Annotated in this window: 55 protein-coding genes and 1 tRNA gene (1 of these 56 running past the window's edge); 33 read left to right on the top strand and 23 right to left on the bottom strand. The window is 58.1% G+C overall.

The genetic code is table 11. From position 1 onward, the window contains the following. The 6 genes from guaA to KF767_16100 form a co-directional block, all read left to right on the top strand. Nucleotides 1-125, top strand: partial view of a glutamine-hydrolyzing GMP synthase gene (guaA, locus tag KF767_16125; protein MBX3019414.1) — the 3' end only. The gene continues 1417 nt to the left of window position 1, outside the view; the window shows 125 of its 1542 coding nt (coding positions 1418-1542); its start codon lies beyond the left edge, outside the window; the stop codon is at nt 123-125. Between the two features lie 153 nt (nt 126-278). Beyond that, on the top strand, nt 279-3815 hold the full coding sequence (dnaE, locus tag KF767_16120; protein MBX3019413.1) for a DNA polymerase III subunit alpha: 3537 nt from the start codon (nt 279-281) through the stop codon (nt 3813-3815). A gap of 54 nt (nt 3816-3869) precedes the next feature. Continuing rightward, entirely contained in the window at nt 3870-5021 is a 1152-nt protein-coding gene (locus KF767_16115) for a hypothetical protein (GenBank protein ID MBX3019412.1), read from the top strand. 9 nt (nt 5022-5030) lie between these two features. Next, entirely contained in the window at nt 5031-5972 is a 942-nt protein-coding gene (locus tag KF767_16110; GenBank protein ID MBX3019411.1) for a hypothetical protein, read from the top strand. After that, nucleotides 5956-6666 (top strand): lipoyl(octanoyl) transferase LipB, encoded by a 711-nt coding sequence (gene lipB / locus KF767_16105; protein MBX3019410.1) that lies wholly within the window; start codon nt 5956-5958, stop codon nt 6664-6666. Before KF767_16110 ends, lipB begins: the two co-directional genes overlap by 17 nt. Before the next feature lie 17 nt (nt 6667-6683). Beyond that, a tRNA-Val gene (locus KF767_16100) sits at nt 6684-6759 on the top strand. 83 nt (nt 6760-6842) lie between these two features. On the opposite strand, the gene KF767_16095 is transcribed toward KF767_16100, so the two are convergent. The 3 genes from KF767_16095 to KF767_16085 all read right to left on the bottom strand — a co-directional run bounded on the left by KF767_16095 (nt 6843) and on the right by KF767_16085 (nt 9164). After that, the gene (locus KF767_16095) at nt 6843-7505 is read right to left on the bottom strand and encodes a transglycosylase SLT domain-containing protein (protein MBX3019409.1); all 663 of its coding nucleotides are present in this window, start codon (nt 7503-7505) and stop codon (nt 6843-6845) included. A gap of 124 nt (nt 7506-7629) precedes the next feature. Continuing rightward, complete coding sequence (locus tag KF767_16090) at nt 7630-8700, bottom strand: mechanosensitive ion channel family protein (protein ID MBX3019408.1); 1071 nt, start codon at nt 8698-8700, stop codon at nt 7630-7632. Then, nucleotides 8700-9164: a hypothetical protein gene (locus tag KF767_16085; protein MBX3019407.1), complete on the bottom strand. Its 465-nt coding sequence runs from the start codon at nt 9162-9164 to the stop codon at nt 8700-8702. The genes KF767_16090 and KF767_16085 overlap by 1 nt, the downstream gene beginning before the upstream one ends. A 128-nt stretch (nt 9165-9292) precedes the next feature. Here KF767_16085 and KF767_16080 point away from each other — a divergent pair, with 128 nt between their 5' ends. Continuing rightward, nucleotides 9293-11173, top strand: coding sequence for a hypothetical protein (locus tag KF767_16080; GenBank protein ID MBX3019406.1), 1881 nt, complete (start codon nt 9293-9295; stop codon nt 11171-11173). A 13-nt stretch (nt 11174-11186) separates the two neighbouring features. Next, the gene (locus KF767_16075; GenBank protein MBX3019405.1) at nt 11187-11789 is read left to right on the top strand and encodes an RDD family protein; all 603 of its coding nucleotides are present in this window, start codon (nt 11187-11189) and stop codon (nt 11787-11789) included. A gap of 4 nt (nt 11790-11793) precedes the next feature. On the opposite strand, the gene KF767_16070 is transcribed toward KF767_16075, so the two are convergent. The 10 genes from KF767_16070 to KF767_16025 form a co-directional block, all read right to left on the bottom strand. Beyond that, nucleotides 11794-12933: a hypothetical protein gene (locus KF767_16070; protein MBX3019404.1), complete on the bottom strand. Its 1140-nt coding sequence runs from the start codon at nt 12931-12933 to the stop codon at nt 11794-11796. Nucleotides 12934-13041: 108 nt separating this feature from the next. Beyond that, nucleotides 13042-13992 carry a hypothetical protein gene (locus KF767_16065; GenBank protein MBX3019403.1) on the bottom strand — a complete coding sequence of 317 codons (951 nt, stop codon included), beginning with the start codon at nt 13990-13992 and terminating at the stop codon, nt 13042-13044. A 15-nt stretch (nt 13993-14007) separates the two neighbouring features. Next, nucleotides 14008-15039 (bottom strand): hypothetical protein, encoded by a 1032-nt coding sequence (locus KF767_16060; protein MBX3019402.1) that lies wholly within the window; start codon nt 15037-15039, stop codon nt 14008-14010. Between the two features lie 232 nt (nt 15040-15271). Then, nucleotides 15272-17167: a hypothetical protein gene (locus KF767_16055; GenBank protein ID MBX3019401.1), complete on the bottom strand. Its 1896-nt coding sequence runs from the start codon at nt 17165-17167 to the stop codon at nt 15272-15274. Nucleotides 17168-17264: 97 nt separating this feature from the next. After that, the gene (locus KF767_16050) at nt 17265-18659 is read right to left on the bottom strand and encodes a hypothetical protein (GenBank protein MBX3019400.1); all 1395 of its coding nucleotides are present in this window, start codon (nt 18657-18659) and stop codon (nt 17265-17267) included. A gap of 80 nt (nt 18660-18739) precedes the next feature. Next, on the bottom strand, nt 18740-19144 hold the full coding sequence (locus tag KF767_16045; GenBank protein MBX3019399.1) for a hypothetical protein: 405 nt from the start codon (nt 19142-19144) through the stop codon (nt 18740-18742). A 30-nt stretch (nt 19145-19174) separates the two neighbouring features. Continuing rightward, nucleotides 19175-20320 (bottom strand): PQQ-binding-like beta-propeller repeat protein, encoded by a 1146-nt coding sequence (locus tag KF767_16040; GenBank protein MBX3019398.1) that lies wholly within the window; start codon nt 20318-20320, stop codon nt 19175-19177. 40 nt (nt 20321-20360) lie between these two features. Beyond that, nucleotides 20361-21146, bottom strand: coding sequence for a tetratricopeptide repeat protein (locus KF767_16035; GenBank protein MBX3019397.1), 786 nt, complete (start codon nt 21144-21146; stop codon nt 20361-20363). Between the two features lie 60 nt (nt 21147-21206). Next, nucleotides 21207-22322 (bottom strand): Glu/Leu/Phe/Val dehydrogenase, encoded by a 1116-nt coding sequence (locus tag KF767_16030; protein ID MBX3019396.1) that lies wholly within the window; start codon nt 22320-22322, stop codon nt 21207-21209. A 147-nt stretch (nt 22323-22469) separates the two neighbouring features. Further along, a complete protein-coding gene (locus KF767_16025; protein MBX3019395.1) occupies nt 22470-23843 on the bottom strand; it encodes a hypothetical protein in 1374 nt (457 codons plus the stop codon). A 145-nt stretch (nt 23844-23988) separates the two neighbouring features. On the opposite strand from KF767_16025, the gene KF767_16020 reads away from it, so the two are divergent. Together KF767_16020 and KF767_16015 are read left to right on the top strand one after the other, a co-directional pair. After that, complete coding sequence (locus KF767_16020; protein ID MBX3019394.1) at nt 23989-25467, top strand: hypothetical protein; 1479 nt, start codon at nt 23989-23991, stop codon at nt 25465-25467. Between the two features lie 78 nt (nt 25468-25545). Beyond that, nucleotides 25546-25809: a zf-TFIIB domain-containing protein gene (locus KF767_16015; protein MBX3019393.1), complete on the top strand. Its 264-nt coding sequence runs from the start codon at nt 25546-25548 to the stop codon at nt 25807-25809. On the opposite strand, the gene KF767_16010 is transcribed toward KF767_16015, so the two are convergent. Beyond that, the gene (locus tag KF767_16010; protein ID MBX3019392.1) at nt 25810-26523 is read right to left on the bottom strand and encodes a hypothetical protein; all 714 of its coding nucleotides are present in this window, start codon (nt 26521-26523) and stop codon (nt 25810-25812) included. Continuing rightward, nucleotides 26523-27086 carry a hypothetical protein gene (locus tag KF767_16005; protein MBX3019391.1) on the bottom strand — a complete coding sequence of 188 codons (564 nt, stop codon included), beginning with the start codon at nt 27084-27086 and terminating at the stop codon, nt 26523-26525. The genes KF767_16010 and KF767_16005 overlap by 1 nt, the downstream gene beginning before the upstream one ends. A 578-nt stretch (nt 27087-27664) precedes the next feature. Here KF767_16005 and KF767_16000 point away from each other — a divergent pair. Next, complete coding sequence (locus tag KF767_16000) at nt 27665-28204, top strand: tyrosine-type recombinase/integrase (GenBank protein ID MBX3019390.1); 540 nt, start codon at nt 27665-27667, stop codon at nt 28202-28204. Between the two features lie 98 nt (nt 28205-28302). On the opposite strand, the gene KF767_15995 is transcribed toward KF767_16000, so the two are convergent. Continuing rightward, nucleotides 28303-28659, bottom strand: a complete 357-nt coding sequence (locus tag KF767_15995) for a hypothetical protein (GenBank protein MBX3019389.1) — start codon at nt 28657-28659, stop codon at nt 28303-28305. A 151-nt stretch (nt 28660-28810) separates the two neighbouring features. Next, on the bottom strand, nt 28811-29626 hold the full coding sequence (locus tag KF767_15990; protein MBX3019388.1) for a hypothetical protein: 816 nt from the start codon (nt 29624-29626) through the stop codon (nt 28811-28813). Nucleotides 29627-29773: 147 nt separating this feature from the next. Between KF767_15990 and KF767_15985 the strand changes: the two genes are divergently transcribed. From KF767_15985 to KF767_15960, 6 genes are all read left to right on the top strand, one after another. Then, nucleotides 29774-30394 (top strand): hypothetical protein, encoded by a 621-nt coding sequence (locus KF767_15985; protein MBX3019387.1) that lies wholly within the window; start codon nt 29774-29776, stop codon nt 30392-30394. After that, complete coding sequence (locus KF767_15980; protein ID MBX3019386.1) at nt 30391-31122, top strand: ABC transporter ATP-binding protein; 732 nt, start codon at nt 30391-30393, stop codon at nt 31120-31122. Before KF767_15985 ends, KF767_15980 begins: the two co-directional genes overlap by 4 nt. Then, entirely contained in the window at nt 31119-31889 is a 771-nt protein-coding gene (locus tag KF767_15975; GenBank protein ID MBX3019385.1) for an ABC transporter permease, read from the top strand. Before KF767_15980 ends, KF767_15975 begins: the two co-directional genes overlap by 4 nt. Nucleotides 31890-31899: 10 nt before the next feature. Further along, nucleotides 31900-32847: an ABC transporter substrate-binding protein gene (locus KF767_15970; GenBank protein MBX3019384.1), complete on the top strand. Its 948-nt coding sequence runs from the start codon at nt 31900-31902 to the stop codon at nt 32845-32847. A gap of 99 nt (nt 32848-32946) precedes the next feature. Further along, nucleotides 32947-33819: a hypothetical protein gene (locus tag KF767_15965; GenBank protein ID MBX3019383.1), complete on the top strand. Its 873-nt coding sequence runs from the start codon at nt 32947-32949 to the stop codon at nt 33817-33819. A 73-nt stretch (nt 33820-33892) separates the two neighbouring features. Continuing rightward, entirely contained in the window at nt 33893-34867 is a 975-nt protein-coding gene (locus tag KF767_15960) for a hypothetical protein (protein ID MBX3019382.1), read from the top strand. An 89-nt stretch (nt 34868-34956) separates the two neighbouring features. On the opposite strand, the gene KF767_15955 is transcribed toward KF767_15960, so the two are convergent. Then, complete coding sequence (locus KF767_15955; protein MBX3019381.1) at nt 34957-35247, bottom strand: hypothetical protein; 291 nt, start codon at nt 35245-35247, stop codon at nt 34957-34959. A 74-nt stretch (nt 35248-35321) separates the two neighbouring features. On the opposite strand from KF767_15955, the gene KF767_15950 reads away from it, so the two are divergent. From KF767_15950 to KF767_15895, 12 genes are all read left to right on the top strand, one after another. Continuing rightward, nucleotides 35322-35870 carry a DUF177 domain-containing protein gene (locus KF767_15950; GenBank protein MBX3019380.1) on the top strand — a complete coding sequence of 183 codons (549 nt, stop codon included), beginning with the start codon at nt 35322-35324 and terminating at the stop codon, nt 35868-35870. 60 nt (nt 35871-35930) lie between these two features. Continuing rightward, complete coding sequence (rpmF, locus tag KF767_15945; protein MBX3019379.1) at nt 35931-36119, top strand: 50S ribosomal protein L32; 189 nt, start codon at nt 35931-35933, stop codon at nt 36117-36119. Nucleotides 36120-36196: 77 nt separating this feature from the next. Then, nucleotides 36197-37192 carry a ketoacyl-ACP synthase III gene (locus tag KF767_15940; protein MBX3019378.1) on the top strand — a complete coding sequence of 332 codons (996 nt, stop codon included), beginning with the start codon at nt 36197-36199 and terminating at the stop codon, nt 37190-37192. Nucleotides 37193-37243: 51 nt separating this feature from the next. Continuing rightward, nucleotides 37244-38221 carry an ACP S-malonyltransferase gene (gene fabD, locus KF767_15935; GenBank protein ID MBX3019377.1) on the top strand — a complete coding sequence of 326 codons (978 nt, stop codon included), beginning with the start codon at nt 37244-37246 and terminating at the stop codon, nt 38219-38221. Nucleotides 38222-38281: 60 nt separating this feature from the next. After that, nucleotides 38282-39046, top strand: a complete 765-nt coding sequence (gene fabG, locus KF767_15930; protein MBX3019376.1) for a 3-oxoacyl-[acyl-carrier-protein] reductase — start codon at nt 38282-38284, stop codon at nt 39044-39046. 60 nt (nt 39047-39106) lie between these two features. After that, entirely contained in the window at nt 39107-39373 is a 267-nt protein-coding gene (locus KF767_15925) for an acyl carrier protein (protein MBX3019375.1), read from the top strand. A 175-nt stretch (nt 39374-39548) separates the two neighbouring features. After that, the gene (fabF, locus tag KF767_15920) at nt 39549-40814 is read left to right on the top strand and encodes a beta-ketoacyl-ACP synthase II (GenBank protein ID MBX3019374.1); all 1266 of its coding nucleotides are present in this window, start codon (nt 39549-39551) and stop codon (nt 40812-40814) included. Continuing rightward, nucleotides 40811-41317: an RpiB/LacA/LacB family sugar-phosphate isomerase gene (locus KF767_15915; GenBank protein MBX3019373.1), complete on the top strand. Its 507-nt coding sequence runs from the start codon at nt 40811-40813 to the stop codon at nt 41315-41317. Before fabF ends, KF767_15915 begins: the two co-directional genes overlap by 4 nt. Nucleotides 41318-41442: 125 nt before the next feature. Next, entirely contained in the window at nt 41443-42633 is a 1191-nt protein-coding gene (locus KF767_15910; protein ID MBX3019372.1) for a hypothetical protein, read from the top strand. A 68-nt stretch (nt 42634-42701) separates the two neighbouring features. After that, on the top strand, nt 42702-43964 hold the full coding sequence (locus KF767_15905) for a serine hydroxymethyltransferase (protein MBX3019371.1): 1263 nt from the start codon (nt 42702-42704) through the stop codon (nt 43962-43964). Between the two features lie 167 nt (nt 43965-44131). After that, nucleotides 44132-44869 carry a M23 family metallopeptidase gene (locus KF767_15900; protein MBX3019370.1) on the top strand — a complete coding sequence of 246 codons (738 nt, stop codon included), beginning with the start codon at nt 44132-44134 and terminating at the stop codon, nt 44867-44869. 629 nt (nt 44870-45498) lie between these two features. Beyond that, nucleotides 45499-46314, top strand: coding sequence for a hypothetical protein (locus KF767_15895; GenBank protein MBX3019369.1), 816 nt, complete (start codon nt 45499-45501; stop codon nt 46312-46314). Nucleotides 46315-46396: 82 nt separating this feature from the next. On the opposite strand, the gene KF767_15890 is transcribed toward KF767_15895, so the two are convergent. The 3 genes from KF767_15890 to KF767_15880 form a co-directional block, all read right to left on the bottom strand. Then, complete coding sequence (locus KF767_15890; GenBank protein MBX3019368.1) at nt 46397-47452, bottom strand: hypothetical protein; 1056 nt, start codon at nt 47450-47452, stop codon at nt 46397-46399. 113 nt (nt 47453-47565) lie between these two features. Continuing rightward, entirely contained in the window at nt 47566-48156 is a 591-nt protein-coding gene (locus KF767_15885; GenBank protein MBX3019367.1) for a hypothetical protein, read from the bottom strand. Further along, nucleotides 48153-48836, bottom strand: a complete 684-nt coding sequence (locus tag KF767_15880; GenBank protein ID MBX3019366.1) for a DedA family protein — start codon at nt 48834-48836, stop codon at nt 48153-48155. Before KF767_15880 ends, KF767_15885 begins: the two co-directional genes overlap by 4 nt. A 207-nt stretch (nt 48837-49043) precedes the next feature. On the opposite strand from KF767_15880, the gene lon reads away from it, so the two are divergent. From lon to KF767_15865, 3 genes are all read left to right on the top strand, one after another. Continuing rightward, nucleotides 49044-51566, top strand: coding sequence for an endopeptidase La (lon, locus tag KF767_15875; GenBank protein ID MBX3019365.1), 2523 nt, complete (start codon nt 49044-49046; stop codon nt 51564-51566). Nucleotides 51567-51734: 168 nt separating this feature from the next. Further along, nucleotides 51735-52409, top strand: coding sequence for a YceI family protein (locus tag KF767_15870; GenBank protein MBX3019364.1), 675 nt, complete (start codon nt 51735-51737; stop codon nt 52407-52409). Nucleotides 52410-52548: 139 nt separating this feature from the next. Beyond that, nucleotides 52549-53673, top strand: coding sequence for a patatin-like phospholipase family protein (locus tag KF767_15865; protein MBX3019363.1), 1125 nt, complete (start codon nt 52549-52551; stop codon nt 53671-53673). A 15-nt stretch (nt 53674-53688) separates the two neighbouring features. Here KF767_15865 and KF767_15860 read toward each other — a convergent pair whose 3' ends face one another. After that, nucleotides 53689-55572, bottom strand: coding sequence for a potassium transporter Kup (locus KF767_15860; GenBank protein ID MBX3019362.1), 1884 nt, complete (start codon nt 55570-55572; stop codon nt 53689-53691). Between the two features lie 196 nt (nt 55573-55768). On the opposite strand from KF767_15860, the gene KF767_15855 reads away from it, so the two are divergent. Beyond that, nucleotides 55769-57313: a hypothetical protein gene (locus KF767_15855; protein ID MBX3019361.1), complete on the top strand. Its 1545-nt coding sequence runs from the start codon at nt 55769-55771 to the stop codon at nt 57311-57313. Here the strand turns inward: KF767_15855 and KF767_15850 are convergent. Continuing rightward, nucleotides 57310-57671, bottom strand: a 362-nt coding sequence (locus KF767_15850; GenBank protein MBX3019360.1) for an aminotransferase class V-fold PLP-dependent enzyme, incomplete at its 5' end; no start/stop codon positions are given. The genes KF767_15855 and KF767_15850 overlap by 4 nt on opposite strands.

Below are 57671 nucleotides of genomic sequence, written 5' to 3'. Positions count from 1 at the left end.
GGTATCCGTTTGAATTCGAGTTCTTACGGGAAGTTTCGAACGAAATTACGAATCGGGTTCGCGGGGTGAACCGGGTAGTCTATGATGTCACCAGCAAACCCCCCGGCACCATCGAGTGGGAGTAAAAAACTGATAAGCGCCCAAGGGACGGCGTTGGTCGTCGTCGACGTACCCACAGGGTACGCCTTCCTCCTCCCGCCTTGCCCTTGGACCCTTCTCAGTTTTTTCTGAGGATGGGGATTATTTAAAACAGAGAGAAACGAGAAAAGGGGATCTCGGTGTCATTTGCGCATTTGCATGTTCATTCGGAATACTCGCTGCTGGAGGCCTCCGCGCGGGTGAAAGCGATCGCGAAGAAGGCGGCCGAGTACGGTATGCCCGCGTGCGCGCTGACCGATAACGGCAACATGTACGGCGCGATCGAGTTCTACTTCGCGTGCAAAGACAAGAACGTAAAGCCGATCCTGGGACTCGATGCCTATCTTGCGCCGAACAACAATCGCCACCAACGGGGCGGCGACCGCAACGAAATCCGTCGCGATCCCACGCGGCTGGTGCTGCTGGCGAAAAATCACAACGGCTACCGCAATCTGTGCCGGATCTCGACGTTGGGGTTCACGGAAGGTTTCTACTACAAGCCCCGCATCGACGACGAGCTGCTCACGAAATACGGCGAGGATCTGATCATCCTCTCGGGTGGCTCCAAGGGCGATATCGTGCAGACCTTCCGCGATTTCGGTCCGGATAAAGCACGCGAACGCGTCGACTTCTACCAGAAGACCTTCGGCGAAAATTTTTATCTTGAGCTGAACCGCACGGGGCTTCCGGACTGGAAGAAGACCGAGGACTTCCTGCGCGAGATCGCGAACGATCGCGGGATCCCGCTCGTCGCCGCGAACGACGTCCACTACCTGAATCAAGACGATCAGATGTCTCAGGAAGTCCTGCTCTGTATCGGGAACAACCAATCGCTGCAGGACGAGTCGCGCGTGCGTTTGGGGTCGGAGCAGTTTTATCTCAAAAAGCCCGAACAGATGCGCGAACTCTTCAAGGACATTCCCGAGGCGTGCGACAATACGCTGAAGATCGCGGAACTCGTCGACATCAAGTTCAAACTCAAAGACGACAAAGGTAAACCGATCTACCACTTGCCGAGCTTCCCGACGGAAGACGGCCTCACCATCGCGCAGACCATCGAGAAGCAAAGCTTCGAAGGTCTGGAGCTGCGGATTCAGGAGATGGTCGAGCGCGGGGAAAGTTTCTCGGATGAGGACCGCGAAGCCTACGTTTCGCGACTGAAGTACGAGCTGGGCGTCATCGACCGCATGGGCTTCAACGGTTACTTCATGATCGTCTCGGACTTCATCAAGTGGGCGAAGGGGCACGACATTCCGGTCGGTCCCGGTCGGGGCTCGGGGGCGGGTTCACTCGTCGCCTTCGTGCTGTCGATCACGGATCTGAACCCCATGCCTTACAAACTTCTGTTCGAGCGGTTCTTGAACCCCGAGCGGATCTCCATGCCCGACTTCGATATCGATTTCTGCCAGGATCGTCGCGGGGAAGTGATCGATTATGTCACGCAGAAGTACGGTGCACCTTCGGTCTCGCAGATCATCACCTACGGAAAACTGCAGACGCGCGCGGCGATCCGCGACGTTGCCCGCGTTCTGGGGATGAGCTTCGCGGATTCCGATCAGGTCTCCAAACTCGTTCCCGATAAGCTCAATATCACCATCGAAGAAGCGCTCCAGATGGAGCCGCGCCTGAACGAGATGATGGATCTGAATCCGCAGGTCGCGACGCTGATCGACCTCGCCCGCCGGGTCGAAGGGATGGTTCGTCACGCGGGAATCCACGCCGCCGGCGTCGTCATCGCCGACGGCGAGCTCGTCAGTCATGCGCCGCTCAGTCGCGGGGCGAACGGCGAAAGCGTGCTTCAGTACGACATGAAGCACTCCGAGAAGATCGGACTGATCAAGTTCGACTTCTTGGGACTGAAGACCCTCACGCACATCCACCGTGCGCTGAAGCTCATCAAAGACAATAAAGGTAAAGAGATCGCGACCCAGGATATTTCGCTGAACGATCCCGGGATTTACGAGCTCATGGCGAAAGGCGATACCGCGGGGATCTTCCAGTTCGAAGGTGAGGGCATCACCGATGCCATCCGCAAGATCAAACCGACGAACTTCTTCGACATCACCGCGATCAACGCCCTTTACCGTCCGGGCCCGATGGCGATGATTCCCGAGTACGCGAAACGGAAAAACGGCGAATCGCCGGTGGAATACCTGTTCGACGAGCTGAAGGACTCTTTGGAAGAGACCTACGGAATTATCGTCTACCAAGAGCAGGTCATGGGGATCGCTTCGCGGATCGCGGGCTACTCGCTCGGTGAAGCGGATATGCTCCGTCGCGCGATGGGGAAAAAGATCAAAGAAGAGATGGATCAGCACCGCGTGCGCTTCTTGAAAGGCGCGACGGAAAAAGGCTTCGATCCGAAGAAATCCGACGAGCTCTTCGACCTCATGTACAAGTTCGCGGATTACGGTTTCAACAAATCGCACGCGGCCGCTTACTGCGTCGTCGCCGCCCAGACCGCGTACTTGAAACACTACTATCCGGCAGAGTTCTACGCGGCCCTGCTGTCCACGGAGATGGGCGACACCGAAAAGGTCGTCAAGTACGTGAAGGATGCGCAGAAGCACGGGCTGGAAGTCCGCCCCCCGCACGTGAATCATTCGGATCTGCTTTTCGCCGTCCGCGGCGAGGATATCTATTTCGGTCTGGGGGCGATCAAAGGCCTCGGCGAAAGCGCGATCCAAGGAGTCGTCGAGGCTCGCCAGAAGTTGCCGGGACAGAAGTTCGAATCGCTGGAGCAGTTTTTCGAGTCCGTCGACAGCAAAAAAATGAACAAGAAGTCGGTCGAGTGCCTGATCAAGTCCGGCGCACTGGATGACTTCGGCGCCCACCGTGCGCAGCTTTTGGCGGGTTATCAGAAGTTCTTGGACCGCGCCGAGGGATCGCGCCGGGACCGCGAAATCGGTCAGGTTTCGCTTTTCGATCTGTCCGAGGAAGAGAGCGGCAAGGTCGAACTCGAGGACGTGAAGTTGTGGTCGCGGACCGCCTCTTTGACCTACGAAAAAGAAGTTTTGGGTTTTTATCTGAGCGATCACCCGTTGAAGGGTTTCGAAAAGTTATCACGCCTGTGGACGACCGGAACCGTCGCCGAACTCCCGGAGATCTTCGCCGAGCATGAGCGCGCGGTGATCAAGGACAATCCGCCGAAGTACGATCATCGCAATCGGGATGCGGGAAAAAAACGCGTCGTGGTCGCCGGACTGATTTCCGAGATGCGGGAACTCATCACGAAAAAGGGAACGCGGATGGCGTTCGCGAAACTTGAAGATCTGACCGGGGCGGCCGAGCTGGTCATCTTTCCGGATTTTTTCGCCAAGAATGAGCAGATCCTAAAAGAAGATAAGCCGGTTTTGGTGGGCGGTTTCTTGGAGGTTGAAAACAACCAGGCCAAGATCATCGCCGATTCGGTCTTGAAACTCGAAGACTCCATGAAACGCGTGCGGCGATTGGTCTTCGATATGGGCCAGGTGCCCGAGGACGCGTATCCGGCGCTCGCGGGGATTTTGAACGAGAATACCGGAGAGACTCCCGTCGAATTCCGCATTCATTTGGCCGAGATGGGGCGTACGGTGAAACTGGAATCGGAAAGCCATCGCGGGGTCATCGTGTCACCGCAGCTCTTCGAACAGATCCACACTTCGATCGGTCGCACGGACTTTATCGATTTGAATTAGTATGAGCGAGCGGTAACATAAGCCTTGCGAAGGGCTTTGGCGTTTGGAGGAGCTTTGACTTCACATCTCGGACGGATCTTGGGTGCGCTACTGGTTTTCGGTTCACTGTATGCGGGTGGCGCGACCATCGAACGTAGCGTGGACGTCACCACGAAAGAGAAAAACCCCGCGACCGCGCGGCGGGTTCTGTTGGATCAGGCACAAACGCAGGCGATCGAAGATCTCGTGCGGGAAACCCTGGGGCCCGAGCGTTTTCAAAAAAATCGCGCGGCGATCCAAAGCAAGGTCCTGCGCCTGTCTTCGCGTTTGATTCCATTCTCGAAAGCCGGAAATCTTGAAACCACCGCCGACGGTCACAAAATGTCGGTGCAGGTGCGGATCAACGTCGACGACCTCGACCAGCTGCTGATCAATCAGGGCCTGTATTTCGAATCCGACGTTCCGCCGGTGATTTTGCCGCTCGTGGCGTGGATCGATAAAACCGATTCCGAGCAGTTCGCGTGGTGGACGACAAATCCGAACCAGGGCCTGGCAAACTGGAGCGCGGAGTTCGAACAAGTGTCGCGCCGGGAGTTTTTGAAAGAGGGGTTCTTCATCCTCGCGCCCCAGCAGTTCCGTTTCCAAGAGGCCTATACGGAGGGCGGATTTAAGCTCGGGGTTTCGGATATCCAAAAGCTGAGCGCCCAACGCCAAAGCCAAGTTGTCATTCTGGGCGAGGTGCAAATCATCGCCGGCGGAGCGACGGGACGCGAATTGGAATTGAAGCTGCATACGCTGCACGTTCCGCGCAACCGTGTGCTCGGCCAAGTCGGACGCCGAGTCCCACTCGAGAAAAACGCCAAAGTCGGGATCGTCTCCAATCGCCTGCGCGACGTCTTTGAGACGGTCGCGAAAGATCTTGCGAACCAGACGATCGAGGCGTGGCAGCGGGGCGCGATTCAGTCGAATAACTACAGGATTACGGTGGCGGGATCTCTCAGCCCGGCGCAGATTGAAGCCTTCCGGGATGGCTTTCGGACGAAGGTCCGTGAGGTCAAGACGTTGCGTGAGCGATTGATCAATTCGACCTCAACCACCTTCGAAATGGATTCACCCGTCGCTCCGAAAGATCTGGCCCAAAGGGTGTCGGAGATCCCCGTCGGCAGTGGTAAGATGGTGCTGAAAGACGTGTTGGCGGACGAACTTCGCTATCAATTCGCGCAGTAGGGGTGACTTTTGAAACATAACGGCTGGTCCTCTTTGATTCTCGTGAGCTGCGCCGTCTTACTTCTGAGTGGCTGTGCCACTCGTGAACCCGTAACGCTTCAGAAGCGGGTCAGTGAACAAGACATGATGTCGACCAAAGCGAACGGTTCACCGCGCAAGCGGCTGATGATCCTGCCGTTCTTGGACGACAAAGGGCTGCGGTCGCAAGAGTTCAACGATCGCGCGCGCACGGAGTTCATCCGTGAGCTGAACCGCACGGGCGATTTGATCGTGGTCGACACCAAAGATTTGAAGTCCGAGTGGACCTCGAAACTTGCGGGCGGCGAATACAATCTGACCGAGATCGCCAAGTCCGCACAGTCGCTGGGCGCAAATGCCGTCTTGGAAGGGAAGCTCATGTCGCTGAAGGTGCAGCGCCAAGCCGATCCCGTCGGCGTTTTCCGTCAATTGAAGACGAAATTTGAAGCCGTGGTCCGGGTGCGGGTGTCCGCGGCCCGCACGGGCAAAGAGCTCTTCAACACCGTGAAAACGGTGACGCTCGAAGAGGCGAACTACCGCGTGGCCGAAAAGGTCGAATCCGACCGTTTCTTCGCGAACAATCCCGAGCTCGTCGAAAAACTCGTGACCGAAGCCTTCCTGGATTTCACGCCGCAGATCAACGGCGCGCTCGATAAAATGAGCTGGGAAGGGCGCATCGCGCTCGTGAACGGGGATCGCATTTTCCTGAATGTGGGGCAGATTTCGGGCCTGCAGATCGGCGATCTTTTGAAAGTTTCGGAAGACGGCGATGAGATTTACGATCCCCAAAGCGGAAATTTCATTGGAAAAGTTGCCGGGCGCATGAAGGGGACTCTTGAAGTCGTCAGTTACTTCGGCCAGGATGGCGCGATTGCGGTCGTCCACTCGGGCGCGGGGTTTCGTGAAAACGACAAGGTTGAACTTTACTACTGATTGGCGCGGTCTCACCGACTATCCCGCCGCGCTTGAAATTCAGCGTGCGAGTTGGGAGCGTCGCCGCGCGGGCTCCCCCTGGCGGATTGAAATTCCCTCGGACGATCTTCTGCTCGGTTTCGAACATCCCTCCGTCATCACCCTCGGCAGTCGTGGCTCCCTCGTGGCGGATATTTCGCCGGAGGCCGCGGGGTCTGACATCCCCGTCATCCCCACGGACCGGGGCGGGCAGGCGACGCTTCATTCTCCGGGACAACTGGTGATTTATCCGATCTTCGATCTGCGCGCGCGCGGACTCGGCGTCCGCGAATTCGTTGAGGCCATACAGGAGGCGACCCGCCTTCTGCTTTTGGACTACGGCGTGACAAGCCGTCCGGCGGAGGGCGCGGGGCTCGTCACGGAACGCGGTAAAATCGCCTTTATCGGCCTGAGGATTGAGCGCGGGATCACCCGCCATGGGGTGAGCCTCAACGTCACGAACGACCTCTCGCTCTTCTCCACGATTCGCAGCTGCGGGGTGCGGGGAGCCGCCCTGGATCGGCTCTCCGATTACGGGGCCGAGTTGCCCTCCCTCCAGCTTCTTTTTGAGGCTTGGTCGGGCCACTTTGCCCACATTTTAGCCAATAATTTAGCGGATCACTCCCTCGCGGAAATGCCTCACAAACCCCTTGAGGTCCCCGAGACCTCTTGCTAAGTTGGCCCCTCTCGATTCGTCTCTTGGCGCAGTTGGTAGCGCGTCTCCTTGACATGGAGAAGGTCACTGGTTCGAGTCCAGTAGAGACGACCATCTTCCTAGATGGTCTGATGAAGCAGAGACGACCATCTTCCTAGATGGTCCGACGAACAACGACGGCCCTTCATTTTTGATATTTACCGGTAGTTCTCGCAGAAACTTTTCGTCGCGCTTTGAATGTTCGCGAGGAAGTCCTTGTGCCCCGGACGTAAAACCGCCCAGTAGCGTGCGCCGCCTTGATAGTTGTCTCCGACCTTGTCGCTCAGAACCCCGTCACGGCTGACGTAGCGAACCAACAGCTTCACGCCGCAGCTCAAGTTGCGAAACGGGTTGTGCAGTTGATTCACGTGCACGATCCCGCATTGTTTTTCGACGCTCCCGATGCTCATTTGCAGAAGACCGCGGCTGACCACTTGACGCCCGTATTGATCTTTAAAATTCTCGGTATGTTCCGTTTCCGGTTTAAAACCCGATTCGTAGCGGGTCATTGCGCTCACGAGTTGCACCCAAAAATTCAGGCGGTCCTTGCGAGCCATGGTCGTGTACTCGGGACAGAAATCCTTAAGGTCACGGGGGGTGAGGTCCGCCGGCGAGGGCAGGGTCTGACGAAGCTCGTTGTAGGTATGGAGCGTCCACTGCCGGGCCTCGGGTCCGCGCTTTTCCCAAGCCGCCGGCTTGACGTCGGGATTTTCGGCGTAGTGGATCGGCATTTCGCCTTTCGGTGCGGGCAGACAACCCGTCACGATCGCCGCGCTGGCAAGGACGATCGTTTGAATGAAAGTGCGAGCAAATGGGCTCACGCCGGGCCTCCAACGGTCCCGAAAACTCCAAGTTTCGTGCCGCGGGAGAACGCCTCGGAAGGCGAGCTGGGAGAGGACTCCGTGAAGGATTTTCCGGAGTGTTCGGACAATCGACGGCGGCGGGTTACACCTTGCCGTCGAAACCCATGACTTTCAGGGTGTTGCGGCCGGATTCGAAACCGGCTTTTTCCAGCGCGCGCCAGCCCGCCAGAACCACGCGGTCCCCGAGGACGAACTGCAGGCCGTAGTTGTCGATGTAGTACACGAGCTTGAAGCTCAGGAAGGATTCGTTCGTCTCGGTGACCAGGCAGAGCGGCTCGGGGTACTTGCGCACTTCGGGAATGGCCTCCAGGCTTTGCACGAGCGCTTTCTTCGCGCGGTCCGAGTCGACTCCGTAAGGAAGGCGGAACATCTGGCTGCGGATAAAGGGCATGTCTCCGGCCTGGAAATTCGCGATCTGCGCCCCCGCCATGGTCCGATTGGGAAGCACGATCACTTCCTCGGTGAAACCGATGAGCGTCGTCGAGCGCCAGCTGATCTCTTTCACTTGGCCGACCGTCTTACCGGACGAGTGGTAGACCTCGAGCCAATCGCCGATTTCGAAATTGTGATCGACCTGCAGGGCGATGCCCGCGAACAAATTGCCAAGCGTATCCTGCAGCGCCAGACCCAAAATGATCGAAAACGCGGCCGAGGTCGCGAGCAGCGGCGCCAGCTGTAAATTGAAAACCTGGGAGGCGCCCCAGAGCGTCAGGACGATCGACAACACGAGCGTCACGATGTTCACGATCAACAGCGGGACTCCCGCGCGCATCGAGCCCAAGAAAAGGTACTGCAGGATGATCATGCGGCTGGCTTTGATGAAAACCAGGCCGCCCCAGAAAAACGTCATGATCGCGACGTAGGGCACGAGCTTTTGAATCTGCATTCCCAAAAACCAATTCGAGTGCAGAAGTATGTACAACGAGAAGAGAAGCCCCAACGTGAGGTAGTGCTTCAAAAGATTCGCGAATTGCCCGCGCAAACTTTGGTGCCGTTCTTCCGAAAGGCCGCGCAAAAATCCTTTGTAGAAGCCCCAGGCCAAAAACACGAGGGCCGAGAGCAGAAAGAAGGGCTCGAATCCCAGCAGCAATTCCAGGCTTTGCGTTTGGATCCAGGCGGTGGGTGTCGGAGAAGGGACGGGGACGGGATCCATCAGATGACCTCGGAAAGAATGACCGCCAAGCGGTAGAGCGAAACGTTGATGTCTTCTTGGTTGATTTCTTTTTCTTCTTGGCTGCGCCAACTATGGAACGCTTTGCTTTCGCGCCAGTTGAGCGAGAACACCACATTTCCCCGCGGCGGGGTCCCGTGGGGCGTCACGAAGGGCAGGAACTTGCCTTCGACATACGAAACGCCGATCGAAGAGCTTTGCAAGGTCATGACACCTTCGGAAATATCTTTGGCGGTCATCTCGATCGCGCGAATTTTTTGCGCGCGCAGATCTTGAAGAGAATTGCGATAGTTGGTGTCTTGAAAAATTCCGAGCAGCTCTTCACCGCGGCGATTCAGGTCCGCATTGATTCTCCCGGGCTCGGATTTCATGACCTGGGCCAGCTGGACCAGGCTCTCAAAAAAATCCTTCGCGCCACCCGCGGCGGATGAAGAGTTCGATGTCATGTCCCATTCTCGCAAAACGAGGCGTCACGCGTACAGTCAACCGCGATGGAACCGGACCAAGGATGGGGACTAGATGCGCCTTCAATCCTCGTCTCAAGAGGACGCGATGACTGTCCGATAACGGAACTATGAAGAAGTTTTTTCGGCGTTGTTTGCTCAACATCTTGGCGGTGACTTTCACCTGGGTTCAGGTCGCTTCGGCCTATCCTCAAGACGACGTTCCCGCTCTGAAAAACTTCCTGCAACGTTCGGGATGGTCGAAAGGCGACGTGAAGTTGCGCGACATCTACGAGATGACCAAGTCCGAGCTGCCGCTCGCGTTTCGCTTCGAAATCGAGCGGATGCTCGAGCAAAATCCGAACTTGAAACTGCCGAAACTCGAAGTGCGTATGATCAAGAACGGCCGTTTTGAAGACGTGCAGCTGATCGCGCAAAAGGGACGACAGAGCGCCACCGCGACATTGAGTTTCCGTGGTGACCAGGTCGCGAGCCTGACCTACCCCTCGGGTGGCAAAGACATCCATAAGAAATTCGCGATGGCGGACATTTACAGTCCCGTACGTATGGTGGCCGAGGCCTATGGTCCAGGCGTCGGCGTCGCCGACCGGATTCAGTTCACGCGTTTTCTTTACAGCAATGAACTGGCGCTGCTGCGTCCCCAAGACCGCTTGAACTATTCGGAGCAAGTCCGTGAGGCTTTGCGTCTGGCCGAGCGCGCGCAGAACGGGATGAACGGTCGCAAGTCTCCCGCGAAGAAATCGAAAGCGCCCTCGAAAACATCGATGTTGTGGACAAGCGCGGTGAGTGAAGCCCACGCTTCGAATCAACCCACCGGCTCTTGCCTTTCTTTGGGTTGGATCGGCGCTTACGAAAACGGAGTTTGCGTCCCCCCGGCCGCGGCCAAAGACGCGGTCAAATGTCCCGGCACTTACGTTTGCGCCAAGGATCTGTACGGGGCGAATGCCGAATGCGGAATCCATAAATTCGAACCCGGCCAGCTCAACAGCACCGCGGAAAGCTGCAACATGCGTAACCAGAAGAACGTCTATGACTTCTTCCTGGGAATTAAGTCGAAAGACGATTTCGACAAAAGAATGCAGGAGTTGTCGCTGAAAATTAATGAGATCCGTCTGCTTTGCAAGGAACCCAAAAACGAGCAGATCAACGAGTGCCAAGAACTCGAAAAACGGATGAAAGTCCTGATGGAGACCAACTGCGAAACGCTCGCCAAGATGCGCGACACCTACACGGATTTGACCTGTACGGCCAGCGCACCCGCGATCGCACGCAACGATCAAACTCCCGGCACGACGACCAACGGCAGCCTCGGTAAGGCGACGCCGGCCGCGGATACTCCGGTGGAGTTGCCCGTGCCCGATAAGTCCCTCGACGATGGCGGCGGCCGCGACGGAGGCGATCAGTACCACGACGGCAACACGACCGTCGTTTATAAAGACTCGGCTCCCGCACCCGCACCGGCCTCGGACGTGAAAAGTGGCGTTCAGTGCGAAGGTTTGCCGCTGCGTGAAGCGGCGCTGGATTGCGCCGGCGGATCGGTCGCTTCGATCACCTGTAACTCGCAAGGTGAAGTGCGGACGCACTACTACTGCGTTTGCGGCGGTGGTTTACGTTCGAAGTATTCAAGCTCGGCGAAACCGATCGGTTGCGAAGCCGATCGCCCCGCCGACACCGGAAGTCTGGTCGACAAATACAAAAGCCGCGATCGCGAACGTCGTGAGCGGACACGCCGCGAGCGCCCGCAGAAATCCTGGTGGGAACAAAACGGCGGTATGCAAGGCATGCTGGGCGGTCTGATGACCGTCGGCGTGGGTTTCCTGGCCTACTATGCGCAACAACAGCAAATGAAACAGCAGTGGTCGGCTTACTATCAAATGTACCAACCGCAACAGCTGCGAATTGCGCCCCCGCCGACCGGCCCCGTGATCTTGCCCGGAACGACGACGACCATTCCCGGGACGACGATCCCGGTGATGCCTGGGACACGCTAAGGAAGGCTCTCGTATGGATATGGAAATCGAAATCAACCGCCCCGAGAGTCATCCAGTGAAGGACCCCGTGCCGACGGGACCCCGTCGTCCGCGTTTGCGCTTAGATGAGGTCGTTCCCCATCGCAACTGGAACTTCGTACAGGATTCGCCGCCCGTCGCGTTTCACCGCGGTTCGAGCTCGCGCGGCCCGCGTTGGATTTTGCTGGCGTGGTCGGCTTTCGCGGCCGTCGTGGATCTTTTGATCTGCTTTTCGCTGACGTGCTTTTTCGCTTATCTTTTCGTCTTCGTTTCGGGGGTTTCGTTTAGCGCCGTCTCCCGTTTCATTCAGCACCAATTCCTTTGGGGCTTCGCGGGATGCGTCCTGCTGGTCTTCACTTGTTATCTGCTGACGTTTCGCGTGTTCGCGGGATGCACGATCGGGGAGTGGGCCTGCGGTATTCGTTTAGGTGAGGCCCGCCAGCGCATCGCGAACGACTACTCTTTGCGCGTGATTCAAAGATTCTTTCTGGTCACGGTCACGGGCATCGTCACTTTGCCCATCCTGTCGCTGATCGTCGGCGAAGACATGGCCGGCCGCCTTTCGGGTTTGCCACTCGTGCAACAGCACTTCAGATAACCGTCTATCGTGTCCACTTCGAGACCCACTCACCGTGGTGGGTCTGCGGGAATTGATCGACCAACGCAAGCGATTCGCAGCGAAAGCCTTGGCGCGTGAGTTCGAAGCTGTCCTGCAGAAAGCTCTGCTGAAAACAGGACACCGAAACGATCTTGGTCACCGCGTCGGGTACTTCAAAGAAAAGCGCCCCCGCCCCCGAGCGCGGAGGATCGACGATCCAGGTCTGGCTTTCCTGTTCGAAGCGTTGGCTCGCTTTACGCGTGAGTTCTTCGAAGACCCCCACCTTATGAAAGTCCATCCGTTCGATACGCAGTTGCGTAAGCCCTGCGGCCTCTTGGGTGCGGCGCAATCCCATGAGTGCGAATTCGTCGTGATCGAGCGCCCAGACCTCGCGCGCGTGGGGGAGGGCGGGCAGGCTCAGATTCCCCGAGCCGGCGCCCCAATCCAAAACCACATTTTCGTTCGCGAAGTGCCGGGCCACGGCGCCGACGAGCATTTGGTTGATGGCATCCCCGGCTTGCGAGAAGTCCGCGATCCGGGACCAGAGTTGCAAGGGGCGTCCGTCGGACCACGTCCGCGTCCAGGTTTCGAAATGTGGATCCTTCGCCAGGCGTAAACGTCCATCCGTTTCGTCGACGTAAAGATGTTTGCGGCGTTGCCCGATTTCGACGACCGCCATCTCGAGAAGTTGGCGCAGAAGGACGCCGTCCTCGATCAGCTCTTTGACGTCCTCGTTCGGAAGGTCCAGCCAAACGCCGCGACGTCCTTCGGGCGAGACCCGCAAACGAATCGTGGCCTTTTTGAACGCGAACTCCCGCGCGCGAAAATCCGTGAGCCAGGAGGCCAGACGGGGCGACAACTGCAGGCAACTCTCGAGATCGACGACCTCATCCCGATTGCGATCAAAAAGCCCGAAGCGCCCGTCCTGCCAGCGAAAGTCCAAACGGTCGCGCAGGCCCCGGTCCGCAAGGCTGAACACTTCGATTTCGGGGCAGAGTCCAAGACCGATCGAGTCCCATTCTTGACGGAGGCCATCGGTTTTGTGGTTGATCTGCGCGCTGAGCGGAATGCCCCAGTACGAACACCCCGAACAACGAGACTGGTAATCGCAAATGGAGGTCGGGGAGGGGGAATCGGCGTGCATGGAGGACGGAATTTGCCGTTCTTGCGGGCACCCGTCAATACACCCTGAAATAAAAAAGGGCGGGGATTTGAACCCCCGCCCCGGCGCTTGAATCAGCTCGAACTGGTTTTAGTTCAAAGAGACTTCTTGTCCCTGGAACAGAACCTTCCGACTGTTACAATTGTATTGAATTTCGTACTTCTGGCCCGCACCGTCGATCCACCACATCGTGCCCGTCTTGTAATACGTGCAGTTCGAGGGTGCGCCGTAAGCGTACTCCAGGCCATTGGATCCGATTTCCCACGCGACGTTGTAGTTTTCCTCGTCCTCGTGGCTGAAATTGCCTTCCAGCGCGATGAAACCCGAGAAGGCGACTTTGCCCGAGACCCATTTGTTGTTCGCATCGTCCGGGGTCCACACGGTCTGGTAATTCGATCGCCACTTTCCTTCGAAAGGGAAACCTTTTACTTCGCCCGCGAAGCCCGCCGAAAATTCTGATTTGAAAACATACGAGTTACCGACCACACGCGAGTCGTAGAAGCCCTGGTGCGAGTAGGTATTCGTATAGGGGAATGTCGGATTCTCGTACTTGCCCTTGTAATCGATCTCGTAGCGATAGCCGCCTTCCATATAGCGTTTATCTTTGTCGTTGAGATCGATGATGGTGAACTTTCCTTGCGCCGAATACACGTAGCCACCCTGGACGGTGATATCCGTGCAGTCGTACTCACGCGTGAACTCCAAGGGGATGCCGTCGCCGTCATCGTCCTTGGGATTCGCCGGAGATTTCGAAGCGCAATCCTTGAAAGGATCCTCCTCTTCCGCGGCCACCGATTGGAAGCTGGTTCCTTGCATGCCGAGTTGAGTGAGGTTGGGAGCACTATCCGGTTTCATTTCAAGGTTGATCCCTTGATTGCCGGCCAAGAAAATCGCCGCGGCGGCACCCGCCGAAGCGGCCTTCATGGATCCCCCCGCGCCCGACAGGGAGTCATCCCCACCGCAGCTCGAAAGGCTCAAGGCGCCCGCGCCCACGAGCACGAGGCTCGTGGAGAGAGTCAGAAATTGGCGAGAGATCTTCATGATCTTCCCCTTTCCTTAGAACGTGTAGGTGAGGGCCGCTTGCGACAGGACCTGGTTCCCGTTGATGTTTCCGTTCGCCGCCGCCATGACCGAACCGTCGATCACGAATTCTTGGTACTTGATGCCAACGCCCGCCGCAACGCGAGTCGCGTTCGCCAGGGTGTCGGTATCCGCGGTCGCTGCCGAGATTTGATCTTTCGCGTTCGAGATGAACAAGGGTTGCGACACCGACACGCGAGTCACGAGCCAGCTCGAAGTCTGGTGTTCCAGACCCAAGAACAGGGGCAGGCGCAGGATCGAGCGATTCGCCGAAGCGATTTTACCGCTAACGATGTCCAGACCCGCTCCGTAATAGATGTCCGCGCGATCGGTTTTCAGCGAACGATTCGCCGCCGAGAGCGAAATCAGGGCTTCGCTTCCGCTTTCCGAGGCGGGAGCCACATCCGCTTTCGTCATCGCGTAAGCGAGCGAAGCGTTGTAGTACCATGCGCCCGAAGCTTTTTCGTAGCCGAGACCCAGAACGGTCGTCGACATTTTGTTCGAAGCCGCTTCCGCGTTCCCCAACAGGTCGAGCGAAACATAGTATTCCGAATCTTCAGCTTGTTGGCCGAAGCGGATACCGACGGTGGTTTCTTTTTCGGAGGTCGATTTTTTATCCGAGTTCGACAAATCCAGGACGACGCCCCAGTCATTTTTTCCGTACATCAACGAAACGGGGTTCTGTTGCGCCAGGAAAGTTCCGCCCAGAGCGTAGCCGCTCGCGCGGTAAGCGTTCTGGAAGGGGCTCATGTGGCCCAAATAAGCACCGTACTTCACGTCGCCGTCATTGCGCAGGAATCCACCTTCCGCTTTGGTGCCGGTGGTGCCTTGAGCGCCGGCTTCGAAGGTCAGGTACTGACCCAGCGAATGCATGTGCGCGGGATTCAAAAAGACCGTCTGGGTGTCTTTCAGGAAGGTTGCGCCTTGAAGGCTGTCCAGGCGCGCTTTCGATGCGAAAGCTTGGGGGACGATCAATGTCAGGGCCGCTGCGAGTACAAGATGCTTCACTAGATCTCCTTATCGAGTCGTTGGTGTTGGACGGACAAATTCCAAAACCAGAATCGGTATTGATCAAGTAAAAATCCCGATGCGGCGTGAGAGAACGCAAGTGATCCCCATGATTTGGGGGTGTATTTTGAAGAGAAGGAACACGAATTATTGAGGAATGGAGCCCCCGACGTTCGTGGGGACTTTGTTTTCCGATAAGTTATATTATGTCACGACGACGAGATAGGATCTTTTAGCGTCGAGTTTCGCCCTCGACCGGTACACCTTCTTGGATTCCGCGTGTGGGCAACGCAACGGATTCTGGTGCGCCTTGAGCCTCTTTGGCGACCTGAATCGCGACGCCTAAGACTTCGCAGGTGACCCGGTGATCCTCTTTGTCTTTGCGGTTTTTGATGTTGGCCGTGAAGGCCCGATCATGCTCGATCTGATTCATTTCGTGTTCGCCATAACGAACCATCGCCGCGGCATCACAGGAGCGTTTGTGCTTCGCCATGAGTTCTTTGAACTGTTTTTTGTTCTCCGCATCTTTCATGAGCTCTTGATAGCGTTTTTTTGCGTCTTCGCTCTGTAGATTCGCGGTTTTGGCGCAGTCTTTTGACGCATTTTTGGTGCCGCGGACGCAGATCGCACGTTTGTCGGACTGGACGCCGAAGACGAGCGGATTGCACATCACCATGCCGCCGCCGCAGTTCGTTTCGGCGACGCCGTTCAGCTTCACGCCAAGGTCTTTTGCGTCTTTACTGGAGCGCACCGGCTGGCAAACGTTGTTCGCGCCATTCTTCGCCGCGAAACCCGAATAGAAACAGCGGGCGACCGCCTGATCCGCGGCCTGGCTGTCTTTTTTGAGTTGCTCCATCGAGCAGTTTTCAAGTTCACGCGCCGACATTTTCCGATTCGAACAAGGCCCACCTCCGGTCGTGGTCTCCCCGGCCGGCGTCGCAACACCTAGACCTCCGTTTGGGGTGTCGGCCGCAGTACCCTTCAGGCGCGCCCGCTCCAGCTCGGCTTGCTGCAGTTCGCGGCGCTTGGCTTCGACATTGGCGTCGGCACTGATTTGATCTTGGCGCAGGCGTTCGATGCTCTTTTGGGTTTCGCGGGTGGTGTCTTCATAACTCGGCGTCGCGGGGAGTTGATCCTCCATGAGTTTACGATCGTACTCGGCCCGGGCCCTTTGGGCTGCGGCTTCCCGTTCTTCTTCGATCTTTTTACGTCGTGCTTCAATTTCGGCGCGGACGCTATCTTGAGTTTCGGAGGCCGGAACCGCCACGCCCAAGGCCTGTTCGTTCGCGCGTTGACGGGCATCGACGTAAAGACGGGCGACCGACGGCTGATTCCGGAAATTCTCGGAGTTCATATAGGCCTCGAATTCTTGGCGGGTCGTAAATCCACTCGTCAGCGGATCGCGGGCGAGCTTTTCGCGAAGTCCTTTATTGAACGCGGGGTCGTTCCCCGTCGCCGCGTTCACCGCTTCGTTCAAAGCCGCATCCCGCGTCCCGCGCGATCGCGTGGGCTCATCGGCAACGACGCCCACGCCCCGGGTGCCCGGAACGACCGCGTCGTTTTGGGCCTTTAACCGCGCCGCTTCGGCTTTTTTCGCGATCTCGCGTTTGCGAGTCTCTTCGGCGACGATGGCTTCGTCCCGGGCTTTCACCCGCGCGGCCTCGCGAAGGCGGGCCTGTTCGTCGGCTTGCTTTTTGGCGATGGCCCGGCGGCGATTTTCCTCGGCCAAGATGTCCGCCGAGCTCGGGCCCGCGATCGTCGTGTCTTTCATGTATTTCGCGGCCTGGGACTTCGGGACCAGGACGCGTGGTGAGAAAGTGCCGTCCTTGTTTTTATCGCAGCCGAATTTACACGCGCGAGGGGATTCTTTCTCATAGCGGACTTCGCGATTGGGAACCCAGACTTTTTCCTCTTGCACCTCGGCCGGAACGGGCCGTGTGGAACGCCGGATGATCGGACTCAAGGTGCCGTCATCGTTGGTGACGCAGCCGAAAAGGCAGCGTGAGCCCGCGGGAAGCTTCTGTGTGTAGTCGACCTCGTCGACGTAATCTTTGGTCTGGGTTGAGCCCGCGCGGGTTTCGAGCGCGAAAAAGCAGGTCACGAGAGCAAGATAAACAAATGCCTTCAAGCCAAACCTCCATACCCCACAGAGACTCCATCCTTTCACAATTGAGAAAGCGGGGCCACGCGGGAAACGCGGGGGACGTTTTTGTGGAGTTGGCCTCTCAGAATGAGTCGCCGTTTGCGATTCCGGCCGGCGAGATCAAACGGTAGCGGGTGTTCTTCCCCGCCCCCGTCTTTTCAATTTGTGCGCTTTCGGAGGCGCGTTTCAGAAGCCGTCCGGCTTTGGCCAAAGAGGCCCCCAAAGCGACCGCGACCTCTTGGGCCGAGAAATCCTTCTCGCCGAAATGCGGACGCAGGGATTCAAGCACCAAGCCTTCCGTGGTCAACGGGAGCGGATGCACGCGTGCGAAAAGTTTTGTTTGTTCGCCGAGACGAATCCCGTAGCCGCCGTCGCGTTCTTCCAAACGAATGGGCCAACCCAAGGTTTCGATGAACTCACGCGCCCGCTTCATATTCTGGTGAACGCGGTTGACCGAAGACGTCGGGTTGAAATACTCGTCCGCAAAAAGGGCCGAGAAGATTTCCCCCACCCGCTGGGGTTTATAAAAGTCCCGCAAGAGCAGGACCAGGATCCGGTGCGAGATCTCGCCCACCTCGTCGCCGACGCGTAGAGGATCGATCTCGACGTGCGCCCCGTCGCCGTAACCGACCCAGCCGTCGGCCGGCGGGGCAAAACGCGTCGCGAACTCTTGCTCTAAACGACGTCGGTACGCGGGGTACGGGGTGCCGAAGTAAAGCCAACGGAACTCACGTTCGTTCGGCGCAATTTTAAGGCGATAAAAATCAAGATCGCGCAGGGTCTCCCAGTGTCCGAGTTTCAAGGCGCGGCCGCGGAAGTCTTGCAGGACCTCGGGATCTTTGCGCTCGAGCGCATCGACGATCGCGGTCCACTTTTCGACGAATAGACCCTCGACCGTTTCAAAGGATTGCAGCAGCTCTCGGGCTTCTTTGAGCTCTTGGCGCGCGGAACTCAGATCCCCGCGACCGATATGGATTTGCGAACGAAGCTCCAGCAGATTCGCCCACAGCAGGCTCTGCTGGTCGCGCCGAAGTTCTTCCAAAAGCGGATCCGCCACCGCGAGGGCGCGCGTATAGTCCTCAAGAAACACGAGGGCCGCGATCTGGTTGATGAGCCCGACGCGACGCTGGTAAACGTCCGTCAGTCCGGGATGCCGCAAATAAGACTCGATCAGCGTGAGTCCCCGTCCATAGTCCCACTGCGCGAAATGCGTGAAGGCCTGGTACAGGCGCGCCTGCGGAGCCGCATCCACGCCGGGGGCCTCCAGAAGCTCCAAGGCTTCGCGATAAGCGCCGATGCGGTGAAGGCCGACGGCGTACTCGCAGACCTCTTCCGGACTGGCGGGGGACTGCCGCAGCCCCGCCTCGGGACGGATCCGCGCGTGCAGCCACTTCAAGGTCAAACGGGGCCGATGCACTCGCCGCGCGAGGTTCGCCGCACGTAAAACGTGGGCCTCGTCCCAGCCGGTCAGGCGCAATTTTTCGAGTCGTTCTTGAACGTCACGCAGACGGCCCTCGCGAATCTGGATTTCCAGTTCGTCGAGGAGTCGGGTCGCCGTCAGTCGAAGGTCCAGAGTTGGAAGCCGAGTTTTTTCGCGGCATCGAGGTTCTCGCGCGCGATCTCAAAGACGTTGGCGCGGCCCGTGGGGGTTCCGCACTGCTGAATGCGCATCAAAGAATCGGGTTTATTCTCGGACGAGAACACTTCGATTCCTTTCAGCTCTTTTTGCATGGTCTCGAGGGAGATGGCTTTACCTTGATTGCACTGAAGGCTGCCATCGTATTTGAAAACGCGGATGCGATCGGTGACTTTAGCCATGGGAGCCTCCGGATTTTTCGTGGCCTTGGTTTCGGTCGTGGCCGCCGCCGCTTCGGCTTTGGTTTCGGCTTGATGTTTACGGCAGTTGCCCGAAGCGCAGCCGGCGAGCACCGCCGCCACGCCCACGAAAAGGATCAACTTCATCTTCACGGGACCTCCTTGGCCGGTAGAGATTTAGCGCAAATAAGGAATCAGCGAAGCGAGCTTCCAGCCCGCATTGATCGCGTAGACGTTTCCTTCGCTTGAAATCACGTACAGGTGATTGTTTTTTTCGTCGACGTAGGGCTGAGCGAGGATGCCCGACCCCGTGTCGAACTTCGCGACCTCGCGGCCCGTTCCGGCGTCCACCCAGGTCAGCGCGCCTTGCGAAGCGCCGAAAACGACGAGTCCGCGGCTGAGCACGGGCGCGGTCGGAAGCCCCGTCTTCAGCATCGCCCCCCAGACCTTTTGTCCGGTCGCTTTGTTCAGCGCCACGAGTTCGGATTCACTGGAAGCGTAGAAGATCCGATCCGCGGTGACGGTCATCGCGCCGTACCCGCCTTGATCGAATTTCCAGGCGACTTCACCCGTCGCGGAGCGAAGGGCGTAAAAGGAGTCGTCGAAACCGCTCACGTACAGGAATTCGTTTTCCACCGTGAGGGCCGAATCCAGATCGCGAAAACGTTTATTGCGATTGAGCTGCTTTTCCCACTTGAGTGCGCCCGTCTTGGCGTTGAGCGCGACGACCGAGCCGTCCGAGAAGCCCGCGTAGATGCTGCCGTTCTGATAGGCCGGCTTCGAACCGCCGCGGATACTGAGGGCCTGCCCGTCCTGGCGCGAATAAAGCCAAGCCTGTTTCCCGGTCTCTGCGTCCAGTGCGTACAGCGTGTTCGCGCCGGTCAAAAAGTAAACCAGACCATCGTGGAAATACGGATCGGCGATATTTTCGATGCGGGTCGGGAAGCTCCACAAGACCGAGCCGTCCACCGCGTTCACCGCATAGAACATGCCGTCGAGCCCACCGAAGAACAAATGCTCCCCTTGAAGGATCGCCCCCGCCTCGACGCCATTGGGGATCGGGCGACGCCAGATCTCTTGGCCATTGGCGCGGCGATAGGCCACGACGCCGTCGATGGCGTTGCCTTGGATCAGGGCCGGCCCCGCCTTGGGGTGTTCAAAAGCGATCGACTGGAAACGATTGATTTTACGGAAATTGAGGTTCGTTTTTTCGGGACCGCGTTTCACCCAGTCCACGGAAACCTGGAAGTGACGGCGGGGGCTTTTTTCGGTCAGTTTTTCAAGCTGCGCGCAGGCCGAAAGGGCTCCGGCCATCACGATCATCAGAACGAACTTCAAGTTCCACTTCAAAACGAACCCCGATCTATTTCGCCGCTTCGTTTTTCATTGCGAGCAGACGTAGGTACTGCGAAGCCGAGCGACCCGCAGCCGAGTCTTTGTAGTCGCGCTCGACTTCACTGTAGAAGCTCTGCGCTTTGGTCAGGTCACCCTGCGATTCCGCGCAAAGTCCCATCTTCAACTTCGCCTCGCCCTTCAGGAATTGGGCGTTCGGTGCGTTCGTGAGCTGTTGCCAGATGGCGGTGGCATCCGCGCAGTTGTTCGCATTCGCCAATTGCGTGGCGAGTTCCATCTGCACGAGCGCGCCCAGGAAAGTCTTCGGCGGCGTCACGCTTTTCAAAGTCGTGATGGCGGCTTCGGTCTGGTTGTATTCCGCCTGCAGGGACGCCAGATTCAATGCGGCCATAGAGCCCGCGGTCGAGCCGGGATTTTGTTTTGCGAAGTCCGCGAGCTGCGCGGTCACGTCGCCGTAATCTTTTTGCAGATCGCCCGAGGGCTTCGCCGTCGGTGCGGGCGCCGGTTGATCGGGGGTCGCGGGCGGGGGATTTTTCGCCATTTCGAAATCGGCGCGTTTCTTATTCACGACCGCTTCGAGATCATAATATTTCGACTGAAGATCGAGCTCTTTGCTTTTCGCAAGCGTGGAGTAGATGGCGTATCCGCCCCCCACGAGAACCAAAACGCCAACGATTCCCGCAACCAGCGAGGTGTGTTTGGTGGTCCACTCGAAACCCTTTTTGAGTTCGGTGGTGACGATATCGAGTTCTTTTTTGGGTTTACGCAGAGTTGAAGCGGGCTTATTCGAGTCCATCCATCATCCTTGGTTCAAAGTCCGGATATTCTCTATAAGCCCGTTCGGGGCGTCAACCAATTAGCGGTTGAAGACTTCCTTCAAAGTGCCGAAATTGCGGATCGATTTCCCCGAATGCCGCTGCTTCAGGCGACCGACGGTTTCGATGCGATGCTCTGCCAGACGGTCCGCGGCAAGGTGGGTACCGATGCCGTCGCGTTTGGCAATTTCAAAGACCTGCATGCAGTTGTCGTAGACTTTACGGGTCTTTTCGAACGAACGATCCGAGCTGTAGCCCTCGAGCTCCACGAAGACGTTCATCAGGCCGCCGGCGTTGATGACGTAGTCGGGAACATACAGGATGCCGAGTTCACGCAAATGGTCACCGTGGCGCTGCTCAGCAAGAACGTTATTCGCTCCGCCCGCGATCACTTGGCACTTCAATTTGCTGACGCTTTGATCGTTCACGACCGCACCCAGGGCGCAAGGCGCGAAGATGTCGCATTCGGTGAATGCGATCTGCTCCGGCGCGACCGCCGTGACATTGTACTGATCGACGTGGGCTTTGATTTTATCGGGATCAATGTCCGAAACGACGACTTTCGCGCCCTCTTGAACGAGGTATTTCACGAGGTGAGTACCGACGTTCCCCAGGCCCTGGACCGCGACGCGCACGCCTTTGAGGTCGTCCGTGCCGAACTTGAATTTCGCGCCGGCCTTCAGTCCCATCAACACGCCGTGCGCCGTATAGGGTGACGGATCACCCGATCCGCCGAAATCCTTCGGGATCCCGGTGACCCAGGGGGTTTCCATGAAGATGTACTCCATGTCCTGAACGCAGGTCCCAACGTCTTCCGCGGTGATGTAACGACCGTTCAGTGAGTTCACGAACTGGCCGAACGCGCGGAAAAGGCCTTCGGACTTTTGTGTTTTCGAGTCCCCGATAATGACAGCTTTTCCGCCGCCGAGGTTCAAACCGGCGGCCGCCGCTTTGTAGGTCATCCCACGGCTGAGGCGCAGAACGTCGATCAGAGCGTCATCTTCGTTTTTGTAGTTCCACATCCGCGTTCCGCCGAGGGCCGGACCCAGTGAGGTATTGTGGATGGCGATGATCGCCTTCAGGCCGACCGACTTGTCGTGGCAGAAAACCACTTGCTCATGATCGCCGTGCTTCGAGATGACTTCAAATGTCCCCATGATCTTTGACCCCTGTTCCTCAGTTGAGCATTCACTCGAGGCGGGAGCTTAAAGAAATCCAAAGAGTGGAGTCAAAAGGAAAAATTCCCCTCGGAGGGAGGAGGATTCGCGGCGCGTCCAATCACCTTGTGATCTTGCCGCGCGCAATCAAGGTGCGGGGTCGGGGATCAGAATGATGAGTCCGTGACCACCGTCTGCACCCGTGTCCCCACCACTTTTGCCGAGGCCCCCTTCGGCGATGCCGAACGGACGGTCGGCCATGCCGATCCCACCCGGAGTCGAACCACTACCGCTCTCTCCATAAAGCCAGTGAACATTCGCGGCCGTCGAGGAGCTGCCGCCGCCTCCGCCGGAAGAGCCGACGTCACTCTCCTGCGCTCCCGCGCCACCGCCGCCACCACCGTAGCCTCCGCCACCTCCGCCACCTCCGGTGGGGATCTGGTTGTCCAGCACAAGCCCCGGTGAGCCGCCGTTAAAAAAGGACGCCGGATCCCGAGTTCCCGAATCTCCCGCGCCGAAGCCTCCGGCTCTCAGGGCGCCCGCGCCGGCGGCCGCGGCGAACGAACCGGTGCCCGGACCTCCGCCCGAGGTGGAGGTTGCGCCGCGGCCGCCAGAAGAACCGGACGTCGCGCTGACGCCATCTTCGCCGAGATGAACGCCACCGGCGCCCCCGCGACCGCCGGTGGCCGGGGCGGTCAGCTGTTCGTCAGCTCCGCCGCCTCCTCCGCCCGCGCCGACGGCCACGAGCCAACTGGAGTCCGAGGCCCGCTGAATGGCACTCAGCCCGCCCCCGCCGCCGCCCGACGACGTATAAGACGAGGGAAAGATGATCAGAAAGGTGTGCAGGAGCGCGCGCCCGCCGCCCCCACCGCGCCCGACATAAAGATTCAGAGTCTCTCCCGGTGTGACGTCGAACTGCACCACACTGTAGGCCCCGCCGCCGCCCGAGCCGCCCGTGCGCGGAGCTCCGGCCGCACCTTTACGGGCTCCGCCCCCACCTCCACCGCCGGCGCCCCAAATACGGGCGGTCAGTCGGGTGACTCCGGGCGGGACGGAATAAGTTTGGAGCGATCCGGTCGCGTTGTAGACGACGGCGGGAGCGGGAAGCTTCGCGGTCCGCAGGATTCCGCCGTCGCAAGCCGAAAGCACTTGGGTGAGGGGGTCAAATTTGAGTTCCCCTTGAGTCGTGCAGCTGCCCAAGATCAACGTGTCCGTGGTTTGCCTCAGCCAGTCCGATCCGTTGCAAAGTCTGAAAGACCCGCTCCGATTCGCGAAAGTTCCGAGCTCCGCCGGGGTGCAACTCCCCGCCCCCGTCCCGCCAGCTTCGATGAAGTTCATTTCGAACCAGCGGACTCCATCGCAGAAATAAGGTTTCTGGGGTGCTCCCCGCAGGTTCACCTGGCCCGGCAGCCCCGCCGGCGCGCTACAGTCGGCCGAGGCCGAAGCGTGGATCAAGATGACCGGCACAATCGAAATCAAAACATGGAGCCAAGCCCGCGAACGGAAGAGCGAATTTCTCATGGGTTCTTCGATCTTATAGGAGACCCTGACGGAGGGTCAGCTGAAAACGCCGATCCGGAGAGCGGAGGGAAATCCCTCGCGAAAAGTCGGGTCTTTTCCCAAAACGGGGCGCAGGTTTTTTTCGTCCGGGGCCGATAACAAAAGGATGGGATCATTTGGGACCTCGTGGATTGTGACGGCATTGATCGTGGGAGCGTTGGTCCCGACCGCGCAGGCCGTGGAATGTCCGGTCGGTCGCTGGGTGAAGGCGACGACGACCGAGATGCAGTTTCCCTGGCGTTTGGGAAACACGAATAAAGAATGTCAGATCATGAATCCCGAAGCGTTGGTGAACCAGGGTGCGGTCGTGGTGGGTTGCGTTCCGGGTGAGCGGGGGACCTCTTACATCGTCGAGCCCCAGTCCCGGATCTTGAACAACTGCTTTAGCTTCGAACAAAAGCGCTTCAGCTTTCCGGCCAGTTCCTTCGCGGTTCAAGCCGAAGCTCCGCCCGTGCGTACGGCGGAAGTCAGCCGCCGCATTCAGCCGCGCGCGGACAACTTACCGGCCACTTCCCCCGACACGTCTCTCGCGGCCCCCAGCGGTACGACAGAGGCCAGTGAAACCGCGCCCGTGAATCGTCGCTGGACCGACGAAGAACGTCGCCAGAACCAGCTCGACAGCTATCGCCGTGGCGATCCCGTTTCCGTTTTGCTGGATGACTTGATGATCGAAAACACCGGCATCAAAGGCTCGGAAGACATCGATCGCTATCACATGTGTCTGCTTTCGCAAAATCCGGGCGAAAAATCCCAGCGCGAAAAATACTACGAAAATTACCGGGCGATGATCGCTTTCGCGAACCGCAGCTTTCGCGTTCCCATTGGTCTTTTGACCTGCACCTGCGGACGCGAATCCCGTTTCGATGGCCGCGCCAAAAATGGCGGGGCCACGGGGGTCTGCCAGGCGACCGGCTCCTTCCTGACCGAAGTGAACAAATGGATCGCGCGTCCGGGAAAAATCCAAAACGAATGGCGGGCTTACATCGATAGTCTCGGCGATCGCTTGGAGCATTCTTCATGTCGCAATTTGCCCGTCACGAAAGAGATGATCGCCCGCTGCCCCTCTTTAGGTCTGGGAACAAGTTCGATCTATCTGCGCCACATCTTTGCGCGCTTCGAAGGTAAACGCGACGAGATGAGCGACGAAGACTGGGCCCGTCAAAGCGTCGAAAGTTTCGCCGTGGCCTCGGGCGCGTACAACGTGGGCGTCACTTTCGCGGACAACGTTCTTGATGGTGTCAGTGACCGCAAACGCTGGCCCCAGCACCTTCTGAAAAAGACCTGCGAAAGCTGGCTCGTGCGCAGCGAGGATCCGGCGAAGCGCCGTCGCGAACTCGCGCGCGCCGAAGACAAATTCAAAGAGCTCAAAAACCATCTGGTCGCGCTTCGCAATTGCCTGCAGAAAGAAAACTACCTCGACCACCAGGGGAATCCCATGCGGGGCGAGTGTGGCGGCACCGAGGCTCAGAAAAAGAAACAGGTCGCGGGACTTGAACGCTTCAAGTCCAGTCTGCCCGCGCGCTGCGAGCACGGCCAAGTTTTGAACTCACGTCCGGCCGCAGCCGACAACGACGCTCGGGATTAAGCGAAGGATTCGTTCGCAATTATCGAATATCGCCGGCGCGTCTCGTGTGGGAGCTTGAAACCTCTCGGAGGTCCCCACGTGAAATGTCCCGTATGCAAAGAGACGAATCTGGTTCTTTCGGAACGTCAAGGTATCGAGATCGACTACTGCCCCGACTGTCGTGGCGTTTGGCTCGATCGCGGTGAGCTGGATAAAATCATCGAAAAAAGCGCCGCTTCCGTCGCTGCGGCGGCCGCCGTGGCAAGCGTGGCGTCCCCTCGCGAAGAACGATATGATCGCCATGACGAGAGCCGCAAACCCTATAAACGTCGTAAAAGTTTTCTCGAAGAGCTCTTCGACTAGTTAATCGAGCGTTTGAAGTCGGGGGTTCACCTCGACCTGTTCGATCAGAGCGTCGGCAATTTCCCCCATTCGCCGGCGCTCATCCCAGTAACGTCGCAGTGACTCACGATAGTCCGGCTTCACGAATCGATAAAACGCGACGAAGGGTCTTCCCGCGCGCAGACACTGACTCAGGATCTGCCCCTCATCGTCCGAGCGACTGAACAGTCCGTGTCCGAATATATTGATGAGAAGCCACGGATACCCGAAGATCCCGAAAATATAGAGCGGCCAGAGTCGGGCGCACAAAATCAGATGAAAGATATGGTCCGGCATCAGCGGATCGGCAAAATCAAACCACGAAAACGCCCGCTCATCGCGATCATCCCGATAACGGTGGGGCCAAGGTTTCTTGCGCGTCCCCGGCTGGTCGCGATCGAGATTTTGCGCGAAAAATCCTCTGCGCAAATGCCGCCAAAACACGCGCCGCGCGGCCTTGATTTCGCCTTGCCGCCAAAGACCCGCAACATAAGGTAAGAGCTGATCCCGCGTGAAGTTGCCGGGGTGATTCCAAGGCTCTTGAAAAGGATGTCGGACAAGGAAGCCCTTTTGTTCGAACAGGTCCAGCGGTTGCGCATGACCGAGCAGCGCCCAAAGGCCCGCGCGATTGGCCGAATCGCCGCCGTCCCCGGCCTGCGTGTCGACCAAAATGCCGTGGGCGTCGAACTTCAACATCAATTCGCAGAGTCTTCGACCGAGGGCAGGTTTTCCCACGCGGGCGTATTGGCGCGCTTCACCTGATAGCTCAAAAGCCCGATGACCAAACCGAAGCAAAGGCAAAGTCCCACGACCAGGGTCATCTTCAAGCGTTGGATCTGCTCGGCCTGGGATTTCAAAAGTTCGTTCTGGGTTTCGATTTGGGTGAGCAGGGTTTGCGACTGCTGGCGGATTTCACCGAGGTCCTGATTTAAAAGCTGATTTCGTTCTTCCAAATGAGCCGCAAAATCCGGATCCAGGACGGGGGATGAAAAATCGGTTTCGCGGGGGATGTCGACGACGCGTTCGACCGTCTTTTCCGTGACCTTTTCAACCTTGGTGACCACCCGCTCGATGAAAAACTGCGGACTGAGTCCGGGAAGTTTCTCTTGAACGATCATATACCACTGTAGAGCGCGCCAAATATGGGGAGGGGCGGTGTGGCCGGGCCGGGTCCAGCGATTCCAAGCCGAGGGGTCGACCATCAAAAGTTGGCAGATCTTGCGCGCATTCAAACCGAGCTTTTCGCGAACCGATTCCAAATCCCCGATTTGCTTCTGAATGACCTGGGTCTGCGCCTCATAAATGAGTCGAAGACTGGTTTTCGAGCGAAGTGCAGATTCGAAATCCGACTTCAAAAGAGGGGGTAAAACGTCGTTTCCGAGGGTGGATTTTAAATCGACCTTTGAAACCGAGGCTGCCTGCCCTGTCTTGGAACTCTCGCCCGGGAGGGGCTTTTGGGGGCCTTCTTTTTCGACATCCATGCCGTCTGGACCTTTCTGCAGACTGGTGATTCACATCATTTTCGTTGTGAATCACATGAAATCTCGATGTATTTCACAAGAAAGGGCTTAAGAAGTCAGGTCCAGTTTTGCTGGAAGTTGCGGATTTCCCTCAAGAATTCAATCCACCCCTACCCCTGGACCCCTTTTTACGATTCCGACTACAGCTTATAGTTATAAGCTGTAGTGCTAAGTCTATGTATTTACGATGATTTTTATATGTTCAGCGGATGGAAGAGTTGGGTCATCAGAATTGATGCGTTGTGTTTGGACCTCCATCCAGGCCCTTTTTCCTCTATTTTGAAATCAAGAATTCGCACTCGCGAGGTATATGCAGCGTGTCAAGAGTCCCCCGTTACGCACTGAATAAAAACAAGTATCTCCTCGACGATGAGCTAGCTCGTCTTCGGCAGATTTTTCGCTCTTTTCAAGACTCCGATCCCCGCAATGTTTTACTTTTAGAACTCGCTCTACAGACCGGGGCGCGGGCGACCGAGCTTCTGAACTGTCAGCGCTCGGACCTCATTCTCAACGACGAAACGCTCTTTATTCGGGGGATCAAGGGATCCAACGACCGCGAGATCCCCCTGCCCTCCAAGCTCTTCCAGCGGCTTCACCGCTACAATCAGGGCCTCGAGGGAACGAAGCTCTTCGACATCTCTTACGAACGGCTTTATCAGATCTGGCAGCTGTACCGACCCGTGCCGAAGAAGTTCCACTCGCTTCGCCACACCTTCGCGATCGAGCTCTATAAGCGCACGCGCGACATTCGTTTACTTCAGGTGGCGCTCGGCCACCGCAACATCGCCAATACGATGATTTACGCCGACTATCTCTACTCCAAAGAAGAGCTGCGTCGTCTGCTGGTCGAGATCTGAGAGCGGCAACTGGACCCGAACGAAAGAAAGCGAGCCAGACCATTCCTGATCCGGCTCGCTATGGGGGGTTTGGGGGTTCGTTAAAAAGGGACGCGCAATCAATGCTCGAGAGAGTCGTACTCTTCGGCGATGCGCTTCTGTTTCAGATCCTGAGTCGTGGGCCCGACGGGGGATTTGCGAACGAAGTTCGTGGTCGGCGAAACTCGCTGTTCCGCTTCGACAACACCCATCAGTTTACGGCCTTGCTCGTTGATTTCTTCATTCCAGGCGCGCTCAGATTTCGGCATTCCGGCGTTTCCGCGCAGTTCCTTACGGAGTTCTTTTTGCGAGTCGATTCCCTCTTGAATCAGGGCATTGAAATCCTCGCGTTCCGTTTTCACCAAGTTGCTTGTGCCCGCGAAAGCCGAAAGGCTCAGGCTCGTCATCAGCATCAGGGTCATCAGAGAGTATTTCATGTTCAACCTCGCTTCTGACCTTCACTAGAGCACCCGTTGTGCCCGCGAGAACGAATACAAACGTCGCCCAGCGCCCGAAATCGAGGCGGTGCCACGGAAGGGACGACGAGGGCTGAGCGGGTGTCAAAAGTATCGACAGGGCGAGGGGCGTTTAAAACGAGTTTCCCACCCGCCGGATGCGGGGATGGCCCTCGAGGCTCCTCGGCAGGCTGCCCCCGACCAGGATCAATGGGGCTTCGATCCCTTCGACGGAACTTAAGCGCACGTCGCACACGAGGTGGGGGGATTGAAGGCTTCTCAGTCGACGGATTTTCGCATCCTGGCCCCCGCCCACCAGGGCGACGAAGCGGGCGCGCAGGTTTTCCAGATCACCCAGGCGCTTCACGCGCAGCAGAAGGGGCGCCCTTTGCGTGAAATTGCGGATGGTGGCGCCCGGGCTCGCGTCGATGGTCAGATGGGTCGCCTCGCGCAGGTCGGCGCACAGCTCGATCAAACGCTCATCGGAAAGCGCCATCAGACTTCCGCGCGGGAGGACTCGCTTTTCGGATTTCAGGTGAAGGGCCAGCTCGCCCGGCGCGGCTTCTCCTTCGGGCAGATGGGCCGTCGGCAGGGCCTCTGAAGAAGACTGCGTGGCGACCCGCGCCCGCGAGGGCTCGATTTCGCGGCTGGCGGCGAACGTGAACAGGATCTCGCGGTTGTCTTTCGTGACGGGATCCAAAGCGACGGGGACCTCCGCGGGAGCCGCGACGAGCTCGCGCCGCAGTGTCTGGGCGCCTTTTTCGATTTCGTCCTCACCGAGATCGTCCGCGTTTTTCCCGTCGGCCACCGCGGCGCTCTCGAAAGCCGAAGAATCCCAATCGGGAAGGCTTGCGGGCGTGACCGCGTCGACCACGTCCCACGCGCCGACACCGGGAAGACTCCAGACGATCAGCATGAGTAAAGTGAGGAAAAGACGGATTTTCAGCATCGCGGTGAGAGTTGCAAGCCGGGCTCCCTCTCAGCTCGAAATGAGGCCCCGAGGCCTGCGCCCGACTGCCGAAACTTCCGTCACCCTGCCGTTCTGTGGCAATCCGGCTTCGTTGACCTGAGGAGCAATCCGCAGCAGCATCGAGGGATGTCGCTGAAAGTCCTGTTCCCCAGTCAAATCTATACGGCGCCGGCGTTGAATCCACGCTCGAAGCTCGCGCGCGAACTCCTTGAAGAGGCCGAGCTTTTGGCCGCGAAAGACCGCGCGGGGCGCGACTGGTCCAGCCGGAACTACCAACGCGGCTACACCAGTTACGGCTCACTTGATCAGCTGCACCGGTTTTCGAGCAGCTTCGATGAACTCAAAAAACAACTGGACCCCCATATTCCGAAGTTCCTGAAGGCTTTGGGACTGCAAGTTCCCGCACGCGAGATCCAGCTCTCGCGGATGTGGGTCAACGTGATGGGTGAAGGCTGCAGCCACCCCATGCATCTTCATCCACTCAGCGTGATCAGCGGAACCTTCTATTTGCAAACGCCGAAAGAGGGCGCGGCCATTCGCTTCGAAGATCCGCGCTTGGATCAATTCATGGCGCGGCCCCTTGCCAAAGCCGTCACCGGACAGTCCTCGGCCTATCATTACGCGCACAAACCCAAAGCGGGCGAGATCATCCTTTTCGAGAGCTGGATGAAACACGAAGTTCCCGCCCACGCCGCGAAAACCAAGCGCATCAGCGTGTCTTTCAATTATGACTGGATGAACGCGTGATTCTCGACGTGAAGGGGCTGCGACAGGACTATCCCGCGCGGACGCTCTTTCACGGTTTGGAATTCACGTTGAAGGCCGGCGAATTCGTGACCCTGATCGGTCCTTCGGGTTGCGGCAAATCGACGCTGCTTCGTTTGGTCGCGGGACTGGAAGCGCCCACGCAAGGACAGATCCGTCGCGAAGTCGCCGATCCCGCCATCGTCTTTCAAGAACCGCGACTTCTTCCCTGGCTGAACGTCGCCGAAAACGTCCTCCTTCCGGGGAAACTGCGCGGCGGCCGACTCCCCGACCTTGACCCGCTTTTGCAAAGCCTGCGTCTGGAGCCTTCGGTCAAGACACTCTTTCCCCATGAGCTTTCGGGCGGCATGAAGATGCGCGTGGCGATCGCGCGCGCGGTCCTTCACCATCAAGACGCCCGACCGGGCCTTCTTTTGATGGACGAGCCTTTCGGCGCGCTCGACGAGCAGATCCGCGCCCGCCTGCAAGATGAGTTGAACCAATTGCGCCTGGACCGGCCGGAGCTCGCTTTTCTTTTCGTGAGTCACTCCCTCACCGAGGCCGTTTTGCTCTCAGATCGAATCCTGATGTTGAATGCCCGCGGCGAAATGGATCATGAGTGGGTTCGGCCCGCCGATCTTCCCCACGGTCCCGCGGCGCGAGAGTCGACCTTGGGATTCGCGCAGACCCGGGCATTGTCCAAGCTCTTCAAAGAGCGGAGCGCTTCATGAGCCGCACGCTCGAACGAGTTCTGCCGCCGGTCTTGATGCTGGCCCTTCTCCTTTTTCTGTTTCAGGTGAATACCTGGCTGGGACTTGTGCCCGAGTATCTGCTGCCCTCGCCGGCCCAGGTCGCGGCCGCCTTCGGGCAGGAGGATGTCGGATTCGGCTCGGCGTTTCTTGAAAGCCTGACCAACGCGATGACGGGATTTGCGATGAGCGTCGCTCTTGGCGTCAGCATCGCGCTTCTTCTGTCTTTCAGTCCGCGGCTCGAGCGCGCGTTTCTGCCGGTTTCGGTTTTCTTCCAAACGGTCCCGATCATCGCGATCGCGCCGCTGCTCGTGATCTGGTTCGGTTTCGGTGCTCCGACCGTGCGCGCTTCGGCGTTCGTGGTCTCGTTCTTTCCGATCTTGGCCGGGACGCTGGCGGGCCTGTCCTCGGCGCCGCCGACGCGGCTTGAGCTTTTCCGCGCGCTGAAAGCCACGCGTCTGCAGACGCTGTGGCACCTCAAAATTCCGCAGGCGTTACCGGCTTTTTTCACCGGGCTTGAGATCGCGGTGGGCCTTGCGGTCATCGGCGCCGTGGTCGGCGAATTTGTCGCGGGGTCGGGGCTGGGAAGTCTGATCGACGTCGCACGGACCCAGCAGCGCGTGGACCTCGTGTTCGCGGCCGTTCTTCTCATCACGCTGATGGGCGTCGCCGTTCTGGGCGCGGTCAAAACCCTGAAATGGATGTTGTTTCGCTACCGTCCCTTCGCTTTGGCGACGGAAGACTCGTAAAGGAGTTCACATGCGCGTTTTCACTTTTCTGATTCCCTTTCTCGCGGCGGTTCTGAGCTCTCTGGTCGTTTCGGCGGCCCCTTTACGTTTGGCGCTGAACTGGAAACCCGAGCCCCAATTCGGCGGGTTTTACGCGGCCGAACCTCATTTTAAAGCGGCAAAACTGAATGTCGAAATTTTGCCCGGCGGAAGCGGCACACCCACCGCGCAGATGCTCCCGGCGGGGCAAGCCGATTACGCGATCGTGAGCGCCGACGAGCTGGTTTTGGCTTGGGATCGGGGTTCAAAAGAGGTGATCGCCGTGTTCGCGGCGTTTCAGACAAATCCGCAGGGGATCATGTTTCGAACAAACAAAAATTATGATTCAATCGACGCTCTTTTGAAAGACAAAGACTCCACTCTTCTTTGGCAGGCGGGGCTTCCCTACGCGATGTATCTGCAAAAGAAATTCGGTAAACCTTTGGCGAAAACCGCCCCCTATCCCGGCGGGATCACCAATTTCATCGGCGATCCGAAGATCAATCAGCAGTGTTTCGTGACGTCAGAACCGCTCACCGCGAAGAAGTCTTCGCTCGACGTGCGAACCTTCCTGATCGCCGACGCCGGTTACAACCCCTATACGACCGTTCTGGTGACCACCAAAAAACGTCTGCAAGAAAATCCCGCGGAAGTGAGGGCAGTCGTCGCGGCCGTACGCCAGGGCTGGGCGGACTATGTGAAAGATCCGGCCGCCACCAACGCCCGTATGACGAAACTGAATCCCGCCATGGACCTCGTCACGATGAATGACAGCGCACACGCGCAGCTGGACTTAGTGCAGACGGCGGAAACGAAGACCCACGGCCTCGGCGTGATGACGGAATCTCGCTGGCAGACGCTTGCGGATCAGCTTTTCGAGCTCAAATTGGTGAAAACGAAAGTGCCCGCGAAGGATCTTTTCTCGACGCTGTCAAAATAGTCCCAAGAGCTCCTTTTCTGGGACGATTTTGCGGTCCGGGAGAAGTCGTCCCCGCGAACCCATCTTGCAAGAAGTTGATTTGGACGGAGGAAAACACGCATGAAAATAGCCGCACCCCGACAACGCCCCGGTCGACTTCTGAAGATGGCCCTCGTCCTCGCCTCGGCCCTTTTACTCATGGGCGCGGGCTGTTCACGTTTGGATCTGGCTCTGCGCTGGGCCGACACCTTCGTCATGTACTCCGTCACCGACTATTTCGAACTGAGTTCGGTACAAAAAACCGAAGCGCGCCAAGAGTTCAACACCGCGCTCGGTGAATTGCGCCGTGAGGACTTTCCGAAACTCTCGGCCGAGCTGCGCCGGCTCGCGGATCTGGCCGACCAAAACGCGTTCACGGCGGAAAACGTGGAAGAGCATCTCAAACTTCTGCAGGACGGTTTTCTGGCCGCCGGCCGACGTTTCGAACCGATGGCGCAAAAACTCATCCAGGATCAGGTCGCCGTGAACTTCAAACAGTTCGATACGGAAGTGATGAAGAAATACGAAAAGGATTTGAAGCGCGCGCAAGACCCCGCGCAGGCGCGATCTAAAATGAAAAACCGCGCCGAGGACATCGTCGACGACACGATCGAATACCTGACGCCCGCGCAGAAAGAGGCTTTCAAAGGCTGGGTCCAGCAGACGACACCACCGCAAGTCCAACAGGTCGAAAATCGCCGAATCGTCCTTGATAAATTCAAAGCCGTGCGCGCCGACGAGGCCGCCCGCAGAAAATTCGTGCATGACTTCTTCCACAACTGGGAAAGCCTGCAGGGCGCGGAGTACCTGACCGCCCGGGCCGAATACCAAAAGAAAATCCGCGATTTCGTCATCCAGATCGCGACTTCCCTTGAGGAAAAACAGCGAAAAAATCTGAGCGAAAAACTGCGCGCCCGCGCGGGTGAACTGGACCGTCTCGCGAGCGCGAAATAACCGCCTTTCCGCGCCCGACGAATCAGTGGCATCGCGCCCCCGTTGCGGTTAAACTAGTTGAAGGAGGGGCCGCATGCGGGGGATCACACTCACGATTTTTGTGCTCGGCCTGATCGCGCCCCCGACCTTCGCCGAAGACCTCCGTCAACGCTGCTCCCCCGTCGATCTGAAGAAAACCCTGGGCCCCGTGCGTGACCAAGACAACCTCGACTGGTGCTACGCCTTCACGGCGGCGGACGTTTTATCCCAAGCCCTGCGCCAAGAGAAAAAGGGCGTCCTGGGGCTGACGAAAGACGGCTTTTCCCGCAACGACGTCTCGCCGATCCAGATGGCGCACGAGGTTCAGAAAAAACACCCCTCCCGCAACCTCGTCGACTCGCAGAGTTTCGCCGGCGGCAGCGTCGCCGAGGCGCTGAAGTCCGCGTTGTCGCGCGGTCAGATCTGTACGGATCAAGAGATGGACTCCCGCGGCGGATCGAACTCACCGGGCCTTCGCCGATTGCAAGAGCGCGCGGACACCGAACGCGACGAAAGCGCGGACTCGCTCACGACCTTCAATCGCAAACTCTCCGAAGACGAGATCAAACGTTACTGCCGACGCGCGATCGACGAATTCGCGATCACCTCGGTGAAAGATCCCGTACGCTCACGCTACAATCAGAAAAAACGCCCCGCCGCGGAAGAGGCCAAGGTGAACCAGCAGATGCGCGAGGCCCTGGACTCAGCCCTCAACCAAGGACGCATCGCGGGCATCGGTTACGACAGCTTCTTCAAGAAGCCGGCGGGCGCACACGCCAGCTCCATCATCGGTCGTCGCATCATCAACGGCGAATGCCACTACCGCATCCGCAACTCCTGGGGGCTTTCGTGCAAGGGCTACGACGCCCCTTACGACAAGCAATGCCAGATGGGCGAGATCTGGGTAAAAGAAAAAGAGCTTCTGCCCCACGTCTTCAGCGTCGACTACATCCCGGCCTCGGATCCGCGCGCCCGCGAGTGGCAACGCACCACGGATGAAGTGAACGACAAAACTTACGGACGAGACTGAAACACGTCACGGCTTCGCCGTCGGCTGATCCCCGTAACGGCTTCGCCGTCGACGCATTCCACGTCATCGCTTCGCGATGGACGCATCCCCTACGACGGACCTCTGAGGATCTGGGTGAGTTCTTCGCGAAGCCCTGCGGGGACGACGAGCCATTCGGGCGGCATTTCTTCGACGAGCTTCTCCCAGGCGCCCTTCACCATCGGATGAGCGCGGGGCTTATCGTGCAGATCTTTCAGCAGATTCAGTTGCTTCAGGATGATCGTGCGGGTGGGCTTATAAAAGCCGTTTTTATCCGTCCCGCCGTTGTGGATCTCGTCCGAGGCTTCCACACGCTCGATCAGGGCTTTGAAGTAGTCGCGCAAGGTCGTAGGTTCGCTCACCCCGACACTTTAACCTGAAAACTCACTGAGAAGCCCTTGACGACGCACCGCGCCTCAATTAGAACGCGGACCCTATGTTCCAAATTCATCTCAATGAAATTCCTGATGACGGCCGCGAGTGGCAGCTGACGCGCCAAAGCGGCGAGCTCAACCAGATCCTTGGCGATTTGATCCAAGATTCCAGCTATCTGGCGGAATTCATGATCCGCCCTTTGGACGCCGGGACCTATGAGCTGACCGGCACGATCAAAACAACCCTGCCCGAGGACTGCTCGCGCTGCGGCCTGGACTTCAAATGGCCCGTGAATGAGCGTTTCCGCGAACTCCTGATCCCCGAGATCCCGCCGGAGCGGAACTCGCAGTACGCGAAGGCCAATCACATTTCGGATCATAACAACGAAGGCCCTTCCGTCGCGGAATACCAAGGGAACACCTTCCAAATGGGCGATTACCTGCATGAAATCGTGGCACTTTCCATTCCCGCGGTTCCGGCTCCTCCCGTGCAAAAAGACGGGAAATGCGCGACCTGCTTGCTTGACGTGCGTGGGAAGTCTTTCAGCTACGACGAGCCCATGGAAAGCCGAGAGAACCCTTTTGCGATCCTCGGTAGATTGAAGAATTGACTTGATTTTTTAAGGTTCGCGTCGGTACATTGCGACCTCTCGTTTAACAAGGAAAGTGCTATGCCTACACCCAAGAAGAAAACCTCGCGCTCGCGCCGTGATATGCGCCGTAGCCACGATGGTCTGACCTCTGCCGCTCGTGCCATTGATCCCAAGACCAAAGAGTTGGTTCGCCCTCACCGTGCATCGAAAGGTGCGGATGGCGCTTACTACTACAACGGCAAACAGATCAGCGCCGGCAAAGAGTAGTCGTTTCCTGATTCACAGCACGGACTCAGCAACTTTACGGTCGTAGTGCAAGCTACGGCCGTCAATGAGGACACGGAATGACGCCCACTTACCGGACCCGCATCGCCGGCACCGGCTCTTATCTTCCCGAGAAAATCCTGTCGAATCAGGACCTCGAAAAACTCGTGGATACCAACGATCAGTGGATCCGCGAACGCACCGGTATTGAACGTCGCCATATTGCGGCCGACGATCAAGCCACCACCGACCTCGCTTACATCGCCACCCAACGCGCTCTCGAAGCGGCCGGCAAAAAAGCCACCGACATCGAGATGATCATCTTCTGTACCGTCACGGGTGATCAGGTCATGCCGTCGTCGGCGTGCGTGCTGCAACACAAGCTCGGTTGCCCCGCGATCCCCGCCTTCGACCTGTCGGCGGCGTGCTCGGGCTTCGTCTACGGGATGTCCGTCGCCGATCAGTTCATCCGCTCGGGAATGTATAAAACCATTCTCGTCATCGGCGCGGAAATCATTCACCGCTACGTGAACTACAAAGACCGCGAGACCTGCATCCTCTTCGGTGACGCCGCCGGCGCCTTCATCGTCGAGCGCGCGCCCGCGAACGATCCCAATATCCTCTACAGCTCGCATTTGAAGGCGGAAGGCTCGCTCGGCGATCTCTTCGTCCTGCCCGCGGGCGGCTCGAAAATTCCGTTCTCGCAAGACGTCCTCGATCGCGGCGATCAGTACCTGCGCATGAAGGGCCGCGAGATTTTCAAGAACGCGGTTCGCACGATGTCGGGCGTCTGCCAGGAAGCGCTTGAGCACAACAAGCTCGCGCTGACCGACGTGGACTGGCTCGTCCCGCACCAAGCCAACGCGCGCATCATGGAAGCGGTCGCGAACCATTTCGACTTCCCCACGGATCGCGTGATTTCCATCGTCCATGAGATGGGGAACACCTCGGCCGCGACGGTTCCCGTGGCGTTCGACACCGCCGTCCGCGACGGCCGCATCCAGCGGGGGCAGACGATTCTGTTGACCGCCTTCGGCGCGGGACTGACCGCCGGAAGCCTACTTCTTAAATACTAAATCTGAACGAAGGCCGGGGCGACTCGGCCTTTTGCGTGGGAGAGGATCACGATGTTCGCCTTTTTGTATCCCGGTCAGGGAAGCCAGCAGCCCGGTATGGGCCAGTTCCTTTTTGAAAATTTCAAGATCGCCCAGACCACCTTCGAAGAAGCTTCGGACGCGATCAAAATCGACATGAAAAAACTCTGCTTTCACGGCAGCGTGGAAGAGCTCGCGATGACCGAGAACACGCAGCCCGCGCTCCTGACCGTTTCGACGGCCACGACCCGCGTGATCACGTCCGAATTCGGCGCGAAAGCGCGGATCGGCGCGGGCCACTCGATCGGGGAATACGGCGCCCTCGTCGCGGCCGGAGTCATCGAATTCGCGCCCGCGGTGAAGGCCGTACGGACGCGCGGCCAGGCCATGCAATCCGCCGTTCCCGTGGGTCAAGGCGGTATGGTCGCGGTGATGGGCCTCAGCGAATCCCAGGTGATTCAGCTGTGCTCTTATGTCGAAAAAGAGTCGGGTTTCACCCCGCTGAGCCCCGCGAACTACAATAGCCCCGGTCAGATCGTGATCTCGGGCTCGATGAAAGCCATCGAATGGATGAGGGCCAACGCCAAAGCCGAAAATATTTGGCCGACCGAAACCCCGCGCCTGAAGCTCATCCCCTTGAACGTCTCGGCGCCTTTTCACTGCGCCATGATGAAGCCGGCGGAAGACGAAATGCGTAAGGTGCTGAGCGACATGCCGTTCCAGCTTCCCGCCTTCCAGATCATCCAGAACTTCACTGCGGCCGTGGAAACCCATCCAGAGGCCCTTCGCGAGAACTTGATCCGCCAGGTTTCAGGCCCCGTGAAATGGATGCAAAGCATGGAGTTGCTTAAAAAACAGGGCGTTTCCCAATGCTTAGAATTGGGGACTGGCAAGGTGCTTCAAGGGCTCCTCAAAAAAATTGACTCCGAGTTCTTCCAAGTCTTGAATGCCAACTCTTTGGAAGACTTGAAAATGATTGAAAAAATCGCGAAGCCGCAAGGCGCGATTTAAAGAGCCCGCAAGGCTCAATTTAAAAAGCCTGCAAGGCTCAATTTGAGGTCGAGCTCTAGTATGACAAATGCGAATTCATCACAGGGTCTACTGACGGGACAAAAGGTGCTGGTCACCGGCGGAAGCCGTGGCATCGGCGCCGCCATCGCCCGTGAGCTCGCTCGCGAAGGCGCGAGCGTCGCGATCACTTATGTGTCGCGTGAAGATGCGGCGCAAGCGGTCCTCAAAGATCTTCCGGGTTCAGGCCATCTGGCGCTGAAGATGGACGTGGGACAAGAGGCCTCGGTCGATGAAGGCATCGACCAACTCCTGAAGACCTGGGGCCAGATCGACGGCATCGTGAACAATGCGGGCGTCACCAAAGACGGTCTTCTTTTGCGCATGAAAACCGAAGACTTTGATAACGTCGTCCAGACGAACCTCAAAGGAACTTTCCTGGTCACGCGCGCGGCGCTGAAGCCCATGCTGAAAGCCCGCAAAGGTTCGATCGTGAATATCACTAGCGTGATCGGTCAGACCGGCAACGCGGGCCAGGCGAACTATGCGGCCTCCAAAGGCGGCACCGTCGCATTCTCGAAGTCGGCGGCAGCCGAAGTCGCTTCGCGCGGCATCCGCGTGAACTGCGTGGCGCCGGGTTTCATCAATACGGAAATGACCGGAGTCCTCACCGACGATCAGAAAAAGATGATCCTCAGCGAAATTCCGCTGGGTCGGATCGCCGAGGCGAAAGAGGTCGCGCAAGCGGTCGCCTTCCTGCTGTCGGACCGGGCGAGTTACATCACGGGTCATACGCTGTCGGTCAACGGCGGCATGTTCATGGAATAGGGATTTAAGTAACAGAACTCAAAACTGACTGACAAGTTTTGGTCAGAAAGGAAATTTGCAATGGAAATCGAAACCGGAGGTTCTAAAGTGGCTATCAATCCGAAAGTGAAAGACATCATCGTTGAGCAGTTGGGCGTGGATCCCGAGAAAGTGAAGACTGAAGCTTCCTTCATCGACGATCTGGGCGCAGACAGCCTCGATATCGTCGAGCTCGTCATGGCGATGGAAGAGGAATTCGACCTCGAAATCCCCGACGAAGAAGCTGAAAAACTCCGGACCGTCGGTGACGTCACTGGCTTCCTCGAGAAAAAAGGCAAACTCCAGTAATTCTGGATTTGGTTTTCGATCTCGATCGGAAATTGAACTCACGCCCCTGACCGGACCTCTTCACGGAGCGCGGTCCGGGGCGCTCGTTTTTTCAGAGGTCATCAATTGGATGACTTCGAAAAAGACGTTGGTTCGTCTCAAAGATTACGTACGCCACCATTAAAAGAGGTTCTGCATGAAGCTGACTCGTGGTTCTCGTGAAATTCGTCGTGTGGTCGTCACCGGCATCGGCGCCGTGACCCCACTGGGACTCAGCATGGAAGAAACCTGGCAGAATCTTTTGCGCGGCCAAAGCGGCATCGCGCCGATCACCAAATTCGACACGACTTTGTACGATACGAAGTTCGCGGGCGAAGTGAAGAACTTCAATGCTGACGCCTTCATCCCTAAAAAAGAACAAAAGAAAATGGATACCTTCATCCAGTACGCCGTCGCCGCGACCAAAATGGCGCTCGACGACGCGAAGCTGGAGCTCACCGAAGAGGTGAAAAATACGACCGGCACCTTCATCGGCGTCGGCATGGGCGGTCTGCCGTTCATCGAAGAGCAGTTCGCGAAAATCACCGAAAAAGGCCCCAGCCGGATTTCGCCGTTCTTCATTCCCGCAGTCATCACCAATATGGCTTCGGGTCAGGTCTCGATCCTTTTCGGTCTGCGCGGCACGAGCTATTCGATCACCTCGGCCTGCGCGACCGGCGCACACTCCATCGGCGAAGCCTACAATGCGATTCGTTACGGACAAAACGACGTCATGATCGCGGGCGGCGCCGAGGCGACCGTCTGCCCGATGGCCATCGGCGGCTTCGGCGCGATGCGCGCGCTGTCCACTCGCAATGACGATCCCACTCACGCCAGCCGTCCGATGGACAAAGACCGCGACGGTTTCGTCCTGTCTGAAGGCTGCGCGATCATGGTTTTGGAATCCATGGAGCACGCGGTAAAACGCGGCGCCCGCATCTTGGCGGAAGTTTCCGGTTACGGAGCGACGGCCGATGCGTACCATATGACTTCGCCCGCTCCTTGCGGAGAAGGCGGACAGCGGTCCGTCATGGCGGCGCTGAAGGATTCGGGCCTGAAGCCGTCGGACATTCAGTACGTGAATCCCCACGCGACCTCGACGCCTTTGGGCGATGAACTGGAAACGCAGGCCCTCAAGGCGGTCTTCGGCGACCACGCCAAAAAACTTTGGGTGAACGCGACGAAATCCATGATCGGCCACACGCTCGGCGCGGCGGGCGCGATCGAAGGCGCCATTTGCGTGAAGGTACTTGAGCACCAACTTTCGCCCCCGACCATCAATCTTGTGAACCCGTCGGAAGGTTGCGATCTGGACTACGTCACCGGCGAAGCGCGCACGGGCAAGATCACGCACGTTCTGAATAACTCTTTCGGCTTCGGCGGAACCAACGCGAGCCTTATTTTTTCGAAGGTGGACGCATGATCCGCAAAGTTTATCTGGCCGCCGATCATGGTGGTTACGACCTGAAAGAAAAAATCAAACGCCACCTGATCCTCGCCTCGGCAGAGCTCAAAATCCAAATTGAGGATTTGGGACCGCACGACACGGCTTCGGTCGACTATCCCGACTATGCCGATCAAGTCTGCCGGAAGATTCACGGCTTTCAGCTCGTGAGTTCGGGTGGCGAACCGGCAAGTCCGATTCCGCTGCCCGCGGAAATGGGCTTTCTGATTTGCGGCTCTGGCCAGGGGATGGCGATGCGCGCGAACAAATATCCGCACATCCGCGCGGCCCTTTGCTGGAATGAAGAATCGACGACCCTTTCACGTGAACACAATGACGCCAACATTCTGTGTTTGGGGGGACGCCTCCTCGATCACGACCTGGCTCTGAAGATGGTGAATCTTTTTGTCACGACGGCTTTTGCCGGGGGTCGCCATCAACGCCGGGTCGAGAAGGTTTCGGCGCCGGTCGGTACGCCTTAAACTCACAATACTTATGTTCCAATGAACTCCACGATTGACGCCCCCACCGGCTTTTGCCAGCGTGGGGGTTCTCGTTTTTGCGCCGAAGCCGAAGATGGCTCTCTGGCCCGCCACAGGAGGATCGCTTGAAAACATCCATCGCCCTTGTCTCGCCGTTCATCTTCCTTTTGGGTCTTGCGGGCTGTTCCGCCGGCGGCGGGGGTGGCGGTGAAACCGGCCGTGTGGTCCCCCGCGATTACGACAAAATCGCTTGTCGCAACAACGCGCCCGACGCGGGCCCGAACGCGCTTTTTCAGAATAAAACCAAAACCGAGTTCGTCTTCGGTGTCTTCAATAAACCCTACGACCGCTATGACCTCGAAGCGGTTCTCGACGCCTCGGCCGTCTCCACGACCGACTACGTGCGGTCACTCGGCGTGAACCTCTTCCGCGTCGCGCGCGCAAATCTGGGCGGCGCTTGCCAAACCTATTTCAATCTTGAGGAAGTGCCGACGGACTTGCGTTCGGTGTGGGACCGCGCTTCGGGCGGCATTTCGGATGGTCGCCTCGCGGGACTTTACTGGGATAACTGCCAGACCCGTTGCCAGGATTTCGAAATCGTCAGCCCCACGATCCTGGTCGACGAGGCCTCGGATCGCTGGACCCTCGTGCACGAGATGATGCACCACAATTTCAACCAGGGACGCAAAGCGAACCGCAGCATCATCCCGTACACACCGCTTGTCCGCCAAATGCAGCGCAGCCTTCAACGCATTGAAAAGTGGATGAACGAGCACAAAGACCGCGCGGACGTCACGAAGCTGGAAAGCATCGTGGCTGAAACCGAATCCCTCAACCGCTCTTTGTACGAACTGGAAGTGCGCGGCAGCTTCGAAGAGGTCGCGCTCGAGGCGCTATTGATTCGTGAGTGGACCGAAGGCCGCATGACCGGCGGGAATCTGCAGGCCGCGGAAAGCTCCCTTTGGTACATGGAAGCCTCACGTAAAAACGGCCTGGCAACCTTCCAAGAGGTGCGCGGTCTTTTGAACTACGTGAAGTCCGAGGCGACTAAAAATGCGTTCACGGTGCCCGCGAATATCCCGCGCATCGAGGCCGCGATCGTCGAGATCGAAAGCCAAACCCAGAAAGTCATCGACGACGCCCGCAAACGCGTCGACGCCAAAAAGACCGGCAAAGGTCTGCGCCCGCTCTTCCGGTTGGACCCGCGTATGGCGACGCACCTGAAAGCCCACTTGGATCAGCGCGAGGGCGCGGCGGCCCTCCAAGACGCCAAAGCGACGCTGGAACGTCTGTCGGCGCAAGGAGCAGAGCTCTAACCGCGATCCGAACTCCGGCACCGCAATATCCCTGTACGAACCCGGCCGATCCGCCTATGGTGTCGGCCATGACAAACACCTTCCCTTCGCTCTCTAAAGCCGACCCGCAAGTTTTTGCGTCCCTGCAACGTGAAACCGACCGCCAAAAGTTCGGTCTCGAGATGATCGCCAGCGAAAACTATACGTCGCTCGCGGTGATGGAAGCGCAAGGATCGATCCTTACTAACAAATACGCCGAAGGTTATCCGGGAAAGCGCTACTACGGTGGCTGCAACTTCGTCGACGAGATCGAACAGCTCGCCATCGAGCGCGCGAAAAAACTCTTCGGCTGCGCCTTCGCCAACGTCCAGCCCCACTCGGGTTCACAGGCCAACATGGCGGTTTACCTGGCGGCGCTGAAACCCGGCGAAAAGATCCTGGGACTGGACCTGTCCCACGGCGGTCACCTGACCCACGGCTCGCCCGTCAATTTCAGCGGTCTTCTGTTCGAGGCGCACGGCTACAAACTCGACGCGGACACGGGTCTTTTGAATTACGAGACGATTCGCAAGCAAGCGCAGGAGCTGAAACCCAAGATGATCATCGCGGGCTACAGCGCGTATCCGCGCGCGCTCGACTTCAAAAAATTCCGCGAGATCGCGGACGAGGTCGGCGCGGTCTTGATGGTCGACATGGCCCACTTCGCGGGTCTGGTCGCGGCGGGCGTCCACGAGTCGCCCTTCCCGTACGCGGATTACGTGACTACGACGACCCACAAGACCCTGCGCGGACCGCGCGGCGGACTCATCCTCACGAACTCGGAAGAGAACGCGAAAAAACTGAACTCGCGAATCTTCCCCGGCATCCAGGGAGGTCCGCTCGAACACGTGATCGCGGGAAAAGCGGTCGCTTTCCACGAGGCGCTCCAACCGGGCTTCAAGACCTACACCGAAAATGTCGTGAAAAACGCCCGTGCGCTCGCCAACGTTTTGTTGAAAGAGGGCTTCGCGCTGGTAACCGGCGGAACCGACAACCACCTCATCTTGGTGGATCTGTCGAAAACCCCCGTGACCGGGAAAGTCGCCGAACATGCGCTGGATGAAGCGGGTATCACCGTGAACAAAAACACGGTTCCGAACGAGCAACGCTCGCCCTTCGTGACGAGCGGCGTGCGCATCGGCACCCCGGCTTTGACCACGCGGGGGATGGGCACCGCCGAGATGGAACGTATCGGCGTCTGGATCGCTCAGGTCCTGCGCGCGCCGGAAGACGCCGCTTTGAAAACCAAAATCCACGGAGAGATCCGCGAGTTGTGCGCGAAGTTTCCGATCTACCCTGAACTCCAGGGCTAGAGCCAAAAATCCCAGGGGGCGGGACTTTCCCGCCTTCCAAAAATGCCCACAACTCAGGCAAAAACCCGACTTCCCGCGGGTCGGTTTTTCAAAAAAGGCGAGTTTTTAAGGGCTTTTGGCGAGTTTGACCTAGGCGTGGGCCTTTAGAATTGTTAACCTGATTTCCCATGAAGCGGCTTGTAACCACCCTCTTCATTTCGAGTCTGGCCGCGAGTCTCACCGCCTGCGTGAGTCCGACGCTTCCGTCCGTGCCCAGCCGCATCCAAGAATCTCCTAAAACCGCCATCGATCCCGACCAAGCTTTGGGACCCGATGAAGACGTCACATCGACTTCCGGTATCGCCGTGCATGAGCGCGGCAACCGTTCAGGCCATTTCGATTGGCCGGTGGATGAGGCCCGCATGACCCGCGGCTTTTTCCTGAAACCGAAGAAAAAACGCGGTCGCCCCCACCTCGGCATCGATCTGGCCGCCCCCAAGGGAACCCCCATCTACGCGGCCCACGAGGGACTCGTGATCTACGTCGGCCGTGAGTTCCGTGGTTACGGCCGCATGGTCATGGTCGAAGGCAAAGACGGCTTTGCGACTCTTTACGCCCATTTGTCGAAGTCCTCGATTAAGGCCGGCACGACCGTCGCCAAAGGGGATTTGATCGGTGAGATGGGCCGCACCGGCCGCGCCACGGGCGTCCATCTGCACTTCGAAATTCGCATGAAGGACGGCCCCGTCGATCCGCTGAACTTCCTGCCCGGCGGCCACGAGCTCGCCCGTCAGGCCTCCCGCATTCGCTTTCCGGTTTGGGTCGGCCCCGACATCGCCGCGCTCAATCCTTTCCCGTCGCCGTCCTCCAGCCCGTCCTGGATCAGCCCGCGCGCTCCCGCCGAAGCCTCGGCCGACAGCCTGTAAAGATCTCCCGCCGCCTGTAGTTTTGACCCCATCTTGATCCGTTCTTCACTACTGAAATCCGGTAATGCCGAGATGGCCTCAGTTCTCATTCCATTGTCTTTTGAGTAGAAAACACGCCGCGTCTATGTTAGATCCCTTCGGGTCAACAAAGCACTCGAGTCGCAGGTTTACGTAAGTAAACCGAAGGTTTTAGGTCAGCATTTGGTTTCTCTTTGACACCAATTTTCTGGCCCCAGGCTTGCAAAACTGTGAGTCCGAAACCTAGACAAACGTCTTTGGAGACAAAAGGGGACCGAATCTCAAACGACCGCACCGGCACAAAGGGGTGGGGTGTGGCGAGTTGAATGAGACGCGGATGGAGTGGGGTCACAAGGGGTTGGGGTTGCATCACGCGGCTCGCACATCATCACACCACCACATTCGCAATCGGTAATTTGAGAAAGTTAAACAGGTTTTCAAAAGAAACCATTTGCCGGATTTCAATGCGAAATCCCAACAGGATAGAAAAAGGAGCCGACGTGAAAAAACTGAGCCTCATTCTTGGAATGACTCTCATCGCATCTCTGTCGTACGCACAGGAAGAATCGTCTTCCTCGACGGCAAACACTTCGACCGTTGAGTCGTCGACTGTGATCCCCAAGGATCAACAACAGAAAGACATCGACGAAGAGATCACCAACGCCCGCATGCGTGCGTCCACTGGTGCGAAGTCGAAATTCTCGTTCCGTTCAGCTCTGAGCTACTCGGGTGGATCGGTTGAAAAACCCTTCGATCGTATTCGTCCCGCTTACCGCTCGGCTCGTAACTCCCTGGTCGACACTCGCTTGGGTGGTTCGATTGCGATGAAATACCGCGCAACTGACCGCGACAACCTCAACTTCGGAACAGGCGTGTCGCTTCTGACTCCCTTCCACAATAAGTCGTCGGAAATCGGCGAGCGCACTTCGATCAACGATCCCTACATCTCTTACGAGCGCCTGTACAAAGTGGGCCCGTTCCAGATGGTGACTGATGCAGGTCTGTCGTACACGACTGACCGTGAGTCGATCGCTGCTCTGAACGATCGTGGCGGATGGTCGCTCGGTCAAACGGCGATCTACTCGACCAGCTACGGCTGGGACGTTGGTGCGGCAGTTTCGATTGGTGGAACGATCTACGGTGATGATATCCAAGATGACCGCGCTGCTTTGGGCTTCGGCGTCTATCCCTTCGCCGAGTACGCATTCAGCGAGAAAGTTCAGTTCCGTACCGTGTTCGGATACTTCAACTACTCGTCGGCTCGTTCGAACCCCTCGAAGTTGGACTACGAAAACCCCTACCAATCGGTGGGTCTGGGCTTCGTGATCACTCGTGATATCTACCTGTACCCGAACGTTCAGTTCCTGCCGAACAACATCCGTGCAGACCGCACGAACGTTGCTCTCTCGACCAACATCAACCTGTAATTGGTTGTTTGGTTTAGAGTCTTTGATGAAGCCCGGGTTTTACCCGGGCTTTTTTTTGGCTTTCGCCACAAGGATTATGTTTCTACTTTCCTTCTAGGAGTTCGCGGATCGACGGAGTTTCATAGCCGGGGATCATGTCGAGACCTTGAGTGAGAGATTTCGCCCGCGTTTGGTTTCCGGACTCTTGGCTCGGCCTGTTCGGCCAAGCGAAGGTGCGCCACGTGGTGCGATCCACCGACGCGTAAGCGGTCCGACGCTCTTGGGCCTGGAAGAAGGCGACCGCCTCGTCTTGGACCTGAAGGAGCTTCAGGCTCTTCTTCTCATCGTCTTGATAGATGTCCGTCACGAGATTCGCGGCCGCGCGCAGATGAAGAGACCTACGGGCGAACTCTTTTTCGCCCGTAAACGTCTGTTTGCCCAACCGGTCCATCACGTTTTTCATCTTGAACATCGCCGCTTCGAAAGCGGGACGGTCCGCGGGCCGCCGGTGCTTCATCCATTTCGCGATGATCGCCTCTTGTTTTTTGATTTCAGCTTCCGCGCCGCGAAGCTCGCCGTGCTTCGAGTAAAAGTCGTTCGGAACCGCGTCGCAGCGGTGGTAGACGATGCCGAGCTCGCAGTCTTTCCCTTGTTGTTTGGCTTCGTTGCCTTTGCATTTTTGCGCTTCATTGAAGAACTGCGGGAACACGATCTTTTCGTGCTTCGTGTACTCCCACTTCTGATGGACCTCGGGTCCCGCTTTTTGAAAAATGACGTTGTCGTTCACGCGCATGAAACTGTGGTAGTGGCCTTGCCCGGCGCTGAACACCGAACCGATGTCGCCGTAGCGAAGCGGCTCATCCCGCCCGACCGGCGCGCAGAATGGCGAGTTCATCCAGTGCCAGAACTCCGCGCCCGAGACGTAACGGGGCGTGGAATCGATGACGCCCGACACCTGCAGGGCCGCGTTCCAGCAGTTCGGTCCGTAGCTTTCATTCGGTGTCCGCAGCAGCGTGCGGATGCGGTCGGCGCGGCTGGGGCCGTAGACGGTCAGGTCGATCCCGCGGGTGTCGCTTTCGGCGACGTCGTAGTTCACATCTTGGGCTTGAAGCTTGAGCGTACCGAGCAGGACGATGAAAATAACAAGAAGAGGTTTCATGCCTCTCTGGCGGTGCAAAGCGCGTTCACGCTCCCGTCCACTAGATCGCGGGCGCCGTCTCACTCTGAAACGAGGCGCGCAAAAATGTCCCCGTCCGATCAACAACTGAGGGGTTAACGAAGGACCGTGGGGGGATCGGGAATCTCGTTCGGTTTGGCCTCGATCCCGACCTCCTCGAGCTCTTTGCGGACGCCCCACAGGCGTCCCAAGAGCGCCGGCATCTTCGCGCTGATGTACCCGAGGAAAAGATACTTGAGCGCTCGCCCCGCGATCATGACCATAAAGAGCGACAGCAGACTCGTGCCGCTGAGGGCGGTCAAAACGATCGCCGGATGCTGCATGATCGGGGTCGCCGCCACCGCGAACAGGACGATCAATCCGTAGTTATCGAAGAGGTATTCGGTCCAAACCCAAGACTTGGTCGTCAAAAGCGACGGGTAATAGGTTTCGATCAACGGCAAACCGTGATGCTGAACCAGCCAGGCCAAGACCAAGCCCCCAAGACTCGATCCCAAAGTGATGGCGAAAGACATACGCAACCAGCGCTTCGGCTGCAGCAGAATACTCGAGATCAAAATACCGTCGGTCGGCACCACGACGATGAGGTTATCAAGCCCCGCGAGCAGACCGATCAAGAAGGGGTACCACGGACGATCCGCGTATGCCTCCATCCGCAGGACTTGCCGGCGGATCCACGCGTTCATCGCGGCCCCGCCGCGTCCACCGGCTGCGGCGCCTTCGCCTCGGCCGTGGCTTCATTACGGGCCTTCCACCAACCGACCGCGAGCGGGATCAGCGACACGGCGATGATGCCCGCGATGACGAGCGAGAAATTTTTCTGCACGACCGGCAGATTTCCGAAAAGGTGTCCCAACCATAGGAAGATCTGCACCCACAAAATGGCGCCGATGACGTTGAACATCAGGAAACGCCGACGGTTCATGTTGCCGATCCCCGCCACGAACGGCGCGAAGGTTCGGACAATGGGCGCGAAACGCGCCAGCACGATCGCGGAGGCGCCATACTTCGCCATGAACATTTCGGTTTGGCGGATGTGGTCCACCTTCACCCAACGTCGCAGATGTCCGGTCAGGAGCCACTGCCCGAAACGATTTCCGATCGTGTAGTTAAGTTGATCCCCGATGATCGCCGCGGCCATCAGCAGACCGCCCAGCAACCAAATATTCATCCCGTCATCGCCGAGCGCGGTCAGCGCACCCGCCGCGAACAGAAGCGAATCCCCCGGCAAAAACGGCGTAACGACCAAACCCGTCTCGGCGAAAATGATGACGAACAAAATAACGTAAATCCAAATTCCGTAGAGCGCGAGCCACTCTTTCAGATGAAGGTCGACATGCAAGATGAGATCGATAATGTGCATCATATGGGAAGATTGTGACAATTCCGCTGCCGCCCGTCACCTCTTTGTCGGTGAGTTTCGCGAGACATCAATAATTCTGATAATGCACTTCGATTGGGGCAATGGAAGCGGAACTCGCATCGGTCGCGTTTGCGCCGGGCCCCCTTGACGCATTCCGAGTCGCACCCATATTCACCGAAATCCCACTTGAACTGGGACGGAGGACAACGAATGACTTCAATGCACGGACGACTTCCCGTACTACCCTTGAGAAACGCGGTTTTATTTCCCGGCCTGACTCAGGTCGTGAAAGTGGGACGCGAGCGCAGCGTGAGCGCTCTGAAGGAAGCGGAAAAAAGAGGCTTCTGGATCATCACCACGCAACAAATTCCCCAAGACGACGCCATCCCGGCGGAAAAACCCATCGGCGCGGACGGCGTCCATACCGTCGGCACGCTCTGCCGCATCGACTCTTTGAAAGGCAAACCCGAGAACGGCTACCAGGTCGTCTTACGCGGCTTCGCGCGCGTGCGCCTGGAAGACCTTAAGCTGCTCGAGAGCGAGAATTTCCTCGAGGCTTTCGGCCAGCAGCTCGACGACGTCAACGACATGAACGAACAGACCGAAAAGGCCCTGCTGGATTCTCTTCGTCAGCTGGGGAAAGACATCCTGAAGGTCCTGCCCGGAAACACCGATCAATTGAACGAGATGCTGAACGGCATCGACGATCTGTCTTATTTGACCGCGCTTTGCGCCGGTAACATCGACGTCGATCTGAAAGAGAAACAGAAAATTCTCGAGATGACGAATCTGCGCGAGCGCGCCCTCCATCTGTTGAATTTGATGAAGTCCTTCAAGGAAAGCCTCGAACTGCAAGCGGAAATCCGCAATAAGCTCAGTCAAAAACTGGGACAACAGCAGCGCCAAAGCATCTTGCGCGAACATATGAAAGCCATTCGCGAAGAGCTCGATGGTTCAAGCGAGGACGGCACCTTCGAAGAGAAGATGCAGAAAAAATTCGACGAAGCGGGACTGCCGGACGAAGTGCGCAAGGTCGCGGAAAGCGAACTGCGTCGCTTGACCGAGATCGGCCCCCAATCGCCGGAAAGCCACGTCATTCGCAATTACCTTGAGCTGATCGCCGCGCTCCCCTGGTCAAAATCGGCGGTCGAGACCGACATCGACCTCGAGGCCGCGCGCCGGATCCTGGACGCGGATCACTACGGCATGGAGCAAGTCAAGAAACGGATCGTGCAGCAGCTGGCCGTCATGAAACTGAGAAAGAACGCGAAGGGATCGATCCTGCTTTTCCTGGGCCCTCCCGGGATCGGGAAGACGTCGCTCGCCAGCTCAATCGCGAAAGCCCTCGGCCGCAAGTTCATCCGCGTGAGTGTCGGCGGCGTGCGTGACGATGCCGAGATCCGCGGGCACCGTCGGACGTACGTCGGGGCGCTACCCGGTCGCGTGATCGCGGGACTGAAACGCGTGCAAGAGAACAACCCCGTCTTTTTGCTCGATGAAATCGACAAGATGGGACGCGGATATCAAGGAGATCCCGCGGCGGCCCTGCTGGAAGTTCTGGATCCGGAACAGAACGCGAACTTCACGGACCATTACCTGGAAGTGCCCTTCGATCTGTCGAAGGTGATGTTCATCGCGACCGCGAACCAGCTGGACGGGATTCCCGCCCCGCTCCTCGACCGCATGGAAATCATCGACATGACCGGCTACACCCTGGCCGAGAAATTCCATATCGCGAAGAACCATTTGATTCCGAAACAAATGGAGGAGCAGGGCTTCAAACCCGGTACCGCGATCCTGGAAGACGACGCGCTCACGCGGCTGATCTCGTCCTACACCCGCGAGGCGGGCGTGCGCGAATTGGATCGCAAAGTCGCCGCCGTTTTGCGCGGGGTCAGCGAGAAGGTCGTCGCGAAAATCGAGAAGAACGAAACCGACCCGGTCCGCATCAAGTCCTTCGACATCGAAGAGATTCTGGGACCCGACCGCTACCTGACGGAAGAGGCGCTGGAAGCCAATCCGCCCGGCGTGGTGACGGGACTGGCGTGGACCCCGGTGGGAGGCGACATCCTTTTCGTCGAGACCACGGCGATGCCCGGCCGGGGCGATCTGATTTTGACCGGAAAATTGGGCGACGTGATGCGCGAGTCCGCGCAAATCGCGCAGAGCCTGATCCGCAGTCACTTGAAAGATCTAGGATTGAATTTGGAATGGCGAAAGTACGATCTGCACTTGCACGTGCCGGCCGGCGCCACTCCGAAAGATGGGCCTTCGGCGGGCGTATCGATCCTGTCGAGCATGATTTCGCTCCTCACCGGACGTCCGGTTTCTTCGAAGCTCGCCATGACCGGAGAAATCACGCTGCGCGGAGCGATCACCCCCGTGGGCGGGATCAAGGAAAAGGTCATCGCCGCGCACCGTGCGGGGATCCGGACCGTGGTCCTTCCCGAACGCAATCGCCGCGATCTGCGCGAGATTCCGCAGGATGTCGTCAGCGAGATGGAAATCCATTTCGTCGCGCGGGTCGAGGAACTTTTGAAGCTTGTTTTCGATCTGGATTTAAAGCCCATCGAGACGCAGTTCCTGCTGGATCTTCCCCTCACGGTGAAGGCGGAGTATGCGGATCTGGAGTCGGTCGAGCCGAAAGGCCCGCCGCGGACGGACATGCCGCGGCCGACGACCGAAGAGGCATTCCCCGAATCGAATGACGGCGTGCAGGCCGAGCAAGAGTAGAAGCAAAAAGGCAAGTCAGAGCTTGGCTTAAGACCGGAGACGCAAGTCTCCGGTCTTCTTTTTGGGGGAGCCTCATGCCCCGGCGCATCCCGCCGTGACATCCTCTGCAAGTGTGGACAGACTCGATCCCCTCAACACTCCCGTTTGAGGAGAAAAGGAGTCTTCTGTATGCGCATTCATTTTACGACCGCAGCTCTCGTCTTGGCTTTCACCGGTAGCTTGGCGTTGACCGCTCAAGCGAAAAAAGACCCCAAGGCCGCTCCGTCGTCGGCCGCCGCAGCCGCGGGCGCCGCCACCACTTTGAAGGTCGACACGGCCGCTTCGGAAGTGGGCTGGACCGGTAAAAAAGTTTTGGTTGAGTCGGCACACAACGGCACCGTCGCGATCAAGTCGGGCACGATCAACGTCGCCGACAAAAACATCACCGGTGGCGAAATCGTCATCGACATGAATTCGATCAACAACAAGGACCTCGCCGCCAGCCCCGGCGACAAAGGCAAACTCGAAGGTCACTTGAAATCGCCCGACTTCTTCGACGTCGCGAAGTTCCCGACCGCAACATTCAAAATCACCAGCGCGAAAACCCTCACCGCTCCGAAAGCGGGCGAAGCGACGCATGAGCTGACTGGCGATTTCACCCTGAAGGGTAAGACTCATCCCGTGACCTTCCCGATCGTGGCGACTCTCGGCGCGGACGGAAAAGCGGAAGCGACCGGCACCCTGAAGATCGACCGCTCGAAGTGGGATGTCCGCTACGCTTCGGACAAGTTCTTCAAAGGCCTGGGCGACAAGGTCATCGCGAATGACATCGACCTCAGCTTGAAAATCGTTGCGACCAAGTAAGCCTTTGCGCGGACCTTGAATCGTACGAACACCGAAAGACCGGCGCCGTAAGGCCCGGTCTTTTTTTTTGGTGTTTTCGAAGTCTAGCTTTCGGCCTTGCGCGTACCCAAAGACCCCGACCTTTCGTTAAGATCAAGGGATGAAGGCACTCGTTCTCTCTGGCGGCGGCGCGCGTGGCGCGTATCAAGTCGGCGTCCTTAAGGCCGTCGCGGAAATCTCTGAAGAACTCAAAATCGAAGCTCCTTTCCAAATCATCACCGGGATCAGCGCGGGGGCCATCAACGCCGCCTGCCTGAGCTGGGGCGTGGATCGTTTTCCGAAACAGGTCCGGTTTCTGGAAAGCCTATGGTCGCAGCTGACGCCCGAGCAGGTCTTCCATACCGACATCATGTCGATGGGTAAGATCGGCTTCAAATGGATGGGTGAGCTGTCTTTGGGGGCGCTCACGGGCGCCTCAGGCAAGTCGCTGCTCGATACGGCTCCGCTACGCGCCTTGATTGATCGCAATATGGATTGGGATCGCGTCGACGCGTTGGTCGAGTCAGGTCACCTGCGCGCGCTGGCGCTTTCCGCCATGGACTATCGCAATTCCCACACCGTCACCTTCGTGCAAGGCGGTGAAGGCCTTCCCGACTGGCAGCGCAACCGCCGCTACTCCCTGAAGACGCAGATTCGCTCGGAGCACGTCATGGCGTCGTCCGCCATCCCGCTGCTTTTCCCGCCGATCAAAGTCGCCGACGCCTATTACGGTGATGGCTGCGTGCGCTCCCACGCTCCGCTCAGCCCCGCGATTCATCTGGGCGCGAGCTCGGTCTTCGTCATCGGCGTACGCAAGATGGGTTGGACCGCCGACAGCGCGCGCGGTCAGCGTGAAGACAAAGTTCCCAGCGTGGCGCGGGTCGTGAACATGGTCATGAACTCGGTGCTTCTGGACGGGATCGAGGTCGACGTCGAACGTCTTTTGAAGATCAATCAGTTCTTGGAGAAAGTTCCCACGGACGCGATCGAAAATCTGAACTTCCGCCCGATGGACGTCAGCTGGGTTTACCCGACCGAAGACATCGGCCACCACGCCCACCACATGAGCTCGCGGCTTCCGCGCATCATCCGCTACCTGCTGAAGGGACTGGGCCCGCTCGAAGACGCTTCGGAGCTGATCTCTTATCTGCTTTTCGATCCGGACTTCTGTAAAAAACTGATCGAGTTCGGCTATGCCGACGGTCTGGCCAAGGCCGACGACATCCGACGCTTCCTGAAAGCTTAAGCCCCGCGACGGGGCTTAAATCTCGACTTGAATGCCGACTTCGATCACCTGGTTCGGCGGAATCTTGAAGTACGCGGTGGGCCGCTCGGCATTGCGTGCCATCAGCGCGAAGATTTTTTCGCGCCAGACCGCCATGTTCGGATCACCCGTCGGCAAGATCGTTTCACGACCCAAAACGAAGGTCGTATCCTGCAAAGAGATGTGAATCCCCTGCTCGCGGCACGCTTCGAGGATGTGTTTGATCTTGGGCGTTTCCATAAAACCGTAGTTCGCAATGATCCGGTAAAAATTCGGCCCCATCGAGTCGATGCGGACACGTTCTTTTTTATTCACACTCGGCACTTCGACCGTACGGATCGTCAAAAGCACCACGCGCTCATGCAAAACCTTGTTGTGCTTCAAGTTGTGCAGCAGCGGCACGGGCACGCCCCACGCATCGCCGCTCATATAAACCGCGGTCCCCGGAACGCGCACGGGCGGCGCTTGTTTAATACGAACCAAGAAATCTTCCACCGAAACCGAGCGCGCTTTCAGATGTTCCGCCAAAATGCGGCGTCCCTTCTTCCACGTCGACATCAGCAGATAGACGAACGCCGCGATCACGAGCGGCACCCAGCCGCCGTCGGCGATTTTGATCAGGTTCGAACCGAAGAAAGCCAAATCGATCATCAGGAAGAACCCGAAAAGCGCGAGCGCCCGCGACAACGGCCAATTCCAGAGTTTGCGCGCGACCACGAAGGCCAGGAAGGTCGTCACCACCATCGTCGCCGTCACCGCGATTCCGTAGGCCGACGCAAGCGAGCTCGACGTTTTAAACGAGAACACGACCCACATGACCCCGGCCATCAGGATCCAGTTCACGGTCGGAATATAGATCTGACCGATTTCGCGTGACGACGTATGGATGATTCGCAAACGGGGCGCGAATCCCAACTGCACCGCCTGGCGCGTGAGCGAAAAGATCCCGGTGATCAACGCCTGCGAAGCGATGATCGTCGTCAGGGTCGCCAAGATCACCATCGGGATGCGCAGCGATTCCGGGACCAGGAAGTAAAATGGGTTCTCGATCCCGGCGGGATTGCGTAGCAATAGCGCGCCTTGCCCCATATAGTTCAAAACCAAACAGGGAAAAACGATCGCGACCCAAGCCGCACGGATGGGCCGCTTACCGAAGTGCCCCATATCGGCGTAGAGGGCCTCGCCGCCGGTGACCACCAGGAAGACGGATCCTAGAACCAGCATCGAATGAAGACCGTTATTCAAGAAAAAGTTCACGGCGTAATGCGGACTGAGCGAGCGCAGGATCTCGGGATTTTCGACGATGCCCGCGGCCCCCAAAGCCGCGATGGAGGAGAACCATAGCAACACGACGGGACCGAAGACTTTACCGATACTTCCGGTGCCGATCCGCTGAATGAAGAAAAGCCCCGCTAAGAGCGTCATGGTGATCGGCAAAATGTAAGGCTCAAAGACCGGCGTCACGATCTTGATCCCCTCGACGGCGGAAAGAACCGAGATCGCGGGCGTGATGACGCCGTCTCCGTACAGCAGCGCCGAGCCGAAAAGCCCCACGATCAAAAGTAAGATGCGACGTTTGGAATCCTCGCGCCCGTAGGCCGTGGCGAGCGCCATCAGCGACAGGATTCCGCCTTCGCCCTTGTTGTCCGCGCGCAGAATGAACCACATGTACTTCAGGTTGATGACCAGCACGATCGTCCAGAAGATCAGCGAGCAGATCCCAAGGATGTTGTCCGGAGTCAGCTCCAGAAATTTATTGTGCTGAAACGATTCACGGAGCGCGTACAGGGGGCTCGTCCCAATATCTCCATAGACGACCCCGAGGGCGCCGATGGACAAGGCGAGCAGCGATTTATTCGAGTGAGAGTGGGAGTCTTTCACGGTGGTGGCCCTTCTAGTCTGACTCCTTTGAGCTTAACAAGCCCCATTCTGAGACGTCAGCTTCCCTCCCCCTTCTGCAGCGTGCAGCTCGACGGAAGTCCTATTGTGTCATTTCGCCCCTGGACCGATAAGTAGAGGGGCCTATGTTTGCCCAAGAAAAAGGCGAACGCATCTCTTCTCAACGAGTGAGTGATGAATGAGTTATAAGGTGGTCATATTAAAGGCGAAACCACAGGCACTGAAGCAGGCCGAACAGTTCCTGCGCAATCGCCAGTGGCAAATCATCACGACCACGAACTTGCGCGACGCGATCGCCGCCGTCATTCAAAAGCAACCCGAGTTCGTATTGATCGCGGCGGATCATCCCAACCGCAAGGCCCGCGTCCTGCCCAAACTCATCGGCCAGGCTTTTCCGGTGAAGGTCATCGGTTTCGTCGAAGCGTCGACGAATGCCTCCATGGCGATTCTTCAGGAGATGGGACTGGAATATAACGTCTTTCCGCCCGTCTCGGGACCCGCGATCGAACGCACGATCTTGAAGATCAAAAAAGACGAAGAGAAAAAAGAACTCGACCGCCAGCGCGCGATCGAAAACGGGACCTATATGCCAGAGTCGAATAGCGGTACGACCTCCGTCACCGGAGAGGGGTTCAATTCGGCGCGTGAAATGCTGGCGCGACTCGCCAATGGCGACGAATCGCCAGATGAAGCGGGCTTCATCGCGGGCTCTGCGCCGAGCGCGGCCGGACCTGCCATCGCTGTCGGAGCGAATTCCGACGGTCAAGTCGGCGGCTCCGGGGGCGACCCGGCGGCAAATGCCGCAAACCCCGAGCTCGACGACGACTCCAACAATCCCTACGCGAGCAGCTGGGACACGATGGGATCCGCCGTCACTCCGGGCGCCACCAACTCCGAAGACTCCACTTCAGAGAAAGGCTCGTCGCGCAAACGCAAAGACGGTCCGATCATGGAACACGGGCCCATCGCCCGCAAGGCTCGCAAACAACCCACTTACAAACAGGATCCCGCGAACTATCCGGATCGCGAGTCGTTGATTGTCAAAGGCACTCAGGAGGCACTCGAACAAAGCGTCCTCATCACGGAGGGCGATCCGAACTTCGAAGAAGTGACGTCCGCGACGAATGTGGCGTGCATCACCATCTCTTCGCCGCGTTTTTCGGGATACTTGGTGGCCGCACTCGGCGCGGACCGAAAGATCGACGACGAGTTCCTGAAAAGCGTTCAGGATCGCCTTTTCAGTTTCTTGCGCGCGAACGGTGAAAAAATCGACGATGACAACGGCATGAATTTGAAACTGGAGCAGGTCGACTTCGAAGAGTGGGCGATCGCGCAGGCGAATTTCTTGCGCAAGTCCGTGCACGGCACGAACGAGATCGCGATGGCTTTCTTCCCCTCGAAAGAGACCGAAACGAAGCTGGAGCAGTCCGTCGCGGAAAACATGCTGAAGCTCGGCATCGACGAACTGCACGACGACGTACCGGTCGAGTTCGACCTCTACATCTATCTTCCTTCAAACAAAAAATACCTCTTGTACACGCCCCAAGGCCGCAAGCTCTTCGGGGCGCAGCGCGGACGACTGCGCAACAAAGGGGTGACCCATATGCACCTCCGCAAAGACTCGGCCTCGCAGGTGAAGCGCTACCGCGCGCAAGTTTACCTGAACGAGATGATCGGCAGCTTTAAGCGTGGCGGCGGCAGCGGCGGCAAAAAAGCCGCTTAGAGTAGCGCCAAGACCCGCGCGACGTCCTCATCTTGCATCATCGCATGCAGCGAAAGCCGGATCCCCGGAGGGCGCTTCGCGTAGGCGACCTTGGCCGTGACGAAGGTCTTTTCGATCTCTGCGAGCTCGCGCAGTTTGGCGCCAGGACCGGAAACGAAATTGAGAATCGCGCCCCGGAATTTTTCACCGTGCGGAGAGGCGACCACGTATCGCCGTGCCTCCAGGCCTTCTTGGAGTTGTCGGGTCAAACGTTCGGCTTCCCGCTCGACGTTCTGGATGCCCGTCTCGCGCAAAAGCTTCGCCGAAGCCCCGAGCGCCATGACGACGCTGAAAGCCTTGCCGCCCGGCTCGAATCGCG

The organism is Pseudobdellovibrionaceae bacterium (assembly GCA_019637875.1).
Lineage (GTDB): Bacteria > Bdellovibrionota > Bdellovibrionia > Bdellovibrionales > Bdellovibrionaceae > JAHBUW01.
Note: the sequence above shows the minus strand (reverse complement) of the source record. Positions and strands in the feature narration are given on the sequence as shown.

Bases quoted from the DNA above. Each gene is read 5' to 3' on its own strand.
- KF767_15865 (MBX3019363.1), top strand. From the start codon at position 52,549: ATGAAGGCACTCGTTCTCTCTGGCGGCGGCGCGCGTGGCGCGTATCAA.
- KF767_15855 (MBX3019361.1), top strand. From the start codon at position 55,769: ATGAGTTATAAGGTGGTCATATTAAAGGCGAAACCACAGGCACTGAAG.
- KF767_16080 (MBX3019406.1), top strand. From the start codon at position 9,293: ATGAAGAAGTTTTTTCGGCGTTGTTTGCTCAACATCTTGGCGGTGACT.
- rpmF (MBX3019379.1), top strand. From the start codon at position 35,931: ATGCCTACACCCAAGAAGAAAACCTCGCGCTCGCGCCGTGATATGCGC.
- fabD (MBX3019377.1), top strand. From the start codon at position 37,244: ATGTTCGCCTTTTTGTATCCCGGTCAGGGAAGCCAGCAGCCCGGTATG.
- KF767_16070 (MBX3019404.1), bottom strand. From the start codon at position 12,933: ATGCACGCCGATTCCCCCTCCCCGACCTCCATTTGCGATTACCAGTCT.
- KF767_15890 (MBX3019368.1), bottom strand. From the start codon at position 47,452: ATGAAACCTCTTCTTGTTATTTTCATCGTCCTGCTCGGTACGCTCAAG.
- KF767_15990 (MBX3019388.1), bottom strand. From the start codon at position 29,626: ATGCTGAAAATCCGTCTTTTCCTCACTTTACTCATGCTGATCGTCTGG.
- KF767_16065 (MBX3019403.1), bottom strand. From the start codon at position 13,992: ATGAAGATCTCTCGCCAATTTCTGACTCTCTCCACGAGCCTCGTGCTC.
- KF767_15975 (MBX3019385.1), top strand. From the start codon at position 31,119: ATGAGCCGCACGCTCGAACGAGTTCTGCCGCCGGTCTTGATGCTGGCC.
- KF767_16020 (MBX3019394.1), top strand. From the start codon at position 23,989: ATGGGATCATTTGGGACCTCGTGGATTGTGACGGCATTGATCGTGGGA.
- KF767_15985 (MBX3019387.1), top strand. From the start codon at position 29,774: ATGTCGCTGAAAGTCCTGTTCCCCAGTCAAATCTATACGGCGCCGGCG.
- KF767_15915 (MBX3019373.1), top strand. From the start codon at position 40,811: ATGATCCGCAAAGTTTATCTGGCCGCCGATCATGGTGGTTACGACCTG.
- KF767_15885 (MBX3019367.1), bottom strand. From the start codon at position 48,156: ATGAACGCGTGGATCCGCCGGCAAGTCCTGCGGATGGAGGCATACGCG.
- lon (MBX3019365.1), top strand. From the start codon at position 49,044: ATGACTTCAATGCACGGACGACTTCCCGTACTACCCTTGAGAAACGCG.
- KF767_15950 (MBX3019380.1), top strand. From the start codon at position 35,322: ATGTTCCAAATTCATCTCAATGAAATTCCTGATGACGGCCGCGAGTGG.
- KF767_15965 (MBX3019383.1), top strand. From the start codon at position 32,947: ATGAAAATAGCCGCACCCCGACAACGCCCCGGTCGACTTCTGAAGATG.
- KF767_15925 (MBX3019375.1), top strand. From the start codon at position 39,107: ATGGAAATCGAAACCGGAGGTTCTAAAGTGGCTATCAATCCGAAAGTG.
- KF767_16045 (MBX3019399.1), bottom strand. From the start codon at position 19,144: ATGAAGTTGATCCTTTTCGTGGGCGTGGCGGCGGTGCTCGCCGGCTGC.
- KF767_15900 (MBX3019370.1), top strand. From the start codon at position 44,132: ATGAAGCGGCTTGTAACCACCCTCTTCATTTCGAGTCTGGCCGCGAGT.
- KF767_16035 (MBX3019397.1), bottom strand. From the start codon at position 21,146: ATGGACTCGAATAAGCCCGCTTCAACTCTGCGTAAACCCAAAAAAGAA.
- KF767_16090 (MBX3019408.1), bottom strand. From the start codon at position 8,700: ATGGATCCCGTCCCCGTCCCTTCTCCGACACCCACCGCCTGGATCCAA.
- KF767_15995 (MBX3019389.1), bottom strand. From the start codon at position 28,659: ATGAAATACTCTCTGATGACCCTGATGCTGATGACGAGCCTGAGCCTT.
- KF767_16030 (MBX3019396.1), bottom strand. From the start codon at position 22,322: ATGGGGACATTTGAAGTCATCTCGAAGCACGGCGATCATGAGCAAGTG.
- KF767_15880 (MBX3019366.1), bottom strand. From the start codon at position 48,836: ATGATGCACATTATCGATCTCATCTTGCATGTCGACCTTCATCTGAAA.
- KF767_16075 (MBX3019405.1), top strand. From the start codon at position 11,187: ATGGATATGGAAATCGAAATCAACCGCCCCGAGAGTCATCCAGTGAAG.
- KF767_16025 (MBX3019395.1), bottom strand. From the start codon at position 23,843: ATGAGAAATTCGCTCTTCCGTTCGCGGGCTTGGCTCCATGTTTTGATT.
- fabF (MBX3019374.1), top strand. From the start codon at position 39,549: ATGAAGCTGACTCGTGGTTCTCGTGAAATTCGTCGTGTGGTCGTCACC.
- KF767_16085 (MBX3019407.1), bottom strand. From the start codon at position 9,164: ATGACATCGAACTCTTCATCCGCCGCGGGTGGCGCGAAGGATTTTTTT.
- KF767_15970 (MBX3019384.1), top strand. From the start codon at position 31,900: ATGCGCGTTTTCACTTTTCTGATTCCCTTTCTCGCGGCGGTTCTGAGC.
- KF767_16010 (MBX3019392.1), bottom strand. From the start codon at position 26,523: ATGTTGAAGTTCGACGCCCACGGCATTTTGGTCGACACGCAGGCCGGG.
- KF767_15905 (MBX3019371.1), top strand. From the start codon at position 42,702: ATGACAAACACCTTCCCTTCGCTCTCTAAAGCCGACCCGCAAGTTTTT.
- fabG (MBX3019376.1), top strand. From the start codon at position 38,282: ATGACAAATGCGAATTCATCACAGGGTCTACTGACGGGACAAAAGGTG.
- KF767_15870 (MBX3019364.1), top strand. From the start codon at position 51,735: ATGCGCATTCATTTTACGACCGCAGCTCTCGTCTTGGCTTTCACCGGT.
- KF767_15940 (MBX3019378.1), top strand. From the start codon at position 36,197: ATGACGCCCACTTACCGGACCCGCATCGCCGGCACCGGCTCTTATCTT.
- KF767_16040 (MBX3019398.1), bottom strand. From the start codon at position 20,320: ATGATCGTGATGGCCGGAGCCCTTTCGGCCTGCGCGCAGCTTGAAAAA.
- KF767_15960 (MBX3019382.1), top strand. From the start codon at position 33,893: ATGCGGGGGATCACACTCACGATTTTTGTGCTCGGCCTGATCGCGCCC.